The following is a 57,671-nucleotide window of genomic DNA, read 5'->3' on the forward strand; positions in this document are numbered from 1 at the left end:
TACCTTTAGAACATGTAATTTTTAAAGTAATAAATGTATTATTATATTCTATACAACGTAATTTATAAATTCTAATATTACGTGTAATTTTCGGAATAGAAATATTTTTTCTTGCGTACTTATATAATGCACGACCTCTATATTTTATCGCAGAGTAAATTGGTACAATTTGAACAATTCGTTTTTTTAATATATGTAAAGATGAATATAAATCTAAATAAGAAAACTGTACTTTTTTAGTATTTAATATTACACCTTGAGAATCGTAAGTTGCAGTAACCTCACCCAATTTAGCAACAACATAATAACACTTTTTAGAATTATTTATTTGTTCTACAAATTTTGTACTTTCTCCAAAACAAATAGGTAATAATCCTGTTGCTAAAGGATCTAGAGTACCAATATAACCTGCTTTTTTAGCACAAAAAATTTTTTTTACTTTTTGAAGTATGTAATTTGATGATATACCTTTTGGTTTATCAAATAATAACATACCATTAACATTATTTTTATACATTATTCTACTTAATTTACATTATAGAAAATATAATATTAAAATAAATTTATATTGTTTTGAGTAAATTTGTAATTTTCATACCTTTAGCAAAAGAATCATCGTTATAAAAAATAAGAATAGGGATTTTTCGTAACTGCAATATTTTACATAATATACTACGAATATAACCAGAAGCTTTTTTTAAAATACACAATACATTATCTTTTTTATTTTCTACACTTACTTTATTGTTTAATACATTAGTCTTATCTATATAACTAATAAAAACTTTTGCACATGATAAATCACGAGACAGTTTTACCATAGAAACTGTAATAAAAGAACTTATTCTTGGATCTCTAAACTGATTTTGTAAAATATTTGATATCGCTTTCTTTAACTCTTGTGATATACGTATATAACGATAAGATTTTTTTTGATAATTCTTATATAATAATTTCATATATTATTAATATCTATCATAAATATATTAAATTTAATTTCAGTTCTTGATTTCTATTGTATTGAATGATTCTATCACATCTCCAATACAAATGTCATTATAATTTTTTATTCCAATACCGCATTCTTTACCAACACCCACTTCTTTGACATCTTCTTTAAAACGTCGTAAAGATTCCAATTCACCTTTATAAATTATATTTTTATTTCTTAAAATACGAATAGGACAACTCCTTTTGATAATACCATGAATTACCATACAACCGGCAACAAAAATAGATTTTGTAGGTTTAAAAATATCCCTAATTTCAGCTGATCCAATAATAATCATTTTATATTTAGGAGACATCATACCTGAAACAATTAACTTTATATCATCAATTAAATGATATATAACAGAATAATAACGAGCATCTATATTCTCTGTTTTTATTGCACGTTTAGCTAATATATTTGGTTCAACATTAAATCCGATAATTATTGCATGTGTTGCTACTGCAAATGCAACATCAGTTTCTGTAATGTTTCCAACATTAGCACTAATAATTTTAATGCAAATATGCTGATTAGATAAGTTTTGTATAACGTGTGTAACAGCTTCTAATGATCCTTTTACATCAGATTTTAAAATTACATATAATATAGAAGATTCATTTTTATTTAAATTTTTAAACATATCATGTACATCTATTTTTTTTACATTCGCTATTTTTTTTTCTTTTAATTGAATTGTTCTATATAATGCAATTTCACGCGCTTTTTTTTCATTTTCAACAGTATAAAAAATATCTCCACTAGTTGGTATACCTGATAATCCAAGTATTTCTATAGGAATAGATGGACCAGCATATTTTACTTCAACTCCAAACGAATCTTTCATTGCACGTACTTTACCGTAATATACACCACATAATATATTATCCCCTTTTTCTAATTTTCCTTCACGAATTAATACAGTTGTTATTGGACCACGTTTTTTATCAAGTCTAGCTTCAATTACTACACCATTAGCCATACCAGATGTTCTAGCAGAAAGTTCTAATATTTCAGATTGTAATAATATTGCATGTAATAATTCATCAATTCCTTGACCAGTAATAGCAGAAATATTAACAAAAATTGTTTCACCACCCAATTCTTCTGACATAATTTCGTATTTCATTAGTTCTTTTTTAATTCTTTCAGGATTTGCTTCCGGTTTATCAATTTTATTTATTGCAACTAATACTGGAACTCCAGCAGATTTTGCATGTTGAATAGCTTCTATAGTTTGTGGTTTTACTCCATCATCGCCTGCTACAACTAAAACTACAATATCAGTAATTTGCACACCTCGAGCACGCATTGCTGTAAATGCAGCATGACCTGGTGTATCTAAAAAAGTAATGAGTCCACCTTTTGTTTTTACATAATAAGCACCAATATGTTGAGTAATTCCACCAGCTTCATGACTTGCTATTTTAGTAGAACGAATATAGTCTAATAAAGATGTTTTACCATGATCAACATGTCCCATAATTGTAACTACAGGAGGTCTAATTGTTTTTAAAGAATTTCTATTTAAACTTTCAGTTTCTTGCAAAATTATTTCTTCTACATTATTATTTTTTTTTAAAATTGCTTTATGTCCCATTTCTTCAATGATTAATTGCGCTGTTTCTTGATCAATAATTTGATTTTCTGTAACAACATTACCCATACTCATGATTTTTTTAATTAATTCTGTACTTTTTATTGACATCTTTTTTGATAATTCTAATATTGAAATCATTTGATTAATAAAAATTTTTTTAACAACATGTTTTTTTGGTTTAATAAAATCTTGATGTAATACACGATACTTATGTTTTTTTAAAAATTTTTTATCTTTACTATTTTTAATAATACGATTTTTATTATTTCTTTGATCTTTTTTATTACGAAGGTTCACATTATATTCAACAACAGTATTAACATCAGATAATTTACTTAAATTAACTATTTTTTTTAAATCTTGTCCAGCAGACATTTTTTTTACCATTAACCGATTTGATGTGGTAATTTTATTTTTTTTTAAAATATTAACTGCATTCTTTTTGTAATGTATTGTATTTTTTGAACTTACATTTTTCTTTGAAATCAGAGTATCTGATTTTTTTATAAAAATATTTTTTTTATCGCTATTTTGTGTTATTGAACTCATATTTCTTGTTTGTAAATTATTTTTCTTCAATAACTTATTATTTGTATCATGAAGTTTATTACCTGATGCAGAATATGTTTTATCATCTATTTTTTTATCAATAATATTTTTATGTATATTAATCGTACGTAATATATCAGGAGAAGCATTTTTTTCTTTAACATTAATTGGACAATTAATAACATTATCTGTATATTTTTTTTTATGTACCATTCCTAGTGATAACTCATTTTTTGAAGATAAATAATGTAACAATAATTTTTTTTCTTGTAATGTTACACGATCATTTTTATCTTTTTTAATACCAATATTAGAAAAATTTTTTATTAATTCAGCAATAGTAATATTCATTTCATATGATAAAGATTGTAAAGTAATATTAATCATATTATTCCTTATAATTTACATCAAATTTGTATCACAGTAATACAAGATAAGATATTATTATTAACAAAATTATTTTATTATATAAATAAATTATGTTAATATCATAAAAACTTTCAGTTAAAAAAAATTCCCTATATGAAATATTTTTAAATATAATTACTAATATACTACAAAAAAGAATGACAATTATTGATTATTAATAAATGTGTCAAATAATTATCTGACTGCTCTTGAACAGTATTTGCAATACGAGCACTTATACCTTTAATTCCAATTAATATATGATATGGAGTACATATTAATTCCGATAAAGATGAAAGACCAGCATATATTAATATATTAACAATTTTACTATTTACATTTAAACATTTATTAAAAAGAGCACGAATTTTATTAATTTTAATTTTATTCTTATCACTTGCATCATTTGCTGCCATAATATTTAATTCCCAACCACTTAATTGAGCTACTAATCTTACATTTTGACCATTTCTACCAATTGCTTGTGCTAAATTTTTTTCATTTACTATAATATCCATTGCATGTATATTATTATGTACAATTACAGATGAAACACGTATTGGAGACATAGCATTTATTACAAACTGTACTGGATCATGATGCCATAAAATAACATCTATTCTTTCTCCACTCATTTCTTCAGATACAGATTGTACGCGTGCACCACGCATACCAACACAAGCACCAACTGGATCTATTTTTTTATCATATGTTTTAACAGCGACTTTAGCACGTAAACCAGGATCCCTAGCAACAACCTGAATTTTAACGAGTTTTTGCGTAATTTCTGGTACTTCAATACGAAATAATTCCACTAACATTTCAGCCCGAGCACGGCTAAGAAACAATTGCATACCATTAGAGGTTGACTGTATTTCATATAATACACCACGCACACGATCTCCAACAATAAATTGTTCTTTTGGTAACATATCCCTTCTTAGAATAATTCCATCAATATAATTTCCTAAATCTAAAATCATAAAATCGCGATTAATTTTTTTAATTGTACCTTGAATAATTTTACCTTTATATTGATGAAATTTATTAGAAATCATTAAACATTCTGCTTCTCGTACTTTTTTTATAATAATTTTTTTTGCTTCTTGAGTAGAAATTCTATCAAAATTTATTGATTGAATTTTATTTTCTATAAATTCACTAATTTGTACTGCTGGATTATTAATACGTGCTTCTCTTAAATAAATTTCTCTTTCTTTATGAACAACACATCCCACAACAGTCCATCTACGATAAGTATTCACATTTCCATTGTCTCGATCGATATTCACTCTAACATCAATATCATGAGTATATTGTTTTTTTGTTGCTATTTTCAATGCAAGTTCTAATGCTTCAAATATTTTTTCACGTGGCAAAGATTTTTCACGAGAAACCAATTCCACTACTGACAAAATTTCTCTATTCATTACATCAACTCCGAGATGTACAATATCTTAATAAAAAAATATACTACATATATTGTATTAATAAAATATTATATTATATTTTTTAGTAATCCAGCTATCATGCAACAAATATAAAATACATAACAATAATTATCAATGTAATATAAAAAATCAATTTAAAAAATTACAATAAAATAATTTCAATACATATTTTAAAAATATTATTCAAATATTTTTATAAATCTTAAATTATACCGAGAGTGGGATTTGAACCCACATGCTATAAAAGCACTATCCCCTCAAGATAGCGTGTCTACCAATTTCACCATCCCGGCAAAAATGTAATATTAGATTTTCATTTACACTATACAATCTATATCATTTAATATTTTTTTAATTACTATATATTATTACACATCCAAAATACAGATAATTATACTAAATATAAAAAACAATATAATAAAAATTTTAGTTATTGTATTTAAAATAGAATCACGACAAATAAAATTTAATATACTAAATTTATTATTATATCTACTAAAATTATATAAATCATTATAATTTGCAGGATTTAACATAATTAAGGTTATTAAAATAAAACAAACAATAATAAAAACAAAAAAAATTAACTTATACATACAGTTTACTTATCCTAAGTACAAAAAAATGATAAAATAAAAATAATATTAAAATAGTATGTAAAATATTTACCTACTATTACTCAAATTTCAAATAATAGTAGGTATTTATCAATTTAATAACTTTATAACTAATAATCAAATATTATATAAATATTTGAATATATGATTAACATATTAAATAAAAATTTGTACCATATGTTATAAAAAATACATAAAAAACTAAAAATTTTTATCAGCATCGTTTTCCCAATTTATAGGATGACGCACTGTTTTACGATTCATCAAATCATCAATTTGCATAGCATCTATTGTTTCATATTTCATTAATGCATCTTTCATAGCATGTAAAATATCTAAATTGTCTTTTAAAATTTTTTTTGCCCGATTATAATTTTTTTCAATTAATAATTTAATTTCTTGGTCAATAATACTAGCTGTAATATCAGATATATATTTAGTGTGAGAAAACGTATTATTAAAAATAACATCAGTATCTTCATTAGTATACAATAATGGACCTAATTTTTCTGAAAAACCCCATTTTGTCACCATATTTCTAGCCAAATTAGTAGCTACTTTAATATCATTCACTGATCCAGTCGAAACTTTCTGTGTTCCATAAATTATTTCTTCAGCTAAACGACCACCATACAACGTCGATATTTGACTTTCTATTTTTTCTCTACTCAAGTTAATAACATCAGATTCAGGTAAAAAAAATGTTACACCTAAAGCACGACCACGTGGTACAATAGTAACTTTATGAGCTGGATCATGTTCAGGTACCAGCCTACCAATAATAACATGACCTGATTCATGATATGCTGTAAATTCTCGTTGTAATTCTGTCATAACCATAGAACGTCTTTCAGAACCAATCAATATTTTATCTTTCGCTTGTTCAAAATCTGACATTGACACAACTTTTTGATTAAAACGAGCAGCACACAATGCAGATTCATTAACTAAATTTGATAAATCAGCTCCAGAAAAACCAGGAGTACCACGCGCAATAACCATAGTATCAACATCAGTAGATAACGGAATATTTTTCATATGTACTTGTAAAATTTTTTCTCTACCTAAAATATCAGGTAATGAAACTACAACTTGTCTATCAAAACGGCCAGGTCTTAGCAATGCTGAATCTAAAACATCTGGTCGATTAGTTGCAGCAATTAAAATAATACCTTCATTCCCTTCAAAACCATCCATTTCAACTAACATTTGATTTAATGTTTGTTCTCTTTCATCATTTCCTCCACCAAATGCACTACCCCTTTGTCGTCCTACAGCATCGATTTCATCAATAAAAATTATACAAGGAGCAATTTTTCGTGCATGATTAAAAACATCACGTACACGAGATGCACCAACTCCAACAAACATTTCAACAAAATCTGAACCAGATAATGTTAAAAATGATACTTTTGCTTCTCCCGCAATAGCTTTTGCAAGTAATGTCTTACCAGTTCCAGGAGGACCAATCATTAATATACCTTTTGGAATTTTTCCACCTAACTTTTGAAATTTTTTTGGTTCTTTTAAATACTCGACTAATTCACGTACTTCTTCTTTTGCTTCATCACATCCTGCAACGTCTGCAAAACTAATCTTAATTTTTTTATCAAAAAAAATACGTGTTTTACTTTTTCCAAAAGAATTTATACCTTTACCAACATTATTTTTAACTTGCCTCATAAAATAAAACCAAACACCAATTAATAATAATGTAGGAAACCAAGAGATAAAAATTGAAAATAAAATACTTTTCTGTTTCGGAGGAATTCCGGATATAATAATATGCTTTGATAAAAGCCTATTTAATAACTTTGTATCATGCATAGGAATATATGTTGTATATTTACTATTGTCTTTTTTAATAAAATTAATATAATTTCCATTAATTCGTACTTTTTTAATTTCATTTTTTTCTATGATAGATAAAAAAGTAGTATAATCAGTATTATGTATCTTTTTACTATTAATATTTAAACCAATTAATGCAAAAATACAACAAACAAATATTACTAACCAAAACAATGAATTTTTGACTATATCACGCAAAACATTAACCTCATTGCAAGTACAATTATTTTTAAACAAATTAAAATATATATTATTTTTTAAAATCTCGTGCTAAGATAAAAACTTCACGAGAATGATTACGTGAAGCATTAGGTTTACAAATTTTTATCGTAGTAAAAAAACAGCCTAATTTATTTAAAAAATCTCCAAAACCTAATCCCTGAAATACTTTTACTAAAAAAGTTCCTCGTTTACATAACGTTGCAACAGCAATTTTCATTGCCAATTCAGATAAATTAAGAGATCGGGGTATATCTATAGAAGATATACCAGTAATATTTGGAGACATGTCGGACATTACTAAACTAATTTGTTTAGTTATAGTATGGTTAAGTATTTGATTAAATATTTTTTCCTGCATAAGATTGCCTTGGAAAAAATATACTCCAGGAATTGGATTCATATTATTAATATCACAAGATATAACATGTCCACATTTACCAAGTATTTTAATAGCGTATTTTGACCAACTACCAGGCGCAGATCCTAAATCAATAACATTCATACCACGTACAAACAAACAATATTTAATATGTATATCATGTAATTTAAACCATGCACGAGAACGTAAATTATTTTGACGAGCGCATTGTACAAAACGATCCTTAAAATTTCGTTTTAACCACCGTTTTGAACTAGAAGAGTATTTTTTTTTCATGTAAATCAGTTTATAAAATTATTTATTTATTCTATTTTCAATAAATATAATATTTTTTAATTATAACATTTCAATTAAATATTTTTTTGAAAATATTGTATAAGGTGCTTATAGAAAATATAAAAATATGTATTTTAAAATAAATAATATTTTTAAATATATTGTACATTTAATATTTTATATTTAATAGTCCCGGAAGGTGTATCAACTGCTACAATATCTAAAATTTTCTTACCAATTAAACTTCTCGCAATAGGTGAATTAATTGATATTAAACCATCTTTAAAATTCGATTCATCATCACCCACAATACAAAAGATAAACTCTTTTTTTGAATTTAAATTTAATACACTGACAGTAGATCCAAAAACAACTTTACCATTAAACGAAATATTTTTAATATCAATAATTTGTGCATGATATAATTTTGATTCAATATCTTTAATACGTTTTTCACAAAATGCTTGTTCCTCTCTAGCTGCATGATATTCTGCATTCTCTTTAAGATCACCATGTTTCCTTGATTCAGAAATTGCAGAAATAATTTTTGGTCTAACAACATTCTTTAATTTTTTTAGTTCTATATGTAGTTTCTCATAACCTTTAATAGTCATTGGAATTTTATTCATAATACACTTTCCTTATATGTAAAATATCATTGCATTTAATATATTTTTATTATAATTACTATAAAAATATACAAAACAAATTAAATAAATTATCTAATATAAAATATATAAAGTTTTTATTGAAAAATATATCAATAATTTTAAACAAGATCTTATGTTAAGATAAAGATATAAATATAAAAAATATCACACAATTAAAATAAAAAAATATGAATAATAATAATCTTAAATTACATATTCAAAAACATGTACAATTAGAAAAAATATATTTAAAAGGTGATGAAAATCATATACATATTATTGCAATCGGAACAATTTTTACTAATTTAAAGCATATTGCAAGACAAAAATTAATTTACAAACCATTAACAGAATATATTATCGCAAAAAAAATTCATGCTATTACAATCGATACATTTACTCCTATCGAATGGGAAAAAGAAAAAAAAAAATATATCTAAATTTTAACTCATAATATTTATAAATTATTCTATATAATAATAAATTTTTATAATTAATTTTAATATTCGTATTATCACAAACTGATGTAACAAAACTGTCCAAATAATGCAATATAATACCGAAATAATATTAAATCATTTATACATGTTAAATAAAAATAAAATTGTATTAATAATACTTTATTCTGTATTATATTCCTATTTTAAATAATTTACATGTCTTAAATTGAAATAATCTTACTTATTAATAGGAGTATTTATGTACGTAGTGTTTTTACATGGAGGCAAACAATATCAAGCACATCAAGGACAAATTATAAAACTAGATAAAATTAATTTTAAAACAGGTGATCAACTTCATATAAATAATATTCTAATGATAGTTAATAATGAAAATATCACAATAGGTAAACCTAATATTAAAAATAGTAGTATTATAAGTCAAATTATACGACATGGCAGACAAAAAAAAGTAAAAATTATTAAATTTAGACGAAGAAAACATTATAAAAAACAACAAGGACATCGTCAACATTTTACAGAAGTAAAAATTATTGATATTATTACTACATAAAAATATTTTATAGGGAAAAATATGGCACAAAAAAAAGCTGGCGGTTCTACTAGAAATGGACGTGATTCACATTCTAAAAGATTAGGTATAAAAAAATTTGGAGGAGAATATGTACTTTCTGGATCAATTATTGTTAGACAAAGAGGAACAAAATTTCATCCCGGAAATAATACAAAATTAGGGAAAGATCATACAATATTTGCAATTAAACATGGGAGAGTTAAGTTTGAACAGAAAGGATTAAAAAATAAAAAATATGTAAGTATAATAATTTAATAAAATATTTATATATTAATTTTTACATTTATATTACTCCTTTATTGAAAAAATAAGGGGTAATTATTAGATTATAATTATACTGAAAAATTTACACATTATTATTAAAGAGATGTATTAAATGAAATTTATTGATCAAATTGAAATACAAGTTACTGCCGGTAATGGAGGGAATGGATGTATACATTTTAGAAGAGCAAAATTTGAACCAAAAGGTGGTCCAGATGGAGGTAATGGCGGGAAAGGAGGTGATATTTGGATAAAAACAGATCGTAATTTAAATACATTAGTGGATTATAGATTTAATAAACATATTATTGCTGAAAATGGATATACTGGAAAATCTAAAAATCAATCTGGAAAAAAAGGGTCTGATAAAACTATATATGTTCCTATTGGAACAAGAATTATTAACAGTATTACAAATGAAATTATTGCTGATTTAAAATATATACATTCAAAAATTTTAATCGTAAAAGGCGGTCGCAAAGGAATTGGTAATACACGATTCCGTTCATCGATTAACCGTACACCATACAAAAAAACATATGGCGGTACAGGTGAAACATTGCATATTAAATTAGAATTAATCTTAATAGCAGACGTTGGAATTATTGGTTTACCAAATTCAGGTAAATCAACACTAGTACAATCTATTTCACAAGCAAAACCAAAAGTTGGACCATATCCATTTACTACACTAATTCCTACTTTAGGTACTGTTAAATTGAATAATCAGGATAAATTTGTTATAGCAGATATTCCTGGACTAATTCAAGGTGCATCTTACGGAATAGGATTAGGGATAAAATTTCTACAACACATTAAAAGATGTCATATTTTATTACATTTAATTGATATTTTAGAAGAAACAAAAATTATTATAAATAATATTTACATTATTGAATCAGAGCTAAAAAAATACAGTAGAAACTTATATAATAAACCTATATGGCTAGTATTTAATAAAATAGATAACTGTAATACAAATCATATAATACAAAAAATTATTTCTATAAAAAATAAAATTTCTACTAAAAGAAAAGTTTTTTTTATTTCAGCAATACAAAATATAGGAACAAAAAAATTATGTAATTTTTTGTTAAAATATCTAAAACGGTATTCTAAAAATCTGATAAACGAAAATTAAAGTTTAAATTATAAACTCAATTAATTAAAATCTTTATATAGAATACAATCCGGATATTTATCCATTCCGGATTTGAAATAATATAATAACTTAATAACATAAAAAATATATTATCGTTTAGAAAACTGTGGTTTTTTCCTTGCTTTTCTTAATCCTACTTTTTTTCTTTCTACTTGTCTAGAATCACGTGTTAAAAATCCAGATTTTCTCAGAATACACCTAAAACTTTCATCATATTCAACTAAAGAACGTGCAATACCTTGTCGAATTGCCCCTGCTTGCCCGGATATTCCTCCACCTTTTACGGTAATATAGAAATTAAATTTATTTAACATATTTGTTATTTCTAACGGCTGTAAAATAATCATACGTGCAGTTTCAATAGGAAAATATTTTAAAAGATCTTTTTGATTAATAATAATATTTCCAATTCCAAATTTACAAAATATGCGCGCAGAAGAACTTTTTCGACGACCAGTAGCATAATTATGATAATGATTCATATTGGTATTTTCCAAAGTTAAATATTTAATAATGTTGGTTTTTGCGCATTATGTTCATGTAAGTTATGAGCATATACTTTTAATTTTTTTAACATAACACGGCCTAAAGGACCTTTTGGTAACATGCCTTTAACAGCTATTTTAAGAATCTTTGATGGATTTTGTAATAATAAATCTTGAAAAGATATTTTTTTAATACCACCAATATATCCAGTATGTTGATAATAAATTTTATTTAGCTTTTTATTACCAGTAACAATAATTTTTTCGGCATTAATAACAACAATAAAATCTCCAGTATCCACATGAGGAGTGTATTGAACTTTATGTTTACCTTTCAAATAATGCGCTATTCTAGCTGCAAATCTACCTAATATTTTATTTGTTGCATCAACATAATACCAAGTTTTTTGAGTATTATTAACAGTTGCTACAAAACTTTTCATATATATCCTTAATTTATGTACAATCTTTAAAAATGTAAAGTACAATAAAAATTTATTAAAATAATAAGCTATAATTTCTTTTATTAATTTAAAAAATATCACATGCAAATTATTATCTATAAATATTTTTATGGAACAAAAAATAAATTTTAATTCAATTTAAAATAATATAATATACTTCATTTAAAAAATATGGTGTTAGTCTCATGGAATTAAAAAAAATATTGTTAAATTTACGTAATACAATTAATGAAATTGATGAATTAATATTAAATTTATTATCTAAAAGAAGAAAAATAGCAATAAAAATTGCAAAAAAAAAAATAGCTAACAATTTTCCAATAAAAGATCAAAACCGAGAAAACGAATTATTACAAAAACTATTACATATTGGAAAATTATATCAATTACCAGAAAAATATATCCAAAAAATATTTCAAATAATCATCCAAGACTCTGTTATGATACAACAACAAATAAAAATACAATTAAATCAAAAAAATAACTTTAAAAAAAAAATATTTTCCTGTCTTGGACCGTATGGTTCATATTCATATATTATAAGTACAAAATTTACCACACAATATTATAAAAATTACATTATAAAAGAATATAACAATTTTCAAGATATATTTGTTTCTATAGAAAATAATCAATCTCATTACGCAATTGTCCCTATCGAGAATAGTACGTCTGGTTTTATTTATGAAGTATATCATTTATTATGTTCAAAAAAATTAACAATTGTTGGCGAATGTTATTTACCTATTAAAAATTGCTTACTTGTAAAACCAGGAACTAAATTTAAAGAAATTAATCATGTTTACAGTCATAACCAAGTATTTAAACAATGTAGTATATTTATTACAAAGTTTCCAAACTGGAATACTCAATATACACATAGCACAGCTCAAGCAATGCAAATTGTTTCACAAAATAATAATAATAATACTGCTGCTATTGGTAATAAAAATAGTGCAAAATTTTATAAATTGCACCCTATATTAAAACAAATCTCTAATATTAAAAATAATAATACTAGATTTTTTATTTTAACAAAAAATAATATCCTAATATCTGATATAACATCAAATAAAATAACAGTACTTTTAAAAACTAAAGAAATGATACTTTTTAAAATAATACTATTATTATATTCTCAAAATATTCCAATTATACAATTAGAATCCAATTTAGATTATCAAAACAACATAAAAGAAATTATTTATCTAGAAATTCAAGCACACATTAAAGATAGTAGAATTCAAAAAATACTCAAAATACTCAAAAAAAAAGATATTTCAATACAAATTTTAGGTTGTTATCCTGTATTTAATATATTATAAATTATAAAAAAATTTAAAGTATATGCATAATATAACAAATACCAATGTTATTTATAAAAAATATTATAACCATTTGAGATATATATCATGTTTAATAATCTTACAAAAAAATTTATATCAATTATTAAAGATATTTCTGGATATGGAAGAATTACAGAAAAAAAATTAAATGATTCTCTTAGAAAAATTCGAATTACTTTATTAGAAGCTGATGTAGCATTATCCGTAATTCAAAAAATAATTAATAAAATCAAGATATCAATTATCGGAAAAAATATTAATCTTCATCTCACACCAGGACAAGAGTTTGTTAAAATTTTAAAACAAGAACTAATATCAATTATGAGTACTAAAAATACTAATATTTCATTATCAAAAAAAAAACTTAGTGTAGTTTTAATGGTTGGACTACAAGGTTGTGGAAAAACTAGTACAGTAGGAAAATTAGGATATTTTATATCTAAAAAATATAAAAAAAATGTTTTAGTTGCTTCAACAGACGTATACCGTCCAGCAGCAATCAAACAATTACAAATTATATCAAAACAAGCTCAAATTAACTGCTTTAAATCACCTAATATTACTGATCCTATTAAACTTAGTATTCTTGCTTTACAAGAAGCACAAAAAAAATTATATGATGTATTAATATTAGATACTGCTGGAAGATTACATACCGATCAAAAAATGATGAAAGAAATATATGATATACAAAAAATAACACAACCAACAGAAATATTATTTGTTATTGATTCCATGATGGGACAAGATACTATTAATATAGCAAAAAAATTTAATGATATATTAACAATTTCTGGTTTAATATTAACTAAAGTTGATAGTGATGCTAGAGGTGGTTCCGCATTATCTGCAAGTTATATTACAAAACAACCAATTAAATTTATCAGTACTGGAGAAAAAATCACATCATTTTCTATATTTCAACCAGAAAGAATAATTTCAAAAATGTTAGGTATGGGTGATATATTATCCATAATAGAAAATATAGATCAAAAAATAAAAAAAAAAGAAAAAAACCAATTAATCAATAAAAAACATAAATTTAATTTAAATGATTTTAAACAACAAATCCAAAAAATAAAAAAAATTGGTGGAATTAATACATTACTATCATGTATACCAACACAAAATATACAAATAAATAAAATACAAAAACAACAAAATGAAAAAACACTTAATACTATTACCGCAATAATTAATTCCATGACACCAATTGAAAGACTAAAGCCAGAAATTATAAAAAATTCAAGGAAAAACCGTATTGCACAAGGATCTGGAACATCTGTACAAGATATAAATAAATTATTAAAACAATTTAACGAATTAAAAAAGGTTATGAAAAAAATTAAAAATATTGGTATAAAAAACTTATTTCAAAATATAAAAAATATTATACCAAATATGTTATAAAATTTATTATGTCATATTTCCCATGATATTAATAAAATAAAAAATATGATTAATACTGTATAACAAAAAAAAACAAATTATATTTTTAAACTTAAGAGGATTGTATGATTAAAATTAGATTATCACTACAGGGTACTAAAAAAAAACCATTTTACAATATTATTGTTGCTGATAGCAGATCGCCTCGAGATGGAAAATTTATTGAACAACTCGGTTTTTTAAATCCAAATAAATCATGTAAAATACAAAACATGCATTTAAATATCCCACGTATACAATATTGGATTAAAAATGGCGCTATACCAACAAAAAAAATAAAACAATTAATTAAATTCACTATACAAAATAAAATATAAAATTTTATTCAAAAATATATATCATACAATATGAAAGATTTATTAATTATTGGAAAAGTTGGTGCTGTATATGGTATTCTTGGTTGGAATAAAATTTTTTCCTATACAGAAAAAAAAAATAATATTTTACAGTATCAACCTTGGTTTTTATATCATAATAATACATGGAATCAATTTTTTTTAAAATATCAAAAAATATGTAACAAAAAAATTATAGTTCAATTTAAAAATATTCATACTAGAAATCAAGCTAAATTTTTAACAAATAATATTATTGCAATTCAAAAAATTAAACTCCCAAAACTAAATCATTTAGAATATTACTGGTATGATATCATTACATGTCAAGTATTTGATAAAAATAAAATCTATATTGGAGAAGTAAAGAATATTATAAGAACGAAAACAAATGATATTTTAGTAATTAAAAATAAAAAATCTAATCAAAAAGAAATTTTAATTCCATTTATTGAAAATGTATTTATTAAAAATGTATATTTAAATACAAAAACTATCCAATTGAATAAATCTATATTAAAATTATATACTTGAAATAAATTAAAATTAATTAAGGTGAAAAATGTGGATTGGTATTATTACGATATTTCCAAAAATGTTCCATTGTATTATAAATAGCGGAATTATCAGAAAAGCACTAAATAAAAAAAATATTTCTATTAACATTTGGAATTTAAGACAATTTTCAGATAAAAAGAATCATAAAATTGATGACCATCCATATGGAGGTGGACCAGGGATGGTTATGACTGCGCAACCATTACGATCAGCAATTCAAGCAGCAAAAAATTGTTCTCCAAAAGATACTCTTGTAATTTATTTATCGCCTCAGGGAAATACTATAAACCAAAAAAAAATCAATGATATTGCTAAAACAGTCGGAATAATACTCATATGTGGTAGATATGAAGGAATAGATGAACGAATAATTGAAAATTATATTGATGAAGAATGGTCAATTGGAGATTATATAGTATCTGGAGGAGAATTACCTGCCATGATTATCATTGATGCAATTTCAAGATTACAGCCAGGAGTTTTAAAAAAATATTCTATACAAGAAGAATCATTTTATAATGGATTATTAGACTACCCACATTATACCAGACCCAAAAATATAGATGGCAATTTTGTCCCCAAAGTACTACTATCTGGTAACCACAAACATATTACACAATGGAAAATGAAACACGCGTTAAAAAATACCTTATTTAAAAGACCTGATTTATTTAAAAAAATCTGTTTATCTAACGAACAAAAAAAAATAATACAAAAATTTAAAAAAAATAATTAATTTACATTAATAATTTAGAGTAAATCATATGAAACCAAAAATTATTCAAGAAATTGAAAAAAAACAAATGAACAAGAATATACCTAAATTTCGACCTGGAGATACATTAGAAATCAAAGTATGGGTTATAGAATCAGCTAAAAAACGTTTACAATCTTTTGAAGGTATTGTTATTGCAATTAAAAATAGACAGTTACAATCTTCATTTGTTATTCGAAAATTGTCGAATGGAGAAGGTACTGAACGTGTATTTCAAATGTATTCTAATATTATTGAAAATATTATAGTTAAAAAAAAAGGCTTAGTACGAAAAGCAAAATTATATTATTTAAGAAATAAAATTGGTAAATCTGCTCGAATTAAAGAACGAATGTAATAAATACAATACTTTATTTTAATGTGAATATGCAGTCATATGATATTTTTGACTGCAAAATTTTTTTAATATAACATCAAGATATATTAAAAATATGTATCATAAACATATACAATATATTTAATTTAATAATTAAAAAATGCATATATTAGATTAGGTAATAAAAATAATAATTAAAATCTTTACAAAAATTTAAAACTTATCTATTATGAATTTATACTAAAAATATAAATCATGAAAAAATAATATAAATTAAATGACTGATTTTAACATATTAATTTTAAACGGACCTAATTTAAATTTATTAGGGACACGCGAATCAAATATATATGGAAAAAATAATTTAGATCAAATAATAAAACAACTTAATCAAATCGCAAAAAAAAAAAATACAAACATTACACATATTCAATCTAATGCAGAACATATTTTAATTGAACAAATTCAAAAATCAAAAAAATATGATTATATCATTATTAATCCGGGAGCCTTAACACATACTAGTATAGCTTTAAGAGATGCATTTTTATCTGTTCAAACACCATTCATAGAAGTACATATTTCTAACATCTATGCTAGAGAAAAGTTTAGATCACATTCTTGGTTATCTGATATTTCAAATGGTGTTATTTCAGGATTAGGAATAGAAGGATATTACTGTGCTTTAAAAACAGCTGTAAAAAGATTACATAAAAAAATATCAAAATAATAAATACCTATACACTATACTTTAATCCTAATAAAAAATGTATATATTGTTTTTATAAATATACATTCTGAAAATTGAATTTTTAAGAATTGGAAATATTTAACTACAAATATTTCATAATAGCGACCATATCTTCAGGTAAAGTAGCATAACAATCTATTAAAATATTTGTAATTGGATGAAAAAATTTAATATGACTTGCGTGTAACGCTTGACGAGAAAATAAATTAATTTTTTTTAAAAATTTTATATTAATATTTCTAGGAAAATAATTACTTATTTTATATATAGGATCACCAAGAATAGGATGTTTGATATGTAACATATGAACACGAATTTGATGAGTACGACCACTTTCTAACTGAATATGTATATGTGTATAAAAATTAAATCTCTGTACTATTTGATAATGAGTTACTGATGGTTTTCCAGAAATATTAACCATCATACACGTTCTTTTTTTAGTATTTCTAGTAATAGGTGCAGATACTGTACCACCTGATATTATATGTCCGATAACAAATGCATCATATTTACGAGTAATTTTTCTATCTTTTATTAAAGTAATTAGTTTATTATAAGTCAAATTATTTTTAGCTATAATCATTAAACCAGTTGTATTTTTATCTAAACGATGTACTATACCAGCTCTAGGTATTTTTGATAAATATTTTTTTTTATGTAATAAAATATCCATTAAAGTACCATTTAAATTTCCACATCCAGGATGTACAACTAATCCTGCAGGTTTATTAATTAATAATATATGTTCATCTTCATAAATTATTTTTAAAATATAATTTGGTAAAACAGATAATGACATTTTCCTTATATATAAAAACATAATCCTCCTTATTTAACTATTTAGTATAAAAAAATTAATAATATAAAATATATCTTAAAAAATATATTCATTTTTAACTTATAAACTCAAATATAATGTTCACCGAACCGATAAATTGTATAATGATAATAAATAAATTTATATTTTAAAATATAATAAAATACAACATTTATTATATCAATAGGAAATACATGAAATATACAACAAAAAACATTCGTAATATGTTTTTAAATTTTTTTAAAAAAAAAAAACATAAAATTATTTGTAGTGGTTCTTTAATTCCAAATAAAAATTCTAATTTATTATTTACTAATGCAGGAATGAATCAGTTTCAGGATTACTTTTTAGGAAAAAAAACATATCCATTTTCAAAAGTAGCAACTTCACAACGTTGCTTACGTACAGGAGGTAAACATAATGATCTTGATCAAGTAGGTTACAGTGATTATCATAATACTTTTTTTGAAATGTTAGGTAATTTTAGTTTTGGAACTTATTTTAAAAAAGAATCTATTTTATATGCGTGGGAATTGTTGACTGATGAAAAATGGTTTAATATTCCTAAAGAAAAATTATTTGTTACAGTATACCACCAAGATTATGAAACATATAATATATGGAATAAAATAATTAAATTATCAACAGATAATATTATTAAAGTTTATGACAAAGAAAATAAACAATATGAATCAGATAATTTTTGGCAAATGGGCGATACAGGACCATGTGGACCTTGTACTGAAATATTTTTTAAAAAAAAAAATCACAAAAATAATATATATAATTTAGACGATAAAAAACAATGTGTAGAAATTTGGAATATTGTCTTTATACAATTCAATAAAGTAGATAAACATAATGTAATACCTTTAAATACAATATCTGTAGATACTGGTATGGGTCTAGAAAGAATTGCATCTGTGTTACAAAATGTAGAATCAAACTATCAAACTGATATTTTTAAAAAAATAATAAATTATATTCGTGATACGAATAGTTTAATAACCGAAAATACTCAATCTTTACATGTAATTGCTGATCACATTCGAGCTGCTGTTTTTATTATTAAAGAAAAAATTATACCTTCTAATGAAGGAAGGGGGTATATCTTAAGAAGAATAATTCGTAGAGCATTATGTCATGGCCATAAGTTAAATATTAAGAATCACTTTTTATATAAATTAGTTAATATTATTATTGAAACTAATCATAATGAAACTAAACAATTAAAAGATGAAAAAAATTATATCACTCAAATATTAAAAAACGAAGAATTACAATTTCAAACAACATTAAATAACGGATTGAATTTTTTAAATAAAAAAATAAAAAAATTAAAAAATAATAATATAAACCACGAACTAATATTTTATTTATATGATACATTAGGTTTTCCAATTGAATTAACTAAAGATTTCTGTATAGACAATAATATACAAATTAACCAAAAAAAATTAGATAATTTTATATTAAATAAAAATAAAAACAGAAAAAATCAAAACAAAAAAAACATAATCAATAATATTATTTATACAAACTATACATCTAAATTTTGCGGTTACAAAAAATTTGAAGTTACTGCCGTTGTAAAAAAAATATTTATTAATAATCAAGAAAAAATAAAAATATTAAAAAATGAAACAGGGATAATCATTCTTGATAAAACACCATTTTTTGGAGAATCAGGTGGACAAATCGGTGATACTGGAATAATTAGTCATAATGATATATTTCATGTGCAAGATACACAAAATTTTATGAATACAATAGGACATATAGGAACACTATCTTCTGGAAAAATAAAAATTAATGATACTGTTCTTGCAAAAATAAACACAAAAAAAAGATTACTTATACAAAATAACCATACGACAACTCATTTATTACATACAGCCCTAAAAGAAATATTAAAATATCCAATTGAGCAAAAAGGTTCTTTTATTAATGAAGAGTATTTAAGATTTGATTTTTCATACCCATATACAATAAAAATAAATGAAATATACAATATAGAACATTTGATCAATCAAAATATTCAAAAAAATATAATTATTAAAGATCAAATAATAGATTTTCAACAAGCAAAAAATGAAGGTTACATATTTTTAGAAAATAAAATTTATCCATCTAAAGTACGTATATTATCAATTAATAATATTTCAAAAGAAATTTGTAAAGGTACTCATGTGCAACAAACTGGAGAGATAGGTATTGTAAAAATTATTTCATATAAAAGCATATCATCTGGAATTAAACGAATTGAAATAATGACTGGATTACAAGCATTACAAAAAATACAAACACAAGAAAAAAATATAAAAAATATACAAAACATCTTACAAACTCATTATACATCATTGATTCCAAAAATAAAAAAAATTATAACTGATCATGAAAAAATTAAAAAAGAAAATAATTATCTAAATCAAATTATTATTAAATATCAAGAAAAAAAACTAATAAAAAAAATTAAAAAAATTAAAACAATTAATTTTATTATGCATGAAGTAAATATTAAAAATATTAAATCAATAAAAATATTAATAAATTTATTAAAAAAAAAAATATATCCTGGAATTATTATTTTATTTTATGAAAGTCATAAAAAATATATTTTTGTTATTGGTGTTACTAAAAATCTTACAATGTACATAAAAGCTACAAATATTATTCAAATCATTCATGAAAATACAAACAGTATAGGTGGAGGTAAATCAGAATTAGCACAATGTACTAGTGAAAATATTGTTAATATTATAAAAATAAAAGAAAATATTCAAAACTGGATTAAATCTAAAATATAATATACAAATTAGATTAAAAAGATAGATATTATATGAATGTATAAAAAATAAATGGAAAAATTTACAAAAGTAATAATTAAGATTAGAAAAATACATTTTTGCAGGGATTAGAAACATGCTGATTTTAACTCGAAGAGTTGGAGAAACACTTATTATAGGTAATGAAATAACAATCACAGTATTAGGAGTTAAAGGTAATCAAGTCAGAATTGGTATTAACGCCCCAAAAAAAATTTCTATACATCGTGAAGAAATTTATCAAAAAATACAATCTAAAACTCTTTTTTATGATTTTAAATTATTTAAATTATATTAAATGTTATATGTATAAAGATTCATACTATAAATAATAAACAATATTAGATAACATATTGATTTTTTATTATAATTATCATATCATATATATAATACATTAGATATAAAAAATAAATTTGACTAAATTTATAAAAAAAAGTATTATGAAATATGAACAATAAAAAGAATCAAATTGGTGAGGTGGCCGAGTGGCTGAAGGCGTTCCCCTGCTAAGGGAATATACATTGTATTGTATCGAGGGTTCGAATCCCTCTCTCACCGAATACAAAAAAAATCGCATCCGTAGCTCAGTTGGATAGAGCACTCAGCTACGAACTGAGAGGTCGGAGGTTCAAATCCTTTCGGATGCAGTAAATAAAAAGTACATTTAATTTAAAATATTTCATAGAATTATTTATAATAAGTTGAAAAGTATACATTATAATTTATATTAATAATATTATACTACTATTTTAAAATTTTAATTCCAGATTTTGTACCAATCAATACTATATCAGGTGTATTTATTGAAAATAAACCAACAGTTACTACACCGGGAATAGAATTAATTAAATTCTCTATTTCAGATGGGTTACCTAAATTAAGATCATATACATCAATAATAATATTCCCATGATCAGTAACATAACCTTCACGATATTTTGGTTTCCCACCTAATTGTATTATTTTTTTTAAAACATATGTATAAGCCATAGGAATAATTTCAATTGGTAAAGGAAAACGACCAAGCTGTTTAACTAATTTTGATTCATGAATAATACAAATAAATTTTTCTGATGTTGCAGCTATAATCTTTTCATTTGTTAATGCACCGCCTCCACCTTTAATCATTTCTAAATTATCATTAATTTCATCAGCACTATCAACATAAATAATTGGGTGAGAAACTGTACTTAACTCAAATACTTGTATTCCATATTTATGTAACATAAGAGTTGTATAATAGGAACTAGATACTGCACCAAAAATTTTTTTTTTTGTTTTATACAATGCTTTAATAAAATATAAAATAGTTGAACCAGAACCAAATCCAATCATAGAATTATTAGGAACATAGTCCAATGCAGCTAAGGAAACCTGTTTTTTTAGCTTGTCACATTGCATATAAGCTATCATAATTCTAAATAAAAAATAACTATCTTTAAAACAAAAAATACGAAATATACTGTATTGAAATAACATAACTAATCTTGCACTAGTATTGTTATAAAAAACTGGGGTACCTGGATTCGAACCAGGGATGCCGGTATCAAAAACCGGTGCCTTACCACTTGGCTATACCCCAAAACTAAAATACGGGAGGCGAGATTTGAACTCGCAAACCTAAATTAAGGTGCCAGATCCTAAATCTGGTGCGTCTACCTATTTCGCCACTCCCGTATAATAATAGCTACGAAGGGAATCGAACCCCTGACCCCAGCGTTATGAGTGCTGTGCTCTAACCAACTGAGCTACGTAGCCTTATTTTGAATTATACTAATTCATATGATTTTGTCAACAAATTGTTAAATAATAAAAAACATAATATAATAAATAATATTATTAAAAAAATAATATTTTTATAGTAACATTTTAATATTAAAGTAAGGTAAAAATGCAAAACTTAAAAAACAAAAATACTAGTTTTATACATAAAATAATTGAAAACTTTTTTAAAAAAAATAAAAAAAAAACTTTACACACAAGATTCCCTCCAGATCCAAATGGTTATTTGCATATCGGACATGCAAAATCGTTATGTATAAATTTTGGTCTCGCACAACAATATCATGGAAAATGTAATTTAAGGTTTGATGATACTAATCCTAATATTCAACATAATAAATATATTACAAAAATCAAAAAAGATATACTATGGTTAGGTTTTAAATGGAATAAAAAAACTAAATATTCTTCAACATATTTTAATAAAATATATAAATATGCTATAGAACTGATTAAAAAAAATTTAGCTTACGTAGATAAATTAAAAAAACATGAAATCCGTAGTTATCGAGGAACCTTGACTAAACCCGGTACAAATAGTCCATATAGAAATCAAACAATTGAAGAAAATTTATTATTATTTAAAAATATGATGTTAGGAAATTTTTCAGAAGGAACAGTATGTCTTCGAGCTAAAATTAATATGCAATCTCCCTGTATTATAATGCGAGATCCAATTTTATATAGAATTAAATTTGTTAAACATAATAAAACTAAAAAAAAATGGTGTATTTATCCTACATACGATTTTGCACATTGTATCTCTGATGCTATAGAAAATATTACACATTCCTTATGTACACTTGAATTTCAAGATAACCAAAAATTATACAACTGGATATTAAAAAATATTACTATTATAAACCATCCTAAACAATATGAATATTCAAGATTAAATTTAGAATATTGTACACTTTCAAAAAGAAAAATAAAAATATTAATTACAAATAATATTATTAAAAAATGGGATGATCCCAGATTACCAACAATTGCAGGTCTACGAAAAAGAGGATATACAGCCTCATCAATACGAAATTTTTGTCATAAATTAGGTATTACTAAACAAAATAATTTAATCCAAATGTCGTCATTAGAATCATGTATTAGAAAAGAATTGAATATCACTACTTACCGAACCATGTCAATCTTAGAACCGATAAAAATTGTTATATGTAACATGTATCATAAATTTCAAGAAAAAATAAATGTTTTAAATCATCCAAAAAATTCTCAATTGGGAACACAAAATATTATATTTTCAAATATATTATATATTGAAAAAACAGACTTTCAAGAAAAACCTAAAAAAAAATACTATAGATTAACTTTAGGAAAAACAATAAAATTAAAATATTCTTATATATTGACAGCACACTCCATTAAAAAAAACCATAATAACAAAATTACTAAAATATTTTGTACATTTCATAAAGTACAAAACAATAAAAAATATTCTATAATTCATTGGATATCAATACAAGATACAATACCAGCTGAATTTCGCATTTATAATTATCTATTTACAACTAAAACACCAAGTACAAAAAAAAACTTATTATCTCATATTAACCCTGAATCTAAAATAAAAAAATTTGGTTTTATTAACAAAAACATAATAAAAAATTTAGAAATATATAGATATCAATTCGAGAGAATTGGATATTTTATTACAGATAAAAAAACGTATAATAAAAAAAAAATAATATTTCATCAAATAGTTACATTAAAAGAAAATTGGAATAAATAAAATAATATAGTTTTAAATATAATATAGCTATTATGTTAATATTTATAAAAATAAAATTATTTTCTTAAAATTTGGAAGAAATATGTCTAAAATAAAAAAAATTTTTTCTAGAGAAATTATTGACTCTAGAGGAAACCCAACCATTGAAACAGAAGTGCATTTAACAGACAATTCTATTGGTATATTTTCATGTCCTTCTGGAGCTTCTACTGGTTCCGATGAAGCACTAGAATTACGAGATCATGACATGACAAGATTTTTAGGAAAAGGCGTTTCCAAAGCTGTAAATATAGTAAATACATTAATATTTAATGTTTTACAAGGTAAAAATGCATATGATCAAAAAAATATTGATCAAATCATGTTACAATTAGATGGTACAAAAAATAAAAAAAACATAGGAGCTAATTCTATTTTATCTGTTTCTATGGCTACAGCAAAAGCAGCAGCACAATCTAAAAATATACCTTTTTATCAATATATATCAGAATTAAATAATACTCCTAATTGTTTTTCTATGCCACTACCTATGATAAACATCTTAAACGGAGGTAGTCATTCTAACAATAATCTTGATATACAAGAATTTATGATACAACCTGTTACAGCAACTTCTATTAAAGAAGCAGTTAGAATGGGTTGTGAAATTTTTCATAGCTTAGGACAAATAATTAAAAAAAATAATATGAATACATCTGTTGGTGATGAAGGAGGATATGCACCTAATTTAAAAAATAACGAATCTGCTATTCATTTAATTCAAGAAGCAGTACAAAACGCAAAATATATATTTGGAAAAGACGTAACATTAGCTATAGATTGTGCTGCTTCTGAATTATATAATCCTAATACTAAAAAATATCATTTAAAAGCTGAAAATAAAGAATTTACTTCAAAAGAATTTAGTCATTTTCTTAAAGAATTAACATTAAAATACCCAATTACATCTATTGAAGATGGCCAAAGTGAATTAGACTGGACAGGTTTTGCATATCAAACAGATTTATTAGGAAAAAAAATTCAAATTGTCGGTGATGACTTATTTGTTACAAATACCACAAAATTAAAAAAAGGCATTACAAAAAACATAGCAAATGCTATTCTAATTAAATTAAATCAAATTGGTACGTTATCAGAAACGTTAGATACTATTAAAATGGCTAAAAAATACAATTATGCTACAATCATATCGCATCGATCTGGAGAAACTGAAGATTGTACTATTGCTGATTTAGCCGTAGGTACACAATCAGGACAAATTAAAACCGGATCTATGAGTCGCTCTGAACGTTTATCAAAATATAATCAATTAATACGAATTGAAGAAAAATTAGGTAATACAATCTCACCATTTTATGGAATTCAAGAGTTAAAACGGTATAAAAAATAATTATATTTATGTCAATAAAAAATTTTTATATTAAATAATTATGTATAAAAAAAAAATTGTTATTTTAATAGATGGGCATTCTTATCTATATAGGATATATTATTCAAAAATTAAAAAAATACATGCACATTTAATTTGTACACAAGTTATATATAGTTTTTTATATACATTAAAAAATATACTAAAATACTACAAACCAGAAAAATTAATTATTATATTTGATAGTAAAAAAAAAAATTTTAGAAATAAATTATTTCAGCAATATAAAAATAATCGACCAAATATGCCTAATTTATTAAAATTAATTTTATTTAAAATACAAAATATACTAATAAATATAGGCATACCAATATTAATTATACCTACAGTTGAAGCAGACGATGTAATAGGAACGTTATCGAAAATATCAGAAAAAAAAGGAAAATTTGTATTAATTATTACATGTGATAAAGATTTATCGCAATTAATTAATAATAATATTTATGTATTAAATCATATTAATAATTCTATTTTAAATGTCGAAACAATAAAAAAAAAATATGGTATTGTTCCAAAATTAATTATTGATTTCTTATCCTTAACTGGAGATACAGTAGATAATATTCCAGGAGTTGTGGGAATTGGAAAAAAAACAGCTTCCATTTTAATAAAAAATATTGGAAATATTAAAAAAATATATAATAATTTAAATAAAATTAATACATTAATTATAAAAGGGAAAAAAAATATTATTTATAAACTACAAAATGGAAAAAAGATGGCTTTTTTATCATATCAACTTGCAAAAATTAAAATTGATGTGAATTTAAATAAAACATATGAATCATTAAATTTTTGTTCATTATATAGTCCTTGTACATTTAATAATTTGTATTATATTAAAATCATATATGATATTAAAAATACAATCATCAATATCATTTAATATAAATTAATTCTATAAAAATTATTATATTTTTTATAAAAATAAATATTTATAAATATATATATTCATTGAACCATTGATTGATGATATCTAATACACGTATTACTCCTATAGATTGCAAAGATGAAAATAAAATAATATTAATATTTTTACAAATAAAATTATTTTTTTTTTGTAAAATATCAATTTGTTTTTTTTGATATGAAAAACTCACTTTATCACATTTTGTTAATAAAATAACAACATTAATATATTTTTTTTGAGCATAATTTAATAATTTAATATCTTCCGTTCTTAACAACCTCCTAATATCAATTAACAGTAAAATTCCTTTTAAACATACTCTATTCTTAATATAATTAAAAATTAAATTATAATTCTTTTTTTTATTATTATATACTGTAGAATATCCATAACCAGGCAAATCTACTAAACGTAAATTAGAGTTTACCTCAAAAAAATTAATCATATTTGTTCGACCTGGATACCTACTAAATCGAGATAATTTTTTATTATTAGTTAAACAATTTACTAAAGTTGACTTTCCAGAATTCGAATAACCAGTTAATGCAATTTCAATACCTTCTGTTTTTACACCAATACATTTTGCATTAATAGAACTTGTTAAAAAACTCGCACTATTATAATTAATATTCATAAATACAATACTCATGATGAAAAATTTAAAAAAACTAATTTAAAAATATCAGAATTTATAAATATTCATGTATTTTTTATTAATCAAAAAAAATTATATATTATATAAAAAATATATCATAAATACTATAATATAACTAATTAAAACAAGGTATAAAATGATTAAAAAACTTCGAAACATCGCAATAATTGCACATATTGATCACGGAAAAACAACTTTACTAGATAAATTATTAGAACAATCAGGATCATTAAAAAATTACAAAGAGCAATATAGCAGAATTATGGATTCAAATGTATTAGAAAAAGAACGTGGTATAACAATATTTTCTAAAAATACAGCAATCCAATGGAAAAATTACCGAATTAACATTATTGACACTCCAGGACATTCAGATTTTGGAGGCGAAGTAGAACGTGTACTATCTATGGTAGATTCTGTTTTATTAATTGTTGATGCTGTTGATGGTCCAATGCCACAGACACGTTTTGTCACAAAAAAAGCATTTGAATATAATATCAATCCAATAATTGTAATTAACAAAATTGACAGGGAAAATGCTCGAACTGAATGGGTAATAGAAAAAATTTTTGACTTATTCGTCAACCTAAATGCAACAGATAAACAGTTAGATTTTCCAATTATTTATACTTCAGCAATATTAGGAAAATCAGGAAAAAAATTAAATAATATCCAAAATAATATGTCTGAATTATTTAAAGCAATTATTAAATATACTCCTATACCAAAAGTTGAATTAGAAGGAAGTTTACAAATTCAAATTTCCCAATTAAATTATGATAATTATTTAGGTATTATAGGTATTGGTAGAATACAAAGAGGAGAAATTATAATTAACCAAAAAGTCGCAATTATTGATCGCAATGGAAATATTAGATATGGTAAAATTGGTAAAATTTTAAAATACTTAGGTTTACAACAAATTGAAATAAAAAATGCGACAGCTGGAGAAATTATTGCAATTACCGGATTACACGAATTAAAAATTTCTGATACTATTTGCGATATTAAAAATATCCAACCATTACCTCCAGTAAATATAGAACCACCAACAGTAAATATATTATTTTCAGTAAATACATCTCCATTTTGTGGAAAAGAAGGTAAATATCTCACATCAAATCAAATTGGTAATCGTCTGAAAAAAGAAAAAATGCATGATGTTGCATTATGTGTACAAGATACTTTACATCCTAATACTTTTTCTGTATCTGGAAGAGGAGAATTACACTTATCAATATTAATCGAAAATATGAGAAGAGAAGGATTTGAATTCGAGTTATCACGTCCAAAAGTTATTTTTAAAACAAAAAATAACATACAAATGGAACCATTTGAAAATGTAATAATAGATATTGAAGAACGTCACCAAGGTATAATCATGGAAACTATGGGCCAAAAAAAAGCAAAAATGATTGATCTAACATCTAGTGCTGATGGTAGATTACAATTAGAATATATTACATCTAGTCGTTCATTAATTGGATTTCGTAATCAATTTATGAACATGACATCAGGAACAGGAATATTTTATTCATCATTTCTCAATTATGATACAATTCAATCAGGACATATACATCAAAGAAAAAATGGTGTTTTAATTTCTAATGCTACAGGGTTAAGTACGGGATTTGCATTATTCAATTTACAAGATAGAGGACAATTATTTATTGGACATGCTATCAGGGTTTATACAGGACAAATTATCGGAATACATAACCGTTCCAATGATTTAACAGTAAACTGTTTAACAGGTAAAAAGTTAACCAATATGAGAGCATCAGGTACTGATGAAGCTATTACCTTAACTCCAATTACCAAAATAACATTAGAAAAAGCATTAGGATTTATTAATGATGATGAATTAATTGAAGTAACACCAATATCTATACGTATACGAAAAAAATATCTTAATGAAAATGATAGAAAAGTAGCACACCGTAAATCGAATAAAAAATCTATTTAATTAATTAATATTATTTTCAAAAATAGACAATGAACTAGTTTGATCTAACATCAGACGAAATAAATTATTATGAATATTTTTTTTATTAAGCACACATTGTACTAAAAATATATTTTTTACTATATTTAAAAAAAATACAGTATAACCAACTTTTCTCCAAGAACCATTACAATATGTTTCAATATTCGAATAAATACCTATTGGAATATTGACATAACCAATTAAACAATATAATCTTTTATTATTTAAATTATTAAAATATATTTTTGAAATCATTTCTTGACCACAATAACAACCTTTATAAAAATCAATACCTTGTAAAACATCTAAACTTAATTCTTGAGGAAAAAATTTTTGAAATACAGGTTGTTCAATAATTGGTATACCAAATTTCATATCACAAAATAACCAATATTTTTTTATATTGGGTATATTATTTTCAACTAATATTTTATTGAAATGACATATTTTTTTTTTTTTTATAATTAGTAAAAACCGAATAACAGGTTTACAAAAATATAATATTATACAATCTTTAAAAAATACAACCGTATTCAAATCATTAGGTACATATGGAAAATAAGATAATAAAATTGATTTCGACTGTTGACCAACTAAACCTAAAAATATATAATTATGTAATTCTTTAATATGTACTTGTGAAAATACTGTATATTTCCTAAACTCCTGCATTTGTATATTACAAATGCTACTTCTTTGAATATAGAAATAATCTTTCTTATTATGAAATAAACGTAATATACTGTTAATTCTACCTTGATGATTACAATTTCCACATAAAATATGTGTTCCAAATTGTAATTTTAATATATTAGCAGTAACATGATTTTGTAAATATTTTTTATTATCTAAACCAGATACTTGAATTATAGACCACCCTGTTAATAATTCAAAAGAATTAATATTGTTATTAAATTTGCTTAAGTATGATGAGATCATAATAAATAACTTCGAATATTTTTATTAATATTAAATTTCATATTATAATCTTTATTATATCAAATAAATTAATTTAATATTTTTTAATATAAAAAAAATACACATTATTTCAAATTTTAATCCCTATTATATAAATATAATATAATTGAAAATAAAAAATTTCAATAAAAGTATAGGATTAAAAAATTTATGATAAACAATACATATCATGAAAAAATTCAAAAAATCATTATAAAAATAAAAGATTTAGAATATAATTTACTAAATAAAAATAAAAAAATAAATAAAAATAATATAATTGAAATTAAAAACCAAACACCACGAATACAATATTGTATTAAAAAAATTAATAAAATTAAAAATGCTATATTCGATATAAAATCATTATTAAAATTATCTTATGATATCAAAGACGATAGTATTTTATATGATATTTCAATTGAATTAATTGAAATACAAAAAAAACTTATAGATATACAAAATTATAGTATTTTTCAAAAAAAATATGATGATTGTAATTGTTACCTAGATATACAATCTGGTTCAGGAGGAATAGATGCACAAGACTGGTCTAAAATGTTGTTACGAATGTATTTAAAATGGTTAAGTAGAAAAAAATTTAAAACAGAAATTATCCAAGAATTATCTGGAGAAATTGCAGGTATTAAATCAGCTACTGTACGTGTCATTGGAAAATATGCATTTGGATGGCTACGGACTGAAACAGGTATTCATAGATTGATAAGAAAAAGTCCTTTTAATTCAGGAAATCGTCGTCATACTTCTTTTAGTTCAGCATTTATATACCCTGAAATAGATAATATAATTAAAATTAATATTAATCCATCTGACCTACGAATTGATGTTTATCGCGCTTCAGGTGCTGGTGGACAGCACGTAAATCGTACAGAATCCGCTGTGAGAATTACACATTTACCAACATCAACAGTTACACAATGTCAAAATGAACGCTCACAACACAAAAATAAAGAACAAGCTTTAAAACAAATGCAATGTAAATTATACAATTTAGAATTAAAAAAAAAAAATTACGAAAAAAAAATTATTGAAAAAAATAAATCTTCCATTGGATGGGGTAATCAAATTAGATCATACGTTTTAGATCATTGCCGCATTAAAGATAGTAGAACTGGCATTGAGATTCGAGATACCCAATCAGTACTTGATGGAAACCTAGATGTATTTATTGAAACAAGTTTAAAAATAGGATTATAGAAAAATATTATGCTACTTAAAAAAAAAAATAATCAATTAATTAATGAAAATCATGAATTAAAAATTAGAAAAAAAAAATTTATAACAATTTGTGAAGAAGGATTTAATTTTCCTAATCAATTCAAGCCAAATACTACAATTTCACAACTTAATAAAACATATATAGAATACACAAAAGATCAACTATTAAATCTAAATATTATGGTAAATGTCACTGGACGTATTGTAAAACAACGTATTATGGGAAAAGCAGCATTTATTGTAATACAAGAAATGATTCAATACATGCAAATTTATGTTACAGAACAAAAAATATCTTATGATTTTTATCAAAATCAATTTAAAAAATTAGATATAGGTGATATTATTGCAATAACAGGTACAATATTTAAAACAAAAACTGGTCAATTATCTATTTATTGTACAAAAATTATTCTTTTATCAAAAGCATTACGACCTTTACCAGAAAAATTTCATGGTTTAACTAACCAAGAAATTCGATATCGCAAAAGATACTTAGATCTATTATCTAATCAATCAAGTATGATAAATTTTATTCGTAGATCAAAAATTTTAAATATTATTCGTAATTTTATGCATGTAAATAAATTTATTGAAGTTGAAACACCAATGCTACAAAATATTCCAGGTGGAGCTACTGCTAAGCCTTTTATTACTCACCATAATAGTTTAAATATAAATATGTATTTACGTGTTTCTCCAGAATTATACCTTAAACGACTAATTATTGGAGGATTCACAAAAATTTATGAAATTAATAAAAATTTCCGTAATGAAGGTATTTCATACAAACATAATCCTGAATTTACTATGATGGAACTTTATATCGCTTATGCAAATTATCAAGATTTAATGCACTTTATAATACAATTTTTAAAAAATATTATATATAAACTAACCAAAACTGATAATATTATATATCAAAAACAAGTTTTACACGTCAATAAACCCTATCAAAAATTTACTATAGAAGAAGCAATTACATATTACAACCCATTAATCAAAATTAATGATTTAAAAAATGTTAAAAAAATAAAAAAAATTGCACAATTATATAATATATATATAAAAAACAATTGGAGTATTAATAAAATTTTATTAAAAATATTCGAAATTACAACAGAAAATAAATTAATACAACCAACATTTATTACAGATTATCCTATTGAATTTTCACCATTAGCACGTAGTCATAATAACAATAAAAACATTACAGAGCGATTTGAGTTTTTTATGGGCGGTATAGAAATCGGTAATGGTTTTTCCGAATTAAATAATGCTGTTGATCAAAAAAAACGTTTCTTAAAACAAAAAACCGATATTAAAAGTTTCAATGATAAACAAGAATCATTATATGATAAAGAATACATTGAAGCGTTAGAATACGGTATGCCGCCTACAGCTGGTTTAGGTATTGGTATTGATAGACTGATTATGATTCTCAATAACCAAACAAATATAAAAGATGTAATATTATTCCCTACACTACGTCCAACAACCCAATAATTTTATGGTATTACTATGATTAATTTTTTTAAAAAAACAAAGTTAACAATTAAAAAAGATATATTACCAATTTTACAAAAACAAACTGGACCAATTTGGATATATGACGCAGATATTATTAAAAATCAAATTCATAAATTAAAAAAATTTGATATAATTCGTTTTGCACAAAAATCATGTTCTAATATTCATATATTACAACTTATTAAAAAATTAAATGTAAAAATAGATGCTGTATCATTAGGTGAATTAGAGCGTGCATTAATATCAGGATTCAAAGCAAAAAATGATGAAGTGGTCTTCACTTCTGATATTATTGATGAAGATACATTAAAAAAAGTTATTGAATTAAAAATTACAGTTAATGCTGGATCATTAAATATGATCAAAAAAATAGGTCAATTATCCCCTGGACATCGCATTTGGTTACGTATTAATCCAAAATTTGGGCATGGACACAACAAAAAAACCAATACAGGAGGTGAAAATAGTAAACACGGTATTTGGGAACCAAAATTAGCCATACCAATAATAAAAAAATATAAACTACACTTAGTAGGCTTACACATGCATATTGGATCCGGTGTAGATTATAAACATTTACAAACAGTTTGTAATGCCATGGTAAAACAAGCAATACAATTAAATCAGAATATTCAATTTATATCAGCAGGTGGAGGATTATCTATACCTTATCAAAAAACAGATATACCAGTTGATACTGAACATTATTTCAAATTGTGGGATCATGCAAGAAATAAAATATCACAATATTTTAAAAATAAAATTCAATTAGAAATTGAACCTGGTCGTTTTTTAGTTGGCGAATCAGGAATTTTAATTGCACGTGTATACGAAATCAAAACAGTTGGAAAAAAAATATTTACTTTAATAGAAGCAGGATTTAATGATTTAATGAGACCAGTATTATACGGTAGTTATCATTATATATCAATTATCCCAATGGATAATAGAGTATTGAATAATTGTCAATACATAAAAACTATTATTGGTGGACCGTTATGTGAATCGGGAGATGTATTTACACAAGATGCAAAAGGTACATTAATAGAACGTATACTACCAAAAGTAAAAATTGGTGATTATATTGTTTTCCATAACACTGGTGCATACGGTGCATCTATGTCATCAAATTATAATAGTAGACCATTAATACCAGAAATATTATTTGAAGATGGTATTCCAAGGGTTATTCGTAGAAAACAAACAATATATGAATTATTAAAACTAGAATTAGAATTAACTTAAAATACACAATTCTTATAGTATTAAAAATTATACTCTATCAATGTAATAACATAATCTTATTTTAATAAAAGAAATAAAAAAATGAATAAAAATGAAAAAAAGTTTTATATAAAAACTTGGGGATGTCAAATTAATGAATATGATTCATTAATGATTGCTAATACATTAATACAAAATACCTCTTATATTCAAACAAATAACTTTTTTGAAGCAGAAATTTTAATTTTAAATACATGTTCTATTAGAGAAAAAGCACAAGAAAAACTTTTCCATCAATTAGGTAGATGGAAAAATTTAAAAAATCAAAATAAAAATATCATTATAGCAGTAGGGGGATGTGTTGCAAATCAGGAAGGAAAAAAAATTATTAAACGAGCAAATTTTGTTGATATTGTTTTTGGGACTCAAACATTACATCGTTTACCAAACATGATTGCAAAAAAAATACAAAAAAATAAAATATTTATCGATATCAGTTTTCCAAAAATGGAAAAATTTAAAAATATGATACAACCTGTATGTGATAATTATTCCATTTCTATACCAATTATGGAAGGATGTAATAAATATTGTTCATTCTGTATTGTACCATACACTCGTGGTAAAGAAATTAGTCGACCATTTCATGATATTATTAATCATATCACTATTCTATCTCAAAAAGGAGTTAAAGAAGTACAATTATTAGGACAAAATGTAAATTCATACAAAAGTATTGATACAGATAATAAAAAATATACATTTTCAAAATTATTAAGAAGTATTGCGCGAATTCCTAATATTGAACGAATTAGATTCATTACTAGTCATCCCATGAATTTTACTGATGATATTATTTCTGTTTATCAAGATGTACCACAAGTAGTAAGTTTTCTACATCTACCTATCCAAAGTGGTTCTAATAAAATTCTAAAATTAATGAAACGTCCGTATTCTATTGAAAAATACAAAGTAATTATTCAAAAATTAAAAATAGCACGTCCAAATATACAAATTAGTTCTGACTTCATTGTAGGATTTCCTGGAGAAACCGAATATGATTTCGAAAATACAATGAATATTATAAAAGAAATTAACTTTGATATGAGTTTTAGCTTCATATATTCCCCTAGACCTGGTACACCAGCATCAAAATTACAGGATACAGTTAACATAATTGAAAAAAAAAAAAGATTACAAATATTACAAAAACAAATTAAAAAACAAACATTATATTGGAATAAAAAAATGATTCATAGTATGCAAAAAATTTTAGTTCATCAAACTATAAAACAACAAAAAAACTATTACATTGGGACAACAGAAAATCATAGATCAGTATTTTTTTATAATGAAAAAAACGTACTTGGTAAAATTATCACGGTAAAAATTACCAAAAAAAAAAATAATATTTTTCAAGGTCAATGTATATAATTGTAGGAAATAAAAGATATGAAAAATATAAAATTAAATTTACAAGTTAGTACTAATATAAAAAATTTTATTCCAAAAAAAAAAAAAATTTTTCACTGGATTAAATCTATATTAAAAAAAAAACAGAAATTACAATTTGTATTGTTAATATACAAGAAATTAAAAAACTTAATTTTATATATCGTAATCAAAATAAACCAACAAATATACTATCTTTTCAATATCCAAATATGTATATAAAAAATTATTTATTTATTGGAGATTTAATAATTTGTGCAAAAATTTTAGAAACAGAAGCTAAAATACAAAATAAATACATAGAAGCCCATTGGGCGCATATCATTATTCATGGAATATTACATTTAATCGGTTATAATCATAATAATAAATATCAAGAAATAATTATGGAACAAATAGAAATTGAAACTATGAAAAAACTAGGATATAAAAATCCATACATTATTTAAGATTTTACAATACATAAAGTACATTTAATATAAAATTTATAACAAAAAATAAAAAATTAAATATATATATAAAATAGCTAATATTATACTTTCATGAAAACTGTTATTAAGAATATTATTAAATATGAAAAAAACATATGAACCAAATATATTAGAACCAATTGTACAAAAATATTGGGAAGAAAACAAAACTTTTAAAGTAGTTGAAAAAACAAATAAAAAAAAATATTATTGTCTCGCTATGCTTCCCTATCCATCCGGGAAATTACATATGGGACATGTAAGAAATTACACCATTAGTGATGTAATTGCTAGATATCAACGTATGATTGGAAAAAATGTACTACATCCAATTGGGTGGGATGCTTTCGGTTTACCAGCAGAAGAAGCAGCAATAATAAATCATACTCTTCCAGATATATGGACAACTGAAAATATTCAATATATGAAAAAACAATTAAAACAATTAGGATTCAGTTATGATTGGGACCGAGAAATTACTACCTGTAATCCAAAGTACTATCACTGGGAACAATGGTTTTTCAAAAAATTATACAAATTAAATTTAATATACAAAAAAACTGCATTAGTTAATTGGTGTGAAAAAGATAAAACAGTATTAGCTAACGAACAGGTTATTAATGGACAGTGTTGGCGTTGCCAAACTACTATTACTACAAAAATGATACCACAGTGGTTTATTAAAATTACTAATTATGCTGAACAATTATTACAAGATTTAAATTTGTTAAAAAAATGGCCAAAAAAAGTTTTATCTATGCAAAAAAATTGGATTGGAAAACAAAAAGGATTTGAGATTGTTTGTGACATCTATTCATCACCAGAAAAAATAATAATTTATACTTCAAGATTAGATTTATTATTTGGAATAACGTACATTTCAATATCACCATTACACGATTTAGCAAAAACAGAACTAAATACAACAGAAATAAAAAACTTTATTCAAAATAGCTATACAATTAATAACAGTACTACAAAAAAAATACATTATTTTGGTAAAAAAATATCAAAATATGCCATTCACCCTATTACCAAACATAAAATACCAATATGGATTACAAATTATATTAACCTAGAATACAATATTAATTGTACCATGTCTTGCCCAGCGCACAATCAATATGATTGGAATTTTGCAAAAAAATATAATATTCAAATACAATATGTTATATTAAATAAAAATTGTAAACAAAACAAGGATACATTCCATCCAACAAAAGATTCAAGTATATTATATAATTCATATCAGTTCAACGGATTAAATACTAAATTAGCTGTAAAAAAAATTTTTTTATTATTAGAAAACATGAAAATTATAAAAAAAAAAAATATATATCGATTACAAGATTGGAGCATATCTAGACAAAGATACTGGGGTGCACCTATTCCTGTAGCATATTATAATAAAAAAACTATACTTATACCAGATAAACAATTACCAATAATACCCCCTAAAATTCATACTATGAATGAATTCAAAAATATTAGTAAAATTTATAAAAATTGGTCAAAAATTACTATTAATAATCTTATTATGAAGAAAGAAACTGATACATTTGATACTTTTGTAGAATCTGCATGGTATTATATTAGATATACTGATCCGAAATATTATGGTATGGTTAATACAAAATCAGCAAATTATTGGCTTCCAATTGATCAATACATTGGAGGTATTGAACATGCTACAATGCATTTAATATATTTTCGCTTTTTTCATAAATTATTATATGAATTAAAACTAATATCTTGTCCAGAACCAGCAAAAAAACTACTATGTCAAGGTATGGTATTAGCAGATGCTTTTTATTATATTAGTACAACAGGAAAAAAAAAATGGTTGATACCTGAAAATATCAAAATTATTAAAAATAAGTATGGTAAAATAGAAAAAATGATTACAAATGATAAAAAAAAAGTTATACATGCAGGTATGACTAAAATGTCAAAATCAAAAAATAATGGAGTTGATCCTGAAAACATGATAAAAAAGTATGGAGCAGATACTATTAGGTTATTTATTATATTTGCTGCACCAGTACAATCAGATATTGAATGGAATGAATCTGGAGTTCAGGGTATGCACCGATTCTTACAAAAACTTTGGACCATAATTTATAATTATAAAAATAAAATTGAAAATAATATTATTAAAAAAACACAATATACAATCCAAGAAATGCAATATATATTAAATACAACAATTTTAAAAGTATCACAAAACATTGAGAAACGTCAATCATTTAATACAGCAATTTCTGAAATTATGAAATTTTCAAAATTAATTTATAAAACGTATATAAAACAGGATATAAAACAAATATTCTTAAAAAAAACTTTAACAAACATTTTAAAAATGTTATACCCATTTGCTCCACATTTTAGTTTTATCGCATGGAAAGAATTAAATAAAAATACTATAATTGATAATGTATCATGGCCAAAATATGATCCTAAATTTACCGAAACCACTCATATAAATTTAGTAATCCAAGTTAATGGAAAAAAGAAAGATATTTTACTCGTACCTAAAAATATTGAAAAGGATAAAATATTATATATGATTAATCAAAATAAAAAATTATTACCAATACTTAAAAATAAACAAATAAAAAACGTTATTTATATACCAAATAAAATTATTAATTTAGTCATATAAAATTATGATTTCTTATATAAAATATAATATGATAAAAAAAATAACCATTACAAAAATAAATTGTTATTTTATTTTAGAAGAAGATTTCTTTCTTGCAAACGAAGTACAAGAATTTATATTACAACATTATAAAAAAAAACAATATGATTATATTATTAAAATAATAATTAAATCAAATGATACATGGAATAAAGTATATCGCGAATATCAACAAACAGATTTTTTCTTCAAAAAAAAAATATTATTAATAATACTAAAAAAAATAAAAAAAAATTATAATTTATATCAAATATTACAAAAAATACAAAAATATAATAATACAAATATAATACTATTAATACGGATTACAAATAAAAATTATGATAATAATAGCATAATTTTAAAAAATATTGTTACGTCAAATCAAATTATTATCGATTGCCCATATTTAACAATACAATATACAAAAATATGGATTAGAAAAATAATCCATACTATAAAATTGAATTTATGTTCTGAAATCATTGCTCTATTATCATATAATTATGAAAGAAATTTATTAATGCTATTTAAAATTTTAGAAATTTTTAAAATAATTAGTTTGAATCATAAAATAACAAAAAAATACGTTCAAGAAATTTTATCCGATAATGTATCGTTTAGTATAAAACATTGGATTTATGCATTATTTTCAAAAAATCACATGCAAGCAATCAGAATGTTAAATTTTTTTAAAAAAAACAAATATAATATATCATACTTGATACGATCAATACAAAAAAATTTGATATATTTAATTCATATCAAAGAAAATTATCTGTATAAAAACTATTTATGTTCTTTTCAACAAGATATCATATTTCATGATAACACACTGAAATTAAAAACCATAACTAAAAATATAAGTTATAAAAAAATATTTCAAACTATCAATATTCTAAAAATATTAGAAATAAATAATAAAAATCATAAACACGAACTACTATGGGAATATATAAAAAAAATTATTTTTATATTTTCATCATAAACACTATAACATACTAAAAATAAAAAATATTTATGTCACTAACAATATTCAATCTTACTCATTTTAGATGTCCAGATACAATCATTATGTTAAAAAAAAAAATAAGAAATACTAAAAAAGAAAATATAATATTAGTTTTATCGAATGATATCTCTACAAAATGGGATATTCCATTATTCTGTACATTTATGAAATATCAATTAATAAGTAAAAAAACTATTTATAAACCATATAAATTTTTAATAAAAAAAATAAATTTATAATTTTATGTAACTAATTATTTTTAGGTACTTAATAAAATCATTAATGTTCTACGTAACGGTTCTGCAGCACCCCATAATAGCTGATCGCCAACGCTAAAAACAGATAATAAATTTGTACTTATATTTAATTTTCTTATTCTACCAACAGCAATATTTAATGTTCCAGTGACAGCACAAGGTGTTAATAAATTTAATGTTGAATGAACGTTATTAGGAATAATCCTAATCCAATTATTGTGTTCTTGTAAAATATTGTGAATATTCGAATAAGACAAATCTTTTTTTAATTTTATAGTAAATGCTTGACTATGACACCGAAAAGTACCAACTCGTACACAAGTACCATCTATTGGAATAGTATTATTAATATTTAAAATTTTATTTGCTTCAACTTGTACCTTCCACTCTTCTTTAGTTTGATTATTCTGCATAGCACAATCAATCCAAGGTAATACATTACCTGCTAAAGGTGCAAAAAATTCTTGCTTTGGAAAATTAATTTCCTGAATAGATTTTGACATTGTTTTTTCAATATCTAAAATTGAATATTTTTTTTTATACAACTTATTTTCAACAGATTGATATAAATAACCCATTTGTTTGACCAACTCGATAATATGTCTAGATCCTGCACCAGAAGCGGCTTGATAAGTAGAAAATAAAACCCATTCAATTAAATTATTAAAAAATAATCCACCTAATGCCATCAACATCAAACTAACAGTACAATTACCACCAACAAAAGTCTTAACACCAATATTTATAGCTGAATAAATATCCTGTAAATTAATAGGATCTAATACAATTATTGCATCTTCATGTAATCTTAATGAAGAAGCTGCATCAATCCAGTATCCATTCCAACCTAAACTACGTAATTTTTGATACGTATCATCCGTATATTTTCCACCTTGACAAGATATGATAATATCCATCGTGATTAAACAATCAAAATTATATGCATCCTGTAATATATTACTTTCTTGAATATTTGGTCCAACCTTACCTGGTTGCGATGTTGAAAAAAATACAGCATGAATATTACTAAAATTATTTTCTTCAACCATACGTTGTATTAATACAGAACCTACCATTCCTCTCCAACCAATGAAACCGACAGTCTTCTTCATAAGTATTATACTCAAAATAATTTAATTAATAAAATCATATAAATAATATAATAATATATTTAATTTTTTTAGTTTTAATTAATGTTTTCAAAATACATAATTTGTTAATATTATTAACAAATCAATATTATTTAATTAAAAGTAAAAAAATTACTGTATATTATTTAACACAAATAATAAAATTATTTATAAATATATTCTACAATATTACTTTATAAAAAAACGAAATTTAAATTATAATTATCAATAAGGAAAAAAAATGAATGAAATGATTTCTACTACCATATTATTAATACTAATTATGGATCCATTAGGTAATTTACCTATTGTGATGTCTATTCTTAAACATTTAACCCCAAAAAGACGTATATTTGTCTTGTTAAGAGAAATGATTATTGCACTAGGAATTATGATTTTTTTTTTACTAGCAGGTGAAAAAACACTATCAATACTTGATCTAAAAGCAGAAACTGTCTCTATTGCAGGTGGGATTATATTATTCCTAATTGCAATCAAAATGATTTTTCCAGATGAACAAAAAAATGATAAAAAAACTGATTTAACAGAACCATTTTTAGTGCCATTGGCTATACCACTAGTAGCAGGACCATCATTATTAGCAACATTAATGTTATTGTCACATCAATATTCCAATCAAATATTAACATTATCATTATCTTTATTTATTGCCTGGAGTACTACTGTTTGTGTACTTTTATTATCAGATGTATTTTTAAAATTTTTAGGACCAAAAGGTGTAAATGCTTTAGAAAGGTTAATGGGACTCATACTAATTATGCTATCAACACAAATGTTTTTAGATGGTATTACAACATGGTGTAAACTATAATTTAAATATTATTATTAAATTTTTTAAAATATATAGTATGCAATATATTAATTAATGGTGTTATATATTACATCAAAAAAAAATTAAAACATAAAAAATAAAAAAAAAGAAATATAATAAATTTTATTATATAAAATATTTATTAATAAAGATTATTAAATAATAGCTATAAATACAATACTATGAAAAATATAATTCACATGAAAGATATAGATTTATATAATAAAAGAGTATTAATTCGTGTAGATTTTAATGTTCCATTAAATAATAATATAATAATATCAGATAACCGTATCCAGGCAAGTATTCCAACAATTAAATATGCTTTAAAAAAAAATGCAAAGGTAATACTAATGTCACATTTAGGCCGACCAAAAGAAGGTGAATATTGTCAAAAATTATCTATGCAACCTATAATACAATATTTAAAAAAAATATTTTATAAAAATAAAATTTACTATAGTAATCATCTTAAACCCATCACAATACAACCAGGTGAATTACTTATATTGGAAAATGTACGATTTAATCCAGGTGAAAAAAATAACGATGAAATATTATCCAAAAAATATGCAAATTTATGTGATATATTTGTCATGGATGCTTTTGGTAGCGCACATAGAAAAGAAGCTTCCACATATGGAGTAGGTATGTTTGCTAAAATTTCATGTGCCGGTATATTGTTTGCTTCTGAAATAAATGCTTTAACACGAGCTTTAAAAAATCCGAAACAACCTATGATATCTATTGTAGGAGGAGCAAAAATATCTACAAAATTTAAATTATTAAAACAACTGTCTAAAATTTCTGATACTGTCATTGTTGGAGGCGGTATTGCAAATACATTTTTAGCTATTGATTATAATATCGGAAAATCGTTATATGAACCTAAATTTATTCCATTAGCAAAGATAATACGTGCCAAAAATAATATATTAATACCAGTTGATTCCAGAGTAGGAACAAAATTTTCAAAAAATAGCCTGGCTATTGTTAAAAAACCATATCAAATCCAAAATAATGAAGAAATTATGGATATTGGTGATGAAAGCATTAAAAATATGATTGAAACTCTTAAAAAAGCAAAAACTATTCTTTGGAATGGACCAATGGGTGTATTCGAATTTCCAAATTTTTCAGTTGGTACAAAAGCACTTGCAAAAAATATTTCAAAAAATCAAGCATTTTGTATTGCAGGAGGTGGAGAAACAATTAATGTTATTGATATGTTTAATATAAAAAATAAAATATCGTACATTTCAACAGGAGGTGGGGCTTTTTTAGAATTTGTAGAAGGTAAAAAATTACCTACAATACAGATGTTAGAAACATCTAAAAAAAAACATTATGTATCATAAAATATATATTTTTTAAAACATACTTATACTATACTAGGAAAAAATATGCTTCATCCAATGTATGATATTAAATCAGGGGTCATTTTTGGACAAGATATACATAAAATTTTTAAGCTAGCTAAAGAAAAAAAATTCGCCATACCAGCTATTAATTGTACAAACCTAGATACGATCAATACAGTATTAGAAGTAGCTTATACAGTTAAATCTCCAGTCATCATACAATTGTCTTATGGCAGTTCTATTTGTATTGCTGGAAATAATATACCAAAAATTTCAAATATCAAAAAAGCAACATTAGGAGCAATTTCTGCAGCAAAACACGTACACTATGTTGCAAAATATTATAATATTCCAGTAATACTACATACTGATCATTGTCATATAGACATTTTACCGTGGGTTGATAACTTAATTCAAATTAGTACAGAGAATATGAAAAAGAAAGGATATCCTATTTTTTCTTCACATATGTTAGATTTATCAAAAGAACCAATAAAAAAAAATATAAAAATATGTAGCCATTTTTTAAATAAAATCAAGCATAATAATATGTTTTTAGAAATAGAACTTGGTTGTACAGGAGGAGAAGAAGATGGTGTAAATAATGAAAATATAAATACTGAACTACTGTATACAAAACCTGAAGATGTAAATTATGCATATGAAAAACTTATAAAAATTAGTACTAATTTTACTATCGCAGCATCTTTTGGAAATGTTCATGGAGTATATCAACCAGGAAATATAAAATTAAAACCTGATATTCTATATAATACACAACAATACATTTGTAAAAAACATAATTTAGATATAAATCCAATTAATTTTGTTTTCCATGGAGGATCTGGATCTTCTATTAAAGACATTCATCAATCTATTAATTATGGTGTAGTTAAAATGAATATTGATACTGATATACAATGGGCATCCTGGGAAGGTATTCTAGAATATTATCAAAATTTTAAACTGTATTTACAAACACAATTAGGTAACCCAAGTGGTCCGTATGAACCAAATAAAAAATACTATGACCCAAGAAAGTGGACAAGAAAGTCTCAAGATAAAATATATAAAAAATTAATTAAAATATTTACAACACTAAATGCATATGATGTATGGTAATAATCATATAAAAAATCAAAAATTAGTCTTTAGGAGTGAAAAATGCAAGAATGTAACGTAATAAATAATATTAATTATTTCGGTAACTGGATAATACTACACCAGAAAATATTGTTAAAATATATCATAAATATAATATCAGCAATCATTATTATGTTAATCGGTATTTTTACTTCTAAAGTCATCTCTACAACATTTAATAAAATATTATATAATAGAAAAATTGATACTACAATATCAGATTTTCTCACTATTGTTGCACGATATACGATAGTTACCATTAGTATAATTATTTCGTTGGGTAGATTAGGAGTACAAACAACATCAGTAATCGCTATTTTAGGCGCTGCTGGAATGGCAATTGGATTAGCATTACAAGGATCACTTTCGAATTTTGCAGCTGGAGTGTTATTAATTATATTTAGCCCATTACGCGTAGGAGAATATGTTTTTTTTAAAAATATTTCTGGAACAGTATTAAATATCCATGTATTTTACACAACATTAAAAACACTAGATGGTAAAATTATTGTTGTTCCAAATGGAAAAATTACTTCAAATAACATTATTAACTATTCACGTGAACCATGTCGTAGAAATGAATTTATAATTAATGTTACAAATAGTGCTAATGTTGATTTGGTCATTAAAATATTGAAAGATATTATGTATAATGAACCAAGAGTCTTAAAAGATAAAGATATTACTGTAGGTTTAAACAAATTAGAACCATACTATATGAATTTTGTTGCGCGATGCTGGAGTAACACAAATATTTTAAATACAGTATATTGGGATTTAATGATACAGTTTAAAAAAGCTTTAGATGAGAATAAAATTCTTTTACCATATAAACGATTAGAAATAAGAATTAATAAAAAAAGAAAATAATTATGATGTATATATCATATATGAATTCGTATATTATTTATATTTAATAATTTAATTTTCATTAAAAAATAATATTTAAAATACTTTTATAAAAAATATTTTAATTTTTTTAATTATTGATTATAAATAATAAATACATAAAATTTAGTATGATTTTTACTTGAAAGATAAATAATATATTCACATTAGTTGCGGAGGCTGGATTTGAACCAGCGACCTTCGGGTTATGAGCCCGACGAGCTACCATGCTGCTCCACCCCGCTATAAATTATATATTATACTATCATAAAATAAAAATCAATATTTAAAAATAAAAAATATTATACACTATAATTTTTTTATTAAAATAAAAAACATAAAATTAATAATTATATGAATATAAATGAAAAAAATTTATATGTAAAAGAAATAAAAAATATTGAAGGTGATGTAACGGCAACAAACTCAAAAATAGCAATTTTAATATCCCGATTTAATAATTTTATTAATCAAAACTTATTACATGGTGCCATTGATACCTTAAATAGAATTGGAAAAATACAAAATAATAACATCACCGTTATTAAAGTTCCTGGATCGTATGAAATTCCTATAATTGCAAATATTATTTCTAATGTAAAAAAATACCACGGAATTATCGCACTGGGAACTATTATTAAAGGTGAAACAATTCATTTTGATAAACTAGCAACTGATATTATCTCTAAAATATCCAATATCAGTATCAAAAATAATATACCAATCGCTCTTGGTATTTTAATGACTGAAAATATTGAACAAGCTATAAATCGCTCAGGAACAAAATTAGGAAATAAAGGAAGTGAAGCAGCACTAACTGTATTAGAAATGATTAATATTATTAAAATAATTCAAAATTAATACAATAAATTTAATAAAATATATAGTATATTATTATAAACAATAATATTTTTTATAAATTGTATAACACTATGAATGATTTTTTAAATCAAAAAAAACAGTTTGTTCAAGATACATATTATATGGAAAAAACAATTCAATTAGCAAAAAAAGGAAAATATACTACCGCACCTAATCCAAATGTAGGCTGTATTATTGTCCATAAAAAAAAAATTGTCGGCATAGGTTGGCATTATAAATCAGGTGAAAATCATGCAGAAGTAAATGCTATTAATATGGCTGGAAAATTATCAAAAAATGGAACAGCATATATTTCACTAGAACCATGCAATCATTTTGGAAAAACACCGCCATGCTGCAATTTAATTATTAAGTCGGGTATTAAAAGAGTAGTTATAGCTATGTTAGATCCAGATCCAAAAATGTCCGGAAAAAGTGTAAAATATTTAAAAAAACATGGTATACAAGTAACAGTTGGAATATTATTAAAAAAATCGCAAAATATAAATTTAGGATACTTAAAAAGAATAAACCATGGAATACCATGGATACAATTAAAAATGGCTATTTCTCTAGATGGTAAAATAGCCATGAAAAATGGTGAAAGCCAATGGATTACCAGTAAAGATGCAAGGCAAGATACACACCGATTACGCGCATTAAGTTCAGCCATTTTGAGTACTAGTAGTACTATTTTAAATGATAATCCTAAACTTACTGTTCGGTGTAATATGAATAAAAAATGTCAAAAAAAATATATACAACCAAAAAGAATTATTATAGATAGTCAAAACCGTGTACAACCTAACCATCAAATTATTCAAGAAAAAATCAGTGAAATATGGTTAATTCGATTATATCATGACAAAAAAATTTGGCCTACACATGTTAAGCAAATTATATTACCAAAATATAAAAAATATATCAATTTAAAGAAATTATTTCAATTTTTAGGAAAAGAAAAAATAAACACAGTATGGGTAGAATGCGGTACAAACTTATTCAGTAATATGATTAAATTACATTTAATAGATGAATTAATTTTATATGTAGCACCAAAAATGTTAGGTCACTTAGCAAAACCGTTATTTTTCAATACACAAGAACTTGACTTAAATACAATTAATACGTTTTCTTTTACTAGTATAAAATCTATCGGATCAGATATACGAATTAAATTAAAACCCCAATGTAAAAATTTAATATATTAACATTTATTATAAATACTTAATGTATAAAAAATACAATATTACAATCAGGATATAAATATCATGAATCCGAAATTTAGAAGACGTGCAAGACAGTATGTAGTACAAGCTCTTTATACTTGGGAAATATCACGAAATGATATTATAGATATTAAAAATCAATATTTAAAAAATATTAATACTCAAATTGTAGATATAAAATATTTTCATGAAGCAATTACAGAAGTAATTCATAATTATAAAACGCTTGATATAAAAATTACATCATGTTTAAATAGAAAACTTCAAAAAATTGGACAAATAGAAAAAGCAATATTAAGATTATCTTTCTATGAATTATATAATCGAGCTGATATTCCATACAAAGTATCAATTAATGAAGGTATTGAATTAGCAAAATTGTTTGGATCAGAAAACAGTCATAAATTTATAAATGGTGTTCTACAACATGCAGCTAATAAAATCAATCACCAACAATAATCAATATTTTTTATCTTGTAAAAAATATCTAATTCTATCTGCATCTGTTTTTGTACTATCAAATTTTATTAATAAAAAAGCGTCTGATTTTGAATACTCAATCAATATAATTCCAGAATCATTTTGTAATAATGTATCTATATCTAATTTAAAATTACGTTTTTTATTGATTAAAATTGATATGCTACATATATATTTTGGTGGAGTAATAAAATAAAAAATTATCAACCAAACCACTGAAATTGAAATATCTAATAAAAACACAGTTTTCATACCGCAACATTGGTATGTTAATCCACCTAATGCTCCTCCTAAAGCTATACCAAGAAATTGACTTGTCGAATATATACTCATTATAATATTTTTATATTCTATAGATAATATTCTACTTAATAAAGATGGAATAAAAGTTTCAGATAAAATAAATGAAACAAAAAAAAGATACATACTTGTAAAAAATATAAAAAAATTCAATTTAAAAATTAATAGTATCATTGATGACATAATCATCATAAAAATAACAAAAATCATTAATAATCGTATATATTTTTTTTTTTCTGAAAATATTATTAACGGAATAGTGATAAATAATGATAAAATAATAATTATAGTATAAATTTCAAAATGTTTTTTTAATACATAACCTAATAACTCCATATTCTTTGGAAAAATAATAAAATTTAAAGTTAACAAAAAATGTAAAAAAAATATACTAATAACATAGGCAAAAACATCATATTTTTTCATAAAACTATTAGTTTGATAAATACTAATTTTTTCTTTATTTTGGTAAAATACTGTATCACAGTATGGAAATACATATTTTAAAGCAACCAATATACATAAAATAGATGCAAGTACAATGATTTTAAACAAACCATATAAACCAAAATATTCAATAATTATCGGTCCAAGAATAATAGCAGATAAAAAAGATATTCCAAAAGTAATACCAATACAAGAAATTGACTTAATATAATTTTGTTCTCTAATAACATGTGAAAGTAATGCTATAAAAACAGATGAAACTGTACCTATACCTTGTAATCCTCGACCAATAATAATTCCAAAAATCGAATTACTAAAACATAAAATAATACTACCAATAAAAAATAACAATAAACCAATTAAAATGGTATATTTATAACCAATTCGATTTGATAAAAAACCAAAAGGTATTTGAAAAATTGCCTGCATTAATCCATAAATACCTATTGCAACACCAATTAAAAATTTATTGGAATGAGGAAATAATATACCAGTTGTATGCATTGCTGGTGTTACCATAAACATTCCTAACATTCTTAACATAAAAATAATACATACACCAATCGTAATACGTATTTCATGTGTATTTAATTTATAGTCATTCATATTAATATTATTTAATAAATTATTTTCTTAAATTACATACTATGTGATTTTCTATTTAAAAACAACAAAAATATTAAATATAATAACATTTAAATTAAAAAAATAGAAAAATATGATACATAAAAAATGGAATATAAAAATTGCACAAAATATTGCACAACAAGAATCAATTATATTAACAGATCAGCATTGGGAAATAATTAATTTTATTAGATTATGTTATAATAAATTTAATATTATTCCGCCAAATAGAATGTTATTGAAATTAATGCAAAAAAAATTTGAAATAGAAAAATGTAATAATACATACTTATTATCATTATTTCCTAAAGGTATTAATAAACAGGCAAATAAAATTGCAGGATTACCAAAATCAAATATATGTTTATAAAAACATATAGTTTATAATTAAAATTAGATGTAAAAATAAAATAACAATAATAGACCAAAAAAATAATAATCTTGAAAGATTTATATCCTCAATAAATATGTAATAAATATATGCTATGAAAAACCAGGATACACTCAAAAAAAATAATAATATAAAAAATATGAAAAATAAGTAATGAAAAAAATAAAGAAGGGAAATCAATATTATGAATATAAAAATATAAAACATAATATTTTTTAAAGTATTTAATTTCCCTTTTTGATTCACGATAGTAGGTATTTTTACTATATTATAATCTCGATGATATAAAATTAAAATAGCATAAGAATGTGGAATTTGCCAAATTAAACATATTAAAAACAATAATATTGCTTTTAAATCTATCGTATTAACCACTGCACAATATCCAATTAGCGGTGGCATAGCACCAGCAATACTACCAATTATAACATCATAAATTGAAACACGTTTCATATATAAACTATATACGACAACATAAAAAAAAAAACCTATAACAGCCAATACACATGATAATATATTAATTTTTGTTAAAAAAATTAATACACTTAAAAAAAATAAAAATAATCCTGTAATTTTTGCAGGTATTATAAATTTTTTAGATATTATTAAAATACGTTTTTTAGTACGAATCATATTTTTATCAATATCAATATCAATAATATTATTAAATATACAAGCAGAAGCAATAATAGTAGCCGATCCAAATAATATAAAAAATAATAATATAAAATTTACTGTTTTAGATAAAGAAAAAAAAAAACCACCTAATACTGCAATAAGATTAACAAATATAATTCTGGGTTTTATTAATTGAATAAAATGCTTCATCACACAATATTATGATTATGATATATAAAATGATGATTTAAATTATGCATAATCCATATTGATCCGAATATAATAATAAAAATGACTAATATTGTAAAAATTAAAAATGTAATATTCCAAACATGTTCTACAGAAAAACTTAAATGTAAAAAATATTTTACATGTACCAAACATTGTATAACAGCACACATAATAACTATAAAAAAAGTAATATGGATATTAAAAAAACGTTTAAATACTACACTAAAAGGTATAATTGTTAATATTAAAGAAAAGATAAATCCCAAAAAATAAGATTTTAACTCTTGATAAATTTTATAATTTTGTATAACAATATTATTCATGATATATTTCCCATCAAATATACTACCGTAAAAATACAAATCCAAATAATATCTAAAAAGTGCCAAAATAAACTAAAACATAAAATCCGAGTATAAATTGTATTACTAAAATATAATTTATGTATATGAAACGATAAACCTAAAATCCAAAATAAACCAAAAATAACATGTATACCATGCATCCCAATTAAACTAAAAAAAGAAGATAAAAATCCATTTTTTTGTGGTATATACCCCAATGAAATTAAATGATAAAACTCATAATATTCCATAATTATAAAACACAAACCACAAATAAATGTTAAAAATAAAAAGAAATATATTAAAAAAAAATTTTTATATTTAGCGCTAATTACGAAAATTCCACAAAAAATTGAACTTAACAACAACAATACTGTCTCTAAAAACGAAATTTTTAAATTAAAAAAATTTATATTAAATGTAACGTTAATCGAAGTAACACAATATACTGCAAACATAGTTGCAAATAATATACCATCACTCATTAAATAAAGCCAAAATCCAAACATACTCTTACCAATATTATGAATATCATAAACAGTATATTTTTTTTTATTTTTAATAATATTCTTCTGCATTTATTCTCCTTTTTTAAATAAAATATTATGTTGATCCTCTATTTTTTTAATCTCAAAACTTGTAATTTCATATTCGCTATTATAGAAAGTGTATATAAAAAATACTATAATACTAATGATAAAAAATAATATACACATCCACCAAATATGCCATACCATAGAGAAACCAATAAAAAAGGTAAAAACTCCCAAAAAAAATCCCAAAGCAGTATTTTTAGGCATATGAATATTCTCATATGAAATACTTTTTTTTACTAAACCCTGTTGTTTTTTATACCAAAAATCATCTATATTACATACATTCGGAATATTCGCAAAATTATAAATTGGAGGAGGAGATGCAGTACTCCATTCTAATGTACGTCCATTCCATGGATCACCACTAAAATCGTAATTTAATTTTCTATTTCGAATAGAACTATATAGTTGTATAACTTGACATAATATACCAATTAAAATTAATCCGACACCAAAAATTGATATTGATAACATAAAATGAAACTTATGATCAATATCTTGACTAATACGCCGAGTCATACCCATTAATCCTAAATAATACAACGGCATAAAAGCAACAAAAAATCCAGTTAACCAAAAATAAAATGATAATTTTCCCCATGTTTCATTTAATTTAAATCCAAATAACTTCGGAAACCAATATGTAATACCTGCAAAACAACCAAAAACAACACCACCAATAATTACAGTATGAAAATGTGCTACTAAAAATACACTATTATGTAAAATAAAATCAATGGCTGGAATAGATAAAATTACTCCTGCCATACCACCAATAGTAAAAGTTATTAAAAAACCAACTGTCCACAACATGGCAGAATGCATATGAATTCGCCCTTGATACATCGTAAATAACCAGTTAAATACTTTAACTCCTGTTGGAATTGCAATAATCATAGTAGTAATACCGAAAAAAGCATTAACATTCGCACCAGAACCCATAGTAAAAAAATGATGTAACCATACTATAAAAGATAATATTGTTATCGAAATTGTAGCCCAAACAAGTGATATATAACCAAATAGTACTTTTTGAGAAAAAGTAGCAACTACTTCAGAAAATACACCAAATGCAGGTAATATAAGAATATATACTTCCGGATGACCCCAAATCCAAATTAAGTTAACATACATCATAGCATTTCCACCAAAATCACTAGAAAAAAAATGAAATCCACAATAACGATCTAAACTTAATAATATCAACGTCATTGTTAAAACAGGAAAAGCAGAAATAATTAAAATATTTGAACATAACACTGTCCAAACAAATACTGGCATTTTAAAAAGATTCATACCAGGTGCACGCATTTTAAGAATGGTAACAATAAAATTAATTCCACTTAATGTAGTACCAATACCAGAAATTTGTAAACTCCAAATCCAGTAATCCACACCTACTCCTGGACTATATTGTAATTCAGAAAGCGGAGGATACGCTAACCAACCAGTCTTAGCAAACTCACCAATTGCTAAAGATGCATTGACTAACAATGCTCCACTAACAGTTAACCAGAAACTTAAGTTATTTAAAAATGGAAATGCTACATCTCGCGCTCCTATTTGTAATGGTACAACAAAATTCATAAGTCCAATAATTAAAGGCATGGCTACAAAAAAAATCATAATCACACCATGCACAGTAAAAATTTGATCATAATGATGTGCAGGTAAAAAACCTGTATGACCCATAGAAGCATAAAACTGTTGTAAACGCATCATAAATGCATCAACAAAACCTCTAAATAACATAATCATAGCTAAAATAAAATACATAACTGAAATTCTTTTATGATCAACAGAAGTAATCCATTCTGACCATAAATATTTCCATTTTTTTAAATAAGTAATTGTACAAAATAACAATAAAATCATAAAAATAATTATTATACACGTAACCATAATAATAGGTTCACTATATGGAATACTAAGTAATGTCAATTTTCCAAACATAATATTTTCCTTTAAAATAAAAATGAATATTATATAAAAATTTATATTAATAACAATTAACGTAACATTCTATGAACAATTCTATTAAACAAATTAGGGTATACACAAGAAAAATATTTAATTGGATGTAATAAAGTAGGTCGAGCTATTAACTGAAATTTATACAAAGTATTTAACTTACAAGAAGTATGTTGTACCCTATTCACCCATTTATTAAAAATATTATTATTTGGCACAACAATAGCATTAAATTTCATCTTTGAAAAACCTGGACCATTATAATTTGATGAAAATCCATGATACCTTCCTGGAAATTTTGCCATTAAATTTAACACACCATGCATTCTTGGCATAGCATAAACTTGACTACCTAATCTAGGAATAAAAAAAGCACTCATGACTGAATTTGAAGTAATATTGAAATGAATTGGTGTATTATTTGGTATAACAATTTCATTCATAGTAGCAATATTTTCTTTAGGATATATAAATAACCAATTCCAATCTAAAGACACTACATTAATTGTAATTGGTCTATTCACTGAAATAATTCTTTTTTTTGGATCTAATCCATGCGATGTAGTCCAAGCTAAAGAACCAAGAAAAATAACAATCATAACAGGAACAAACCATACCATAATTTCTACTTTTGTTGAATGTGACCAAGTGGGAGTATAAATATTCATTTTACAATGACGATATTTATAAACAAAAAATAATGTCATAAAAATAACTGGTATAACTAAAGTTAACATAGCAATAAAAACGATAAAAATCAATCTATATTGTTGAATTGATATAACTCCGGCTGGATGTACAATAGCACGATGGAAACCCATAAGTAACATTAACCCAAGTATACACATAATTTTATTTATAATATTTCTTTTATTCATATAATTTATTCCAATATCAAGAATATTTTATTATTAAATAAATAATAATTTCATTAAATATATCTATAATATATTTCAAAAAAATGTTTAAAATTATTGATCTATATAATATACATATATTATGGAATACAAAAATATATTTTATTTAAAGTAAAGGTATAACTATTATGTTAAAAAAAATAAAAAAATATTTTAATACAAAACTTGTTAAAATATATGATAATACTATGCAACATAAAAATCAAAATCAAAAAAAACATCTAACGATATTTATTGTAAGTGATATATTCAAAAATAAAAATATTTTAAAGAGACATCAAGAAGTATACAATGTATTATCAAAAGAAATGTGTACTATAATTCATGCACTTTCTATACATACATATACTATGAATGAATGGAAAAAATGTTATATGAAAGATATGCATAATATTAAATGCCACCAATTTACAGTATAAAATTGTTAATATTATAAAAAATAAATCAAAAACATATTAATACCAACCTATATCATATAAATTATTTCAATTTATATAATTAATTTAATACAATTAATTATATAAAAAATAATAAATATAAAAATATATATTATCACTATAAAATTATAAACCAGGAACTATAATGAAATTCGTTTTAACAACAATAAAAGATTTTGAAAAAAAATTAGATATTACTATACCATTTCAGGAAATACAACTCATAGAAAAACAAGAAATAATTAGTATCAGAAAAAAAACAAATATTAATGGATTTAGAAAAAACAGAATACCTATTGAAATTATCCAAAAACGATATACAGAACAAATTAAAAAAAATACCATTCAAAAAACTATTTATAATAATTTTAATAATATTATTAAAATAAAACAATTACATATTATTAATGAACCAAAAATCACTATTCATCAATATCAAAAAAATTCTGATTTTATTTTTTCAATGCATTTTCAATGTTTACCAAAAATTAATTTTAATGAATTAAAAAAATATAATATTGAAAAAACGTCAATTATTATAGACAACACAGATATTAAATATTACATTACTGAAATGCAAAATCAACACATATCTTTAGAAAAAAACGAAAAAAAAATTAAAAAAAACGATCAAATTACCATTAATTATCAAATAAAAGAAGGTATATCTAATATATCGCAAGTACAAGAATTAACATTTTTAATAAACAAAAAAAAAATTATACCTCAAATAGAAAAACAAATATTAAAAAAAAAAACAGCAGATACTATTTTAGTAACAATGAATATTTTTAAACAACATCCAGATCAAAATTATCAAGGAAAAAAAATTACAATAAGAATCAATATTAAAAAAGTACTAAGTATAAAAAAAAAGTATTCATATGAACAATTTATAGAATATTTAAAAAAAAAATTACATGTAAACACTTATAAAGAAGTACAAAACATTATCACAGATCAATTAAAAAAAGATATTATACATTTAGAATATAAATATTTAAAAAATCAAATTATTCAATATATTAAAAAAAGTGATATAATTCAAATACCAAAAAAACTAATTGAAGAAGAAATAAAACATACAAATAAGAAAATACATAAAAAATATTTAAAAGAAAAAGGTAATATATTACAAAAAAAATATCATAAAAATATGAAACAAAAAATATCAAATAAAATTAAACTTAACTTAATTTTAAAATCAATTATATACCAAAATAATATTAATATTACACAAAAAGAAATTAAAAAATATTTTCAAACTGAACAAAAAGAAAATCGTATGTTAATGAAAATACTACCATTACAAAAAAATAGAACACAACTGATACATTATATACATAATATACTTCTAGAAAAAAAAATTATTCAACACCTATTAAAATTCTTTAATGTTACATATAAAACTACAAACTTAAAAAAAATACTCCAAAAAATACACATATAATATTACTTTAAGCTAATATACTACTCATATTAAATAAAATATAAAAAAATAAGGTATAAAATATGTTAAAAAATAAAAATAGTCATAGAATAAATTATAATTTAATACCTATGGTAGTAGAAAATAATAATACAGGAGAACGATCTTATGATATTTATTCTCGACTTTTAAAAGAAAGAATTATATTTATTACTGGAAAAATTGAAGATCATATGTCAAATACAATTGTTGCACAAATATTATTTTTAGAATCTGAAAATCCAAAAAAAGATATTTTTTTATATATTAATTCTCCTGGAGGAATAGTGACTGCCGGTATGTCCATTTATGATACAATGCAATTTGTACAACCTAGTATTAATACAATTTGTATTGGGCAAGCATGTTCAATGGCAGCAATACTATTATGTGCTGGAACACCAGGTAAACGATTTTCTTTAAAACATTCAAAAATCATGATTCACCAACCTATGGGAGGTTATCAAGGACAAGCATCGGATATTATTAT

The 57,671-nt window shown here is 23.3% G+C and carries 58 protein-coding genes and 7 tRNA genes (2 of these 65 cut by a window edge); 39 read left to right on the plus strand and 26 right to left on the minus strand.

Annotated features, from left to right (window positions below; genetic code table 11):
- The 9 genes from truB to greA all read right to left on the minus strand — a co-directional run.
- Nucleotides 1–517, minus strand: the 5' portion of a protein-coding gene (truB, locus tag AB4W50_RS01305; protein ID WP_367676980.1) for a tRNA pseudouridine(55) synthase TruB. 395 nt of this gene lie to the left of the window's left edge; only the first 517 of its 912 coding nucleotides appear in the window; its start codon is at nucleotides 515–517; its stop codon lies off the left edge, out of view.
- Between the two features lie 46 nt (nucleotides 518–563).
- The gene (gene rbfA, locus AB4W50_RS01310; RefSeq protein WP_367676981.1) at nucleotides 564–959 is read right to left on the minus strand and encodes a 30S ribosome-binding factor RbfA; all 396 of its coding nucleotides are present in this window, start codon (nucleotides 957–959) and stop codon (nucleotides 564–566) included.
- A 39-nt stretch (nucleotides 960–998) separates the two neighbouring features.
- Nucleotides 999–3,527, minus strand: coding sequence for a translation initiation factor IF-2 (gene infB / locus AB4W50_RS01315; RefSeq protein ID WP_367676982.1), 2,529 nt, complete (start codon nucleotides 3,525–3,527; stop codon nucleotides 999–1,001).
- 167 nt (nucleotides 3,528–3,694) lie between these two features.
- Nucleotides 3,695–4,978: a transcription termination factor NusA gene (gene nusA / locus AB4W50_RS01320; RefSeq protein ID WP_367676983.1), complete on the minus strand. Its 1,284-nt coding sequence runs from the start codon at nucleotides 4,976–4,978 to the stop codon at nucleotides 3,695–3,697.
- Nucleotides 4,979–5,209: 231 nt separating this feature from the next.
- Nucleotides 5,210–5,292 (minus strand) — tRNA-Leu (locus AB4W50_RS01325).
- 75 nt (nucleotides 5,293–5,367) lie between these two features.
- Nucleotides 5,368–5,595, minus strand: a complete 228-nt coding sequence (secG, locus tag AB4W50_RS01330; protein WP_367676984.1) for a preprotein translocase subunit SecG — start codon at nucleotides 5,593–5,595, stop codon at nucleotides 5,368–5,370.
- A 222-nt stretch (nucleotides 5,596–5,817) separates the two neighbouring features.
- Nucleotides 5,818–7,665, minus strand: coding sequence for an ATP-dependent zinc metalloprotease FtsH (gene ftsH / locus AB4W50_RS01335; protein ID WP_367676985.1), 1,848 nt, complete (start codon nucleotides 7,663–7,665; stop codon nucleotides 5,818–5,820).
- Nucleotides 7,666–7,717: 52 nt separating this feature from the next.
- Entirely contained in the window at nucleotides 7,718–8,344 is a 627-nt protein-coding gene (locus AB4W50_RS01340) for an RlmE family RNA methyltransferase (protein ID WP_367676986.1), read from the minus strand.
- Nucleotides 8,345–8,496: 152 nt separating this feature from the next.
- Nucleotides 8,497–8,973 carry a transcription elongation factor GreA gene (gene greA / locus AB4W50_RS01345; protein WP_367676987.1) on the minus strand — a complete coding sequence of 159 codons (477 nt, stop codon included), beginning with the start codon at nucleotides 8,971–8,973 and terminating at the stop codon, nucleotides 8,497–8,499.
- A 209-nt stretch (nucleotides 8,974–9,182) separates the two neighbouring features.
- Here greA and AB4W50_RS01350 point away from each other — a divergent pair, with 209 nt between their 5' ends.
- The 4 genes from AB4W50_RS01350 to obgE all read left to right on the plus strand — a co-directional run bounded on the left by AB4W50_RS01350 (nucleotide 9,183) and on the right by obgE (nucleotide 11,434).
- A complete protein-coding gene (locus tag AB4W50_RS01350; protein ID WP_367676988.1) occupies nucleotides 9,183–9,434 on the plus strand; it encodes a BolA/IbaG family iron-sulfur metabolism protein in 252 nt (83 codons plus the stop codon).
- A 259-nt stretch (nucleotides 9,435–9,693) separates the two neighbouring features.
- Nucleotides 9,694–10,008 carry a 50S ribosomal protein L21 gene (gene rplU / locus AB4W50_RS01355; RefSeq protein WP_367676989.1) on the plus strand — a complete coding sequence of 105 codons (315 nt, stop codon included), beginning with the start codon at nucleotides 9,694–9,696 and terminating at the stop codon, nucleotides 10,006–10,008.
- Nucleotides 10,009–10,029: 21 nt separating this feature from the next.
- On the plus strand, nucleotides 10,030–10,284 hold the full coding sequence (rpmA, locus tag AB4W50_RS01360) for a 50S ribosomal protein L27 (protein WP_367676990.1): 255 nt from the start codon (nucleotides 10,030–10,032) through the stop codon (nucleotides 10,282–10,284).
- A gap of 121 nt (nucleotides 10,285–10,405) precedes the next feature.
- Entirely contained in the window at nucleotides 10,406–11,434 is a 1,029-nt protein-coding gene (gene obgE / locus AB4W50_RS01365) for a GTPase ObgE (protein WP_367676991.1), read from the plus strand.
- Nucleotides 11,435–11,544: 110 nt separating this feature from the next.
- Here obgE and rpsI read toward each other — a convergent pair whose 3' ends face one another.
- Both rpsI and rplM read right to left on the minus strand, forming a co-directional pair.
- Nucleotides 11,545–11,937, minus strand: coding sequence for a 30S ribosomal protein S9 (rpsI, locus tag AB4W50_RS01370; protein WP_367676992.1), 393 nt, complete (start codon nucleotides 11,935–11,937; stop codon nucleotides 11,545–11,547).
- Nucleotides 11,938–11,954: 17 nt separating this feature from the next.
- A complete protein-coding gene (gene rplM, locus AB4W50_RS01375; protein ID WP_367676993.1) occupies nucleotides 11,955–12,383 on the minus strand; it encodes a 50S ribosomal protein L13 in 429 nt (142 codons plus the stop codon).
- Between the two features lie 206 nt (nucleotides 12,384–12,589).
- On the opposite strand from rplM, the gene AB4W50_RS01380 reads away from it, so the two are divergent.
- The 7 genes from AB4W50_RS01380 (at nucleotide 12,590) to aroQ (ending at nucleotide 17,913) form a co-directional block, all read left to right on the plus strand.
- Nucleotides 12,590–13,729: a chorismate mutase gene (locus AB4W50_RS01380; protein ID WP_367676994.1), complete on the plus strand. Its 1,140-nt coding sequence runs from the start codon at nucleotides 12,590–12,592 to the stop codon at nucleotides 13,727–13,729.
- 87 nt (nucleotides 13,730–13,816) lie between these two features.
- Entirely contained in the window at nucleotides 13,817–15,160 is a 1,344-nt protein-coding gene (gene ffh / locus AB4W50_RS01385; protein ID WP_367676995.1) for a signal recognition particle protein, read from the plus strand.
- Between the two features lie 104 nt (nucleotides 15,161–15,264).
- Nucleotides 15,265–15,516, plus strand: coding sequence for a 30S ribosomal protein S16 (gene rpsP / locus AB4W50_RS01390; protein WP_367676996.1), 252 nt, complete (start codon nucleotides 15,265–15,267; stop codon nucleotides 15,514–15,516).
- 30 nt (nucleotides 15,517–15,546) lie between these two features.
- On the plus strand, nucleotides 15,547–16,068 hold the full coding sequence (rimM, locus tag AB4W50_RS01395; protein ID WP_367676997.1) for a ribosome maturation factor RimM: 522 nt from the start codon (nucleotides 15,547–15,549) through the stop codon (nucleotides 16,066–16,068).
- 28 nt (nucleotides 16,069–16,096) lie between these two features.
- Complete coding sequence (gene trmD, locus AB4W50_RS01400) at nucleotides 16,097–16,828, plus strand: tRNA (guanosine(37)-N1)-methyltransferase TrmD (protein ID WP_367676998.1); 732 nt, start codon at nucleotides 16,097–16,099, stop codon at nucleotides 16,826–16,828.
- 28 nt (nucleotides 16,829–16,856) lie between these two features.
- On the plus strand, nucleotides 16,857–17,204 hold the full coding sequence (gene rplS, locus AB4W50_RS01405) for a 50S ribosomal protein L19 (RefSeq protein ID WP_367676999.1): 348 nt from the start codon (nucleotides 16,857–16,859) through the stop codon (nucleotides 17,202–17,204).
- Nucleotides 17,205–17,460: 256 nt separating this feature from the next.
- Entirely contained in the window at nucleotides 17,461–17,913 is a 453-nt protein-coding gene (aroQ, locus tag AB4W50_RS01410) for a type II 3-dehydroquinate dehydratase (protein ID WP_367677000.1), read from the plus strand.
- Nucleotides 17,914–18,016: 103 nt separating this feature from the next.
- On the opposite strand, the gene AB4W50_RS01415 is transcribed toward aroQ, so the two are convergent.
- Nucleotides 18,017–18,757 (minus strand): RluA family pseudouridine synthase, encoded by a 741-nt coding sequence (locus tag AB4W50_RS01415; RefSeq protein WP_367677001.1) that lies wholly within the window; start codon nucleotides 18,755–18,757, stop codon nucleotides 18,017–18,019.
- Nucleotides 18,758–18,948: 191 nt separating this feature from the next.
- On the opposite strand from AB4W50_RS01415, the gene alaS reads away from it, so the two are divergent.
- The 4 genes from alaS to AB4W50_RS01435 all read left to right on the plus strand — a co-directional run bounded on the left by alaS (nucleotide 18,949) and on the right by AB4W50_RS01435 (nucleotide 22,226).
- Nucleotides 18,949–21,561 (plus strand): alanine--tRNA ligase, encoded by a 2,613-nt coding sequence (gene alaS, locus AB4W50_RS01420; RefSeq protein ID WP_367677002.1) that lies wholly within the window; start codon nucleotides 18,949–18,951, stop codon nucleotides 21,559–21,561.
- A gap of 115 nt (nucleotides 21,562–21,676) precedes the next feature.
- The gene (gene csrA, locus AB4W50_RS01425; RefSeq protein WP_367677003.1) at nucleotides 21,677–21,877 is read left to right on the plus strand and encodes a carbon storage regulator CsrA; all 201 of its coding nucleotides are present in this window, start codon (nucleotides 21,677–21,679) and stop codon (nucleotides 21,875–21,877) included.
- Nucleotides 21,878–22,050: 173 nt separating this feature from the next.
- Nucleotides 22,051–22,137 (plus strand) — tRNA-Ser (locus AB4W50_RS01430).
- 15 nt (nucleotides 22,138–22,152) lie between these two features.
- A tRNA-Arg gene (locus tag AB4W50_RS01435) sits at nucleotides 22,153–22,226 on the plus strand.
- A 97-nt stretch (nucleotides 22,227–22,323) separates the two neighbouring features.
- On the opposite strand, the gene rpiA is transcribed toward AB4W50_RS01435, so the two are convergent.
- The 4 genes from rpiA to AB4W50_RS01455 all read right to left on the minus strand — a co-directional run bounded on the left by rpiA (nucleotide 22,324) and on the right by AB4W50_RS01455 (nucleotide 23,337).
- On the minus strand, nucleotides 22,324–22,980 hold the full coding sequence (gene rpiA, locus AB4W50_RS01440) for a ribose-5-phosphate isomerase RpiA (protein ID WP_367677004.1): 657 nt from the start codon (nucleotides 22,978–22,980) through the stop codon (nucleotides 22,324–22,326).
- 110 nt (nucleotides 22,981–23,090) lie between these two features.
- Nucleotides 23,091–23,161 (minus strand) — tRNA-Gln (locus AB4W50_RS01445).
- A 9-nt stretch (nucleotides 23,162–23,170) separates the two neighbouring features.
- Nucleotides 23,171–23,256, minus strand: a tRNA-Leu gene (locus tag AB4W50_RS01450).
- 7 nt (nucleotides 23,257–23,263) lie between these two features.
- Nucleotides 23,264–23,337, minus strand: a tRNA-Met gene (locus AB4W50_RS01455).
- Nucleotides 23,338–23,470: 133 nt separating this feature from the next.
- Here AB4W50_RS01455 and glnS point away from each other — a divergent pair.
- From glnS to AB4W50_RS01470, 3 genes are all read left to right on the plus strand, one after another.
- Nucleotides 23,471–25,108: a glutamine--tRNA ligase gene (glnS, locus tag AB4W50_RS01460; protein ID WP_367677005.1), complete on the plus strand. Its 1,638-nt coding sequence runs from the start codon at nucleotides 23,471–23,473 to the stop codon at nucleotides 25,106–25,108.
- An 82-nt stretch (nucleotides 25,109–25,190) separates the two neighbouring features.
- Nucleotides 25,191–26,498: a phosphopyruvate hydratase gene (eno, locus tag AB4W50_RS01465; RefSeq protein WP_367677006.1), complete on the plus strand. Its 1,308-nt coding sequence runs from the start codon at nucleotides 25,191–25,193 to the stop codon at nucleotides 26,496–26,498.
- 40 nt (nucleotides 26,499–26,538) lie between these two features.
- On the plus strand, nucleotides 26,539–27,423 hold the full coding sequence (locus AB4W50_RS01470) for a 5'-3' exonuclease H3TH domain-containing protein (RefSeq protein WP_367677007.1): 885 nt from the start codon (nucleotides 26,539–26,541) through the stop codon (nucleotides 27,421–27,423).
- A gap of 49 nt (nucleotides 27,424–27,472) precedes the next feature.
- Here AB4W50_RS01470 and yihA read toward each other — a convergent pair whose 3' ends face one another.
- Nucleotides 27,473–28,081: a ribosome biogenesis GTP-binding protein YihA/YsxC gene (gene yihA / locus AB4W50_RS01475; protein WP_367677008.1), complete on the minus strand. Its 609-nt coding sequence runs from the start codon at nucleotides 28,079–28,081 to the stop codon at nucleotides 27,473–27,475.
- A 157-nt stretch (nucleotides 28,082–28,238) separates the two neighbouring features.
- On the opposite strand from yihA, the gene typA reads away from it, so the two are divergent.
- Complete coding sequence (gene typA, locus AB4W50_RS01480) at nucleotides 28,239–30,068, plus strand: translational GTPase TypA (RefSeq protein ID WP_367677009.1); 1,830 nt, start codon at nucleotides 28,239–28,241, stop codon at nucleotides 30,066–30,068.
- Here typA and ygfZ read toward each other — a convergent pair whose 3' ends face one another.
- Nucleotides 30,069–31,028, minus strand: coding sequence for a tRNA-modifying protein YgfZ (gene ygfZ, locus AB4W50_RS01485; RefSeq protein ID WP_367677010.1), 960 nt, complete (start codon nucleotides 31,026–31,028; stop codon nucleotides 30,069–30,071).
- A gap of 189 nt (nucleotides 31,029–31,217) precedes the next feature.
- Here ygfZ and prfB point away from each other — a divergent pair, with 189 nt between their 5' ends.
- From prfB to AB4W50_RS01530, 9 genes are all read left to right on the plus strand, one after another.
- Complete coding sequence (gene prfB / locus AB4W50_RS01490) at nucleotides 31,218–32,264, plus strand: peptide chain release factor 2 (protein WP_367677011.1); 1,047 nt, start codon at nucleotides 31,218–31,220, stop codon at nucleotides 32,262–32,264.
- Nucleotides 32,265–32,273: 9 nt separating this feature from the next.
- On the plus strand, nucleotides 32,274–33,791 hold the full coding sequence (gene lysS, locus AB4W50_RS01495) for a lysine--tRNA ligase (RefSeq protein WP_367677012.1): 1,518 nt from the start codon (nucleotides 32,274–32,276) through the stop codon (nucleotides 33,789–33,791).
- A 15-nt stretch (nucleotides 33,792–33,806) separates the two neighbouring features.
- Nucleotides 33,807–35,060, plus strand: a complete 1,254-nt coding sequence (gene lysA / locus AB4W50_RS01500; RefSeq protein ID WP_367677013.1) for a diaminopimelate decarboxylase — start codon at nucleotides 33,807–33,809, stop codon at nucleotides 35,058–35,060.
- 81 nt (nucleotides 35,061–35,141) lie between these two features.
- Nucleotides 35,142–36,473: a tRNA (N6-isopentenyl adenosine(37)-C2)-methylthiotransferase MiaB gene (gene miaB, locus AB4W50_RS01505; protein WP_367677014.1), complete on the plus strand. Its 1,332-nt coding sequence runs from the start codon at nucleotides 35,142–35,144 to the stop codon at nucleotides 36,471–36,473.
- 18 nt (nucleotides 36,474–36,491) lie between these two features.
- On the plus strand, nucleotides 36,492–36,713 hold the full coding sequence (locus AB4W50_RS01510; RefSeq protein ID WP_367677015.1) for a hypothetical protein: 222 nt from the start codon (nucleotides 36,492–36,494) through the stop codon (nucleotides 36,711–36,713).
- Entirely contained in the window at nucleotides 36,632–36,940 is a 309-nt protein-coding gene (ybeY, locus tag AB4W50_RS01515; RefSeq protein WP_367677311.1) for an rRNA maturation RNase YbeY, read from the plus strand. Before AB4W50_RS01510 ends, ybeY begins: the two co-directional genes overlap by 82 nt.
- Before the next feature lie 124 nt (nucleotides 36,941–37,064).
- Nucleotides 37,065–39,623, plus strand: coding sequence for a leucine--tRNA ligase (gene leuS, locus AB4W50_RS01520; RefSeq protein ID WP_367677016.1), 2,559 nt, complete (start codon nucleotides 37,065–37,067; stop codon nucleotides 39,621–39,623).
- Nucleotides 39,624–39,651: 28 nt separating this feature from the next.
- A complete protein-coding gene (locus tag AB4W50_RS01525) occupies nucleotides 39,652–40,629 on the plus strand; it encodes a hypothetical protein (RefSeq protein WP_367677017.1) in 978 nt (325 codons plus the stop codon).
- Between the two features lie 32 nt (nucleotides 40,630–40,661).
- Nucleotides 40,662–40,892 carry a sulfurtransferase TusA family protein gene (locus tag AB4W50_RS01530; RefSeq protein ID WP_367677018.1) on the plus strand — a complete coding sequence of 77 codons (231 nt, stop codon included), beginning with the start codon at nucleotides 40,662–40,664 and terminating at the stop codon, nucleotides 40,890–40,892.
- A gap of 20 nt (nucleotides 40,893–40,912) precedes the next feature.
- On the opposite strand, the gene asd is transcribed toward AB4W50_RS01530, so the two are convergent.
- On the minus strand, nucleotides 40,913–42,022 hold the full coding sequence (asd, locus tag AB4W50_RS01535; protein ID WP_367677019.1) for an aspartate-semialdehyde dehydrogenase: 1,110 nt from the start codon (nucleotides 42,020–42,022) through the stop codon (nucleotides 40,913–40,915).
- A gap of 259 nt (nucleotides 42,023–42,281) precedes the next feature.
- Between asd and AB4W50_RS01540 the strand changes: the two genes are divergently transcribed.
- The 4 genes from AB4W50_RS01540 to mscS all read left to right on the plus strand — a co-directional run bounded on the left by AB4W50_RS01540 (nucleotide 42,282) and on the right by mscS (nucleotide 46,246).
- A complete protein-coding gene (locus AB4W50_RS01540) occupies nucleotides 42,282–42,872 on the plus strand; it encodes a YhgN family NAAT transporter (protein WP_367677020.1) in 591 nt (196 codons plus the stop codon).
- A gap of 200 nt (nucleotides 42,873–43,072) precedes the next feature.
- A complete protein-coding gene (locus AB4W50_RS01545; protein WP_367677021.1) occupies nucleotides 43,073–44,230 on the plus strand; it encodes a phosphoglycerate kinase in 1,158 nt (385 codons plus the stop codon).
- 45 nt (nucleotides 44,231–44,275) lie between these two features.
- Complete coding sequence (gene fbaA / locus AB4W50_RS01550; protein WP_367677022.1) at nucleotides 44,276–45,355, plus strand: class II fructose-bisphosphate aldolase; 1,080 nt, start codon at nucleotides 44,276–44,278, stop codon at nucleotides 45,353–45,355.
- A 42-nt stretch (nucleotides 45,356–45,397) separates the two neighbouring features.
- Nucleotides 45,398–46,246: a small-conductance mechanosensitive channel MscS gene (mscS, locus tag AB4W50_RS01555; protein WP_367677023.1), complete on the plus strand. Its 849-nt coding sequence runs from the start codon at nucleotides 45,398–45,400 to the stop codon at nucleotides 46,244–46,246.
- 189 nt (nucleotides 46,247–46,435) lie between these two features.
- Here the strand turns inward: mscS and AB4W50_RS01560 are convergent.
- Nucleotides 46,436–46,509 (minus strand) — tRNA-Met (locus tag AB4W50_RS01560).
- A 145-nt stretch (nucleotides 46,510–46,654) separates the two neighbouring features.
- Between AB4W50_RS01560 and ribE the strand changes: the two genes are divergently transcribed.
- The 3 genes from ribE to nusB all read left to right on the plus strand — a co-directional run bounded on the left by ribE (nucleotide 46,655) and on the right by nusB (nucleotide 48,813).
- Entirely contained in the window at nucleotides 46,655–47,125 is a 471-nt protein-coding gene (gene ribE, locus AB4W50_RS01565; protein ID WP_367677312.1) for a 6,7-dimethyl-8-ribityllumazine synthase, read from the plus strand.
- A 71-nt stretch (nucleotides 47,126–47,196) separates the two neighbouring features.
- On the plus strand, nucleotides 47,197–48,336 hold the full coding sequence (gene ribD, locus AB4W50_RS01570) for a bifunctional diaminohydroxyphosphoribosylaminopyrimidine deaminase/5-amino-6-(5-phosphoribosylamino)uracil reductase RibD (RefSeq protein WP_367677024.1): 1,140 nt from the start codon (nucleotides 47,197–47,199) through the stop codon (nucleotides 48,334–48,336).
- Nucleotides 48,337–48,396: 60 nt separating this feature from the next.
- Complete coding sequence (nusB, locus tag AB4W50_RS01575; RefSeq protein WP_367677025.1) at nucleotides 48,397–48,813, plus strand: transcription antitermination factor NusB; 417 nt, start codon at nucleotides 48,397–48,399, stop codon at nucleotides 48,811–48,813.
- On the opposite strand, the gene AB4W50_RS01580 is transcribed toward nusB, so the two are convergent.
- The gene (locus AB4W50_RS01580; RefSeq protein ID WP_367677026.1) at nucleotides 48,814–50,187 is read right to left on the minus strand and encodes an MFS transporter; all 1,374 of its coding nucleotides are present in this window, start codon (nucleotides 50,185–50,187) and stop codon (nucleotides 48,814–48,816) included.
- A gap of 112 nt (nucleotides 50,188–50,299) precedes the next feature.
- Between AB4W50_RS01580 and AB4W50_RS01585 the strand changes: the two genes are divergently transcribed.
- Nucleotides 50,300–50,578, plus strand: a complete 279-nt coding sequence (locus AB4W50_RS01585) for a TusE/DsrC/DsvC family sulfur relay protein (protein ID WP_367677027.1) — start codon at nucleotides 50,300–50,302, stop codon at nucleotides 50,576–50,578.
- Here AB4W50_RS01585 and cyoE read toward each other — a convergent pair.
- Genes cyoE through cyoA form a run of 5 tightly spaced genes read right to left on the minus strand, consistent with a single transcriptional unit; the run spans nucleotide 50,573 to nucleotide 55,237 of the window.
- Nucleotides 50,573–51,427 (minus strand): heme o synthase, encoded by an 855-nt coding sequence (gene cyoE / locus AB4W50_RS01590; RefSeq protein ID WP_367677028.1) that lies wholly within the window; start codon nucleotides 51,425–51,427, stop codon nucleotides 50,573–50,575. The two genes, AB4W50_RS01585 and cyoE, sit on opposite strands and share 6 nt — an antisense overlap.
- The gene (cyoD, locus tag AB4W50_RS01595) at nucleotides 51,427–51,771 is read right to left on the minus strand and encodes a cytochrome o ubiquinol oxidase subunit IV (protein WP_367677029.1); all 345 of its coding nucleotides are present in this window, start codon (nucleotides 51,769–51,771) and stop codon (nucleotides 51,427–51,429) included. Before cyoD ends, cyoE begins: the two co-directional genes overlap by 1 nt.
- Nucleotides 51,768–52,370 carry a cytochrome c oxidase subunit 3 gene (locus tag AB4W50_RS01600; RefSeq protein ID WP_367677030.1) on the minus strand — a complete coding sequence of 201 codons (603 nt, stop codon included), beginning with the start codon at nucleotides 52,368–52,370 and terminating at the stop codon, nucleotides 51,768–51,770. Before AB4W50_RS01600 ends, cyoD begins: the two co-directional genes overlap by 4 nt.
- Entirely contained in the window at nucleotides 52,371–54,341 is a 1,971-nt protein-coding gene (cyoB, locus tag AB4W50_RS01605) for a cytochrome o ubiquinol oxidase subunit I (protein WP_367677031.1), read from the minus strand.
- 56 nt (nucleotides 54,342–54,397) lie between these two features.
- The gene (cyoA, locus tag AB4W50_RS01610; protein WP_367677032.1) at nucleotides 54,398–55,237 is read right to left on the minus strand and encodes a ubiquinol oxidase subunit II; all 840 of its coding nucleotides are present in this window, start codon (nucleotides 55,235–55,237) and stop codon (nucleotides 54,398–54,400) included.
- A gap of 167 nt (nucleotides 55,238–55,404) precedes the next feature.
- On the opposite strand from cyoA, the gene AB4W50_RS01615 reads away from it, so the two are divergent.
- The 3 genes from AB4W50_RS01615 to clpP form a co-directional block, all read left to right on the plus strand.
- Nucleotides 55,405–55,695: a BolA family protein gene (locus AB4W50_RS01615; protein WP_367677033.1), complete on the plus strand. Its 291-nt coding sequence runs from the start codon at nucleotides 55,405–55,407 to the stop codon at nucleotides 55,693–55,695.
- Nucleotides 55,696–55,858: 163 nt separating this feature from the next.
- Complete coding sequence (tig, locus tag AB4W50_RS01620; RefSeq protein WP_367677034.1) at nucleotides 55,859–57,163, plus strand: trigger factor; 1,305 nt, start codon at nucleotides 55,859–55,861, stop codon at nucleotides 57,161–57,163.
- A gap of 62 nt (nucleotides 57,164–57,225) precedes the next feature.
- Nucleotides 57,226–57,671, plus strand: the 5' portion of a protein-coding gene (gene clpP / locus AB4W50_RS01625) for an ATP-dependent Clp endopeptidase proteolytic subunit ClpP (RefSeq protein ID WP_367677035.1). Its footprint extends 205 nt past the window's final position; the window shows 446 of its 651 coding nt (coding positions 1–446); it begins with the start codon at nucleotides 57,226–57,228; its stop codon lies off the right edge, out of view.

Source organism: Buchnera aphidicola (Takecallis arundicolens) (assembly GCF_964058945.1).
Taxonomy (GTDB): Bacteria; Pseudomonadota; Gammaproteobacteria; order Enterobacterales; family Enterobacteriaceae; genus Buchnera_L; species Buchnera_L aphidicola_AH.

What these genes read in the sequence shown, in the direction of transcription:
- rbfA (WP_367676981.1), bottom strand. Translation starts at nt 959, where the DNA reads ATGAAATTATTATATAAGAATTATCAAAAAAAATCTTATCGTTATATA.
- infB (WP_367676982.1), bottom strand. Translation starts at nt 3,527, where the DNA reads ATGATTAATATTACTTTACAATCTTTATCATATGAAATGAATATTACT.
- nusA (WP_367676983.1), bottom strand. Translation starts at nt 4,978, where the DNA reads ATGAATAGAGAAATTTTGTCAGTAGTGGAATTGGTTTCTCGTGAAAAA.
- secG (WP_367676984.1), bottom strand. Translation starts at nt 5,595, where the DNA reads ATGTATAAGTTAATTTTTTTTGTTTTTATTATTGTTTGTTTTATTTTA.
- AB4W50_RS01340 (WP_367676986.1), bottom strand. Translation starts at nt 8,344, where the DNA reads ATGAAAAAAAAATACTCTTCTAGTTCAAAACGGTGGTTAAAACGAAAT.
- greA (WP_367676987.1), bottom strand. Translation starts at nt 8,973, where the DNA reads ATGAATAAAATTCCAATGACTATTAAAGGTTATGAGAAACTACATATA.
- AB4W50_RS01350 (WP_367676988.1), top strand. Translation starts at nt 9,183, where the DNA reads ATGAATAATAATAATCTTAAATTACATATTCAAAAACATGTACAATTA.
- rplU (WP_367676989.1), top strand. Translation starts at nt 9,694, where the DNA reads ATGTACGTAGTGTTTTTACATGGAGGCAAACAATATCAAGCACATCAA.
- rpmA (WP_367676990.1), top strand. Translation starts at nt 10,030, where the DNA reads ATGGCACAAAAAAAAGCTGGCGGTTCTACTAGAAATGGACGTGATTCA.
- obgE (WP_367676991.1), top strand. Translation starts at nt 10,406, where the DNA reads ATGAAATTTATTGATCAAATTGAAATACAAGTTACTGCCGGTAATGGA.
- rpsI (WP_367676992.1), bottom strand. Translation starts at nt 11,937, where the DNA reads ATGAATCATTATCATAATTATGCTACTGGTCGTCGAAAAAGTTCTTCT.
- rplM (WP_367676993.1), bottom strand. Translation starts at nt 12,383, where the DNA reads ATGAAAAGTTTTGTAGCAACTGTTAATAATACTCAAAAAACTTGGTAT.
- AB4W50_RS01380 (WP_367676994.1), top strand. Translation starts at nt 12,590, where the DNA reads ATGGAATTAAAAAAAATATTGTTAAATTTACGTAATACAATTAATGAA.
- ffh (WP_367676995.1), top strand. Translation starts at nt 13,817, where the DNA reads ATGTTTAATAATCTTACAAAAAAATTTATATCAATTATTAAAGATATT.
- rpsP (WP_367676996.1), top strand. Translation starts at nt 15,265, where the DNA reads ATGATTAAAATTAGATTATCACTACAGGGTACTAAAAAAAAACCATTT.
- rimM (WP_367676997.1), top strand. Translation starts at nt 15,547, where the DNA reads ATGAAAGATTTATTAATTATTGGAAAAGTTGGTGCTGTATATGGTATT.
- trmD (WP_367676998.1), top strand. Translation starts at nt 16,097, where the DNA reads ATGTGGATTGGTATTATTACGATATTTCCAAAAATGTTCCATTGTATT.
- rplS (WP_367676999.1), top strand. Translation starts at nt 16,857, where the DNA reads ATGAAACCAAAAATTATTCAAGAAATTGAAAAAAAACAAATGAACAAG.
- aroQ (WP_367677000.1), top strand. Translation starts at nt 17,461, where the DNA reads ATGACTGATTTTAACATATTAATTTTAAACGGACCTAATTTAAATTTA.
- AB4W50_RS01415 (WP_367677001.1), bottom strand. Translation starts at nt 18,757, where the DNA reads ATGTTTTTATATATAAGGAAAATGTCATTATCTGTTTTACCAAATTAT.
- alaS (WP_367677002.1), top strand. Translation starts at nt 18,949, where the DNA reads ATGAAATATACAACAAAAAACATTCGTAATATGTTTTTAAATTTTTTT.
- csrA (WP_367677003.1), top strand. Translation starts at nt 21,677, where the DNA reads ATGCTGATTTTAACTCGAAGAGTTGGAGAAACACTTATTATAGGTAAT.
- rpiA (WP_367677004.1), bottom strand. Translation starts at nt 22,980, where the DNA reads ATGCAATGTGACAAGCTAAAAAAACAGGTTTCCTTAGCTGCATTGGAC.
- glnS (WP_367677005.1), top strand. Translation starts at nt 23,471, where the DNA reads ATGCAAAACTTAAAAAACAAAAATACTAGTTTTATACATAAAATAATT.
- eno (WP_367677006.1), top strand. Translation starts at nt 25,191, where the DNA reads ATGTCTAAAATAAAAAAAATTTTTTCTAGAGAAATTATTGACTCTAGA.
- AB4W50_RS01470 (WP_367677007.1), top strand. Translation starts at nt 26,539, where the DNA reads ATGTATAAAAAAAAAATTGTTATTTTAATAGATGGGCATTCTTATCTA.
- yihA (WP_367677008.1), bottom strand. Translation starts at nt 28,081, where the DNA reads ATGAATATTAATTATAATAGTGCGAGTTTTTTAACAAGTTCTATTAAT.
- typA (WP_367677009.1), top strand. Translation starts at nt 28,239, where the DNA reads ATGATTAAAAAACTTCGAAACATCGCAATAATTGCACATATTGATCAC.
- ygfZ (WP_367677010.1), bottom strand. Translation starts at nt 31,028, where the DNA reads ATGATCTCATCATACTTAAGCAAATTTAATAACAATATTAATTCTTTT.
- prfB (WP_367677011.1), top strand. Translation starts at nt 31,218, where the DNA reads ATGATAAACAATACATATCATGAAAAAATTCAAAAAATCATTATAAAA.
- lysS (WP_367677012.1), top strand. Translation starts at nt 32,274, where the DNA reads ATGCTACTTAAAAAAAAAAATAATCAATTAATTAATGAAAATCATGAA.
- lysA (WP_367677013.1), top strand. Translation starts at nt 33,807, where the DNA reads ATGATTAATTTTTTTAAAAAAACAAAGTTAACAATTAAAAAAGATATA.
- miaB (WP_367677014.1), top strand. Translation starts at nt 35,142, where the DNA reads ATGAATAAAAATGAAAAAAAGTTTTATATAAAAACTTGGGGATGTCAA.
- AB4W50_RS01510 (WP_367677015.1), top strand. Translation starts at nt 36,492, where the DNA reads ATGAAAAATATAAAATTAAATTTACAAGTTAGTACTAATATAAAAAAT.
- leuS (WP_367677016.1), top strand. Translation starts at nt 37,065, where the DNA reads ATGAAAAAAACATATGAACCAAATATATTAGAACCAATTGTACAAAAA.
- AB4W50_RS01525 (WP_367677017.1), top strand. Translation starts at nt 39,652, where the DNA reads ATGATAAAAAAAATAACCATTACAAAAATAAATTGTTATTTTATTTTA.
- AB4W50_RS01530 (WP_367677018.1), top strand. Translation starts at nt 40,662, where the DNA reads ATGTCACTAACAATATTCAATCTTACTCATTTTAGATGTCCAGATACA.
- asd (WP_367677019.1), bottom strand. Translation starts at nt 42,022, where the DNA reads ATGAAGAAGACTGTCGGTTTCATTGGTTGGAGAGGAATGGTAGGTTCT.
- AB4W50_RS01540 (WP_367677020.1), top strand. Translation starts at nt 42,282, where the DNA reads ATGAATGAAATGATTTCTACTACCATATTATTAATACTAATTATGGAT.
- AB4W50_RS01545 (WP_367677021.1), top strand. Translation starts at nt 43,073, where the DNA reads ATGAAAGATATAGATTTATATAATAAAAGAGTATTAATTCGTGTAGAT.
- fbaA (WP_367677022.1), top strand. Translation starts at nt 44,276, where the DNA reads ATGCTTCATCCAATGTATGATATTAAATCAGGGGTCATTTTTGGACAA.
- mscS (WP_367677023.1), top strand. Translation starts at nt 45,398, where the DNA reads ATGCAAGAATGTAACGTAATAAATAATATTAATTATTTCGGTAACTGG.
- ribD (WP_367677024.1), top strand. Translation starts at nt 47,197, where the DNA reads ATGAATGATTTTTTAAATCAAAAAAAACAGTTTGTTCAAGATACATAT.
- nusB (WP_367677025.1), top strand. Translation starts at nt 48,397, where the DNA reads ATGAATCCGAAATTTAGAAGACGTGCAAGACAGTATGTAGTACAAGCT.
- AB4W50_RS01580 (WP_367677026.1), bottom strand. Translation starts at nt 50,187, where the DNA reads ATGAATGACTATAAATTAAATACACATGAAATACGTATTACGATTGGT.
- AB4W50_RS01585 (WP_367677027.1), top strand. Translation starts at nt 50,300, where the DNA reads ATGATACATAAAAAATGGAATATAAAAATTGCACAAAATATTGCACAA.
- cyoE (WP_367677028.1), bottom strand. Translation starts at nt 51,427, where the DNA reads ATGAAGCATTTTATTCAATTAATAAAACCCAGAATTATATTTGTTAAT.
- cyoD (WP_367677029.1), bottom strand. Translation starts at nt 51,771, where the DNA reads ATGAATAATATTGTTATACAAAATTATAAAATTTATCAAGAGTTAAAA.
- AB4W50_RS01600 (WP_367677030.1), bottom strand. Translation starts at nt 52,370, where the DNA reads ATGCAGAAGAATATTATTAAAAATAAAAAAAAATATACTGTTTATGAT.
- cyoB (WP_367677031.1), bottom strand. Translation starts at nt 54,341, where the DNA reads ATGTTTGGAAAATTGACATTACTTAGTATTCCATATAGTGAACCTATT.
- cyoA (WP_367677032.1), bottom strand. Translation starts at nt 55,237, where the DNA reads ATGAATAAAAGAAATATTATAAATAAAATTATGTGTATACTTGGGTTA.
- AB4W50_RS01615 (WP_367677033.1), top strand. Translation starts at nt 55,405, where the DNA reads ATGTTAAAAAAAATAAAAAAATATTTTAATACAAAACTTGTTAAAATA.
- tig (WP_367677034.1), top strand. Translation starts at nt 55,859, where the DNA reads ATGAAATTCGTTTTAACAACAATAAAAGATTTTGAAAAAAAATTAGAT.